Origin of the sequence: Streptomyces sp. NPDC007164 (assembly GCF_040634135.1) — a bacterium.
In the GTDB taxonomy this organism is placed as follows: Bacteria; Actinomycetota; Actinomycetes; order Streptomycetales; family Streptomycetaceae; genus Streptomyces; species Streptomyces sanglieri.
On record NZ_JBEYFB010000019.1, the window covers coordinates 1 to 56,560 of the forward strand.

Here is a 56,560-nt window from a genome sequence, read left to right on the forward strand (position 1 = left end):
CCTGCCGGTCAGGCACCCACGGCCGCCCCGCCACCAGCCTCGGCGCCGCAACCGGCAACAACGACTCGATCAGCAACCACAGTTCCTCCGAAACGGTCCACGGCCAAGAGTTCCTCTCCGCCACGAACCGACCAACGAGCATCCCAGCCGACCGTCACACCATCAACGACTTCTGTTAGGACCTTCAAGCCTCGATTCACCGGTCTGTTCTGAAGTGATCTTTTGAGGCTTCGAGGGTCGGGGTGGCGAGATTGTGACTGGGCGCGGGCAGGCGGTACTTGCTGGCCTGCCCAGCTTTTCGACAGGCCTGCTTCGGTCGGGCCCTGGCCGGCGGGACAGTCAGGGATGTCAGGGCGCATCAACTGCCCAGCCTCGTCCTCAAAGACGATCTAGGCCCCGCGCTCCGCCGTCTTACCTACGGCCAGGTCTCCTTCTTCCAGGCTTCAACTGAGGTGTCGCCACGCTCGATGGCCCTCCGGGCAGGCTGCCGCCACGAGCGCAGGAGCTCTCGCTCCAGCCGCCACTCCTGCTCTGCCTTGAGCAGCCGGGCGTTCTCCACCCGCAGCCGAGCCAGCTCCTCAGCCGCACTCACGCGGCCGTCGCGGCCCTCGGGCACGGCCTGAATCTCGTCCTTGCGGCCCCACGTCCGCAGCGACTCCGCGGTGACACCGAGATCCGCGGCCACCGCCGCGTACGTCCGCTTCCCGGCCGCGGCGCGGTATGGCGCGACAGCGTCCTTCCTGAACTACTCCGGATACGGAGACCTGCGTCCCACCTGGATATCCCTCCCTGGACCATCAAGATCCATTGTCAGGGTGTCCACTTCAAAGGACCGGCCTCAGTGCCCTGGTTGTAAGCAGATCAGCGGCATTCAGTGCCACCATTGGGCCTGATGGGGCTCCTGCACGTCGCCGCTCGGATCAGCCAGGGCGGCCGCCGCCTCCACCTTCGGATATCGACGACCCGGCTGAGCTCACGGTCGCATTCCACCGCCTGGCCACGCTGCCCCGCCCCGCCAACTGACTCGCTGCCCCGCCCACCTCGCCTCAAGGACCTTGGAGAGCCCGACCCCGCGTCGGGCCGTCACCGCGCCCACCGGCCGACGCAGCCTCAACTGAAACGATGAGGTCAGCCATGGATGGACGGCAGTCTGCAGGAAGTGGCCTCCCCCGCCGAGCAGTACCGGCCCGACATCCTCGGGGGATGAACGGGCGGACCAGCGACCTCCCTGGCACACGGTCATGGCGGAAGCGGGATCACCTGCATCCGACCGGTGGCGCACTGGCGCGCACTCGCACCCTCGCGTCGATAATTGCGGCATGATGCACATTCGCAAAGGTCGCCACCCACCGACCCCACCTGGTGCTCCGTCAGAAAACTCAGCAAAGAGTCAGCATCAATACCGCGCGGAACCGCTTCGAAACGCCATGAACCGCCAAGATCAATAATTCGGCCCACCCATCCTGACCTGTGAAAACCGTGCTCAACAACTTGCCTGCCAAGCTCACCAGGAGGTACTCGTGAGGATGCTGATCAACGTCCCCGAAACCGTTGTCGCGGACGCACTGCGCGGTATCGCCGCCGCCCACCCCGAGCTGACCGTGGATGTCGAGAACCGGGTCGTCGTACGGCGTGACGCGCCCGTGGCCGGAAAGGTGGCGCTCATCTCCGGCGGCGGCTCCGGGCACGAGCCGCTGCACGCGGGGTTCGTCGGGCCCGGGATGCTCTCCGCGGCCTGCCCCGGAGAGGTGTTCACCTCGCCCGTGCCGGACCAGATGGTGCGGGCCGCCGCCGCGGTCGACAGCGGGGCGGGGGTGCTGTTCGTCGTCAAGAACTACACGGGCGACGTGCTGAACTTCGAGATGGCCGCGGAGCTGGCCGAGGACGAGGGTGTCCGGGTCGCCCAGGTGCTGGTCAATGACGACGTGGCGGTGACCGACAGTCTCTTCACGGCGGGGCGCCGGGGCACGGGCGCCACTCTCTTCGTCGAGAAGATCGCCGGGGCCGCGGCGGACGAGGGCGCCCCGCTGGAGCGGGTGGAGGCCGTCGCCCGGCAGGTGAACGAGGCCTCGCGGAGTTTCGGGGTGGCGCTCGGCGCCGTCACCACGCCGGCCAAGGGCTCCCCCACGTTCGATCTGCCGCCGGGTGAACTGGAGCTCGGCATCGGCATTCACGGCGAGCCGGGGCGGGAGCGCCGGCCCATGATGACCTCGCGGGAGATCGCGGACTTCGCCGTGCACGCGGTGCTGGACGACCTGCGGCCGACCGGACCGGCGATCGTGCTGGTCAACGGCATGGGCGCGACTCCGCTGCTGGAGCTGTACGGGTTCAATGCCGAGGTCCAGCGGGTGCTGTCCGAGCGGGGCGTCGTCGCGGCTCGTACGCTCGTGGGGAACTATGTGACCTCGCTCGACATGGCGGGCTGTTCGGTGACGGTCTGCCAGGTGGACGAGGAGCTGCTGCGGCTCTGGGACGCGCCGGTGGAGACCCCGGCACTGCGCTGGGGCCGCTGATCCGCCGGTACCGCACCCGTCATGCTGGAGCGACAAGGAGATCATGTGCTCGACGCCGACTTCTTCCACCGTTGGATGACCGCGGCCGCGGCTGAGGTGAGCCGTGAGGCGGACCGCCTCACCGACCTCGACTCCGCGATCGGGGACGCCGATCACGGCAGCAACATGCAGCGCGGTTTCGCGGCGGTGACCGCGGTCCTGGACAAGGAGCCGCCGCAGACCCCGGGGGCCGTACTGATGCTGGCCGGACGGCAGTTGATCTCGACGGTCGGCGGCGCCTCGGGCCCGTTGTACGGGACGCTGCTGCGGCGGACCGGAAAGGCCCTGGGCGCTGCCCCCGCCGTGACGCCGGAGCAGTTGGCGCAGGCGCTCGGGGTGGGCGTCGCGGCCGTGGCGCAGCTCGGTGGGGCGCAGGCCGGGGACAAGACGATGCTCGACGCGCTGCTGCCGGCCGCCGAGGCGCTCGGCACCTCGTTCGTGGCGGCCCGGGAGGCGGCCGGGGCGGGGGCGCTGGCGACGGTGCCGATGCAGGCCCGCAAGGGCAGGGCGAGTTACCTGGGTGAGCGCAGCATCGGCCATCAGGACCCCGGGGCGACGTCCTCGGCCCTGCTGATCGCCGCGCTGGCCGACACCGCGGCGGCGGACGGGGACGGCGCATGAGCGACGGGAATCAGGTCGGGATCGTGCTGGTCTCGCACAGCGGCCCGGTGGCCGAGTCCGTGGCCGAGCTGGCCAGGGGGCTCGCGGCGGGCGGCGCCACGGCGCCGGTGGCCGCCGCCGGTGGCACCCCCGCGGGCGGTCTCGGGACGAGTGCGGAGCTGATCGCCGAGGCCGCCAGGACGGTGGACTCCGGCGCGGGCGTCGCGCTGCTGGTCGATCTGGGCAGTGCGGTGCTCACGGTCAAGTCGATGCTGGCCGAGGGCGACGAACTGCCGGACGGCTCACGGCTGGTGGACGCGCCGTTCGTGGAGGGTGCCGTGGCGGCCGTGGTCACCGCGTCGGCGGGCGGCGACATCGCGGCGGTGGAGGCCGCGGCGTCGGAGGCGTACGAGTACCGCAAGGTGTAGCCGCGGGGCCGCCCGCACCCCGGCCGGGGTGCGGGCGGCTCCGGTCCGGCTCCCGGTCCGTCAGGCCGCCGACGCGGCCCCGGCCGCGCCGATCGTGATCCGTACCCGCTGTGTCGTGCCGTTGACCGTCACGGCGAGGGTGATCGTGCCCGGCCGGAGTGCGGTCAGGGTGCCGGTGGACGGGTCGAGGACCGCCGTGTGACGGTGACGGACGTCGTCGCGGTCACCGATGTGCACGTTCGGCGAGCCGGTCCAGTCCGCGGCCAGCGGGAAGCCGACAGGGACGCCGCGGGCCCCCTGGGTGACGGTCGCGGTGACCTTCGTGCGGCTTCCGGTGCCGAGCACCGGGGGTGCGTCGATCTTCAGCGCGTCCACGTGTGCGCGGGTCTGCACGGAGATCCAGTCGGGTCCGCCCTGCCACGGCCGTTGCCGTGCCGCGGCCTGCGCTCCGTGGCCGATCCGGTCGGCGCCGATCAGCGACCAGCCGGTGAAGCCGCCTTCGTCGGCGGGTCCGGCCGGCGCCTTGCCGGAGTTTCCGTTGATCAGATACGGCACCCCGTCGACGTGCGAGGCGTGGAAGACCCCGACGTGACTGCCGACGAAGGCCGCGCCCTTGCCCGTCGTACGGCGGAAGTCGGCGAGCCACTGTTCGACCAGGGCCGCCTCCTTGCGGTCCCCGAGCCGGCTGCCCTGCTGCACGGTCGGATCGCGCGGCGGCACGTGCTCGATGAGCATCACCGAATCGACGGTCCGGTCCTTCGCCGCCGCGTCCAGCTGGTCGCGGAACTGCTTGATCTGGGCGAAGCCGCCGCCGCGCAGGCTGAGGCCGGAGGTGTCGAGGGTGATGACGCGGGTGCCCTTGTGGTCGAACGTCCGCTGGGCGGGCCCGAATTCGGTGATGAAGTTGTCGATCCGGCCGCCCATCACCTCGTGGTTGCCCGGTACGTAGTACCAGGGCAGCGAGTCGCCGAGCTCCTCGGTGAGGACGCGGCGGGCGAAGGCCAGGTCCGCGGGCGATCCCTCGTCGACGAGGTCGCCGTTGACGACCAGGAAGTCCGGGTCCGCCGCCTTGATCTCACGCAGGGTGCGCCGGGCCTGGGCGACGATCGCGCTGTCCGGTTCGCGGGCGACGAACTGGGCGTCGGACATCACCGCGAACCGCCAGTCCCTGCGGCCGGTCACGGCCGCCGGGTCGATCAGCGGGTCGGCGGGGGCGGTCTGTTCGGGCAGCTCGACGGTGGGCGGGACCTGGGCGGTGAGGTCGTCGATCACGATCTCGCCCGTGTACTGCTTGTCCGCGGCGGTCTCCGCGAGGTAGAAGCGGGACACCGAGAGCGGCATGGCGGCTCCCGCGGGCACGGCGAAGGTGACCTGCCGCCAGCCGTTCCAGGTGACGTACGGTCCGCGCAGCAGTTGGTCGGAGCCTGCGGCGTCCTTGAGGTGCAGGGTGGGCCAGGCGCCCCGGCCGTCGCCCTTGATCCACAGCTTGAACGACTGGGGCTGGCCGGGCACGGTGACCGGCTGGGGCGGGGCGGCGTAGGCGGCGCGGGTGGCGGTGGAGCGGGTGAAGTCGTAGCTGAGCTTCAGTCCGGTGCCGGTGTGGCCGTCGGGGGTGGCCGTCAGCGATCCGTCCGCGCGGGCCTGGCTGAACTTCCAGGACCCGGCGTCGTCGAAGTTGGAGACGGCCTGCTCGGTGAGGCCGACGCTGACGGCGAGGACGGTGGTGGTGCCCGCGACGGTCGCCTTGATCCGTCCGGCGCCGGAGCCGGTGCGTGAGGCGACGGTGAACGAGCCCTGCCCGTCGTCGCGGATGTCGAAGAGGGCGTGGTCGTAATCGAGTTCGACGTCGCGCGGTTCGACGGGGGCGCTGGTGCCGTGGGCGTCGAGCCCGACGATGCCGAAGGTGCCGGTCGCCCCGGCGTCGGCGAGGCCCACCCGCTGGGTGGTGGGCTCGATCCGGGCCAGCTCGTCGAGGACGGTCAGTGCCGTGCTTCCACGCGCCGGCCCGTGTTCGGCGCGTACGTCGGTGGTGCCGCTGCGGCGTGCTGTGAAGAGCCCGTTGCCGTCGACGGTGCCGACCGATCCGTGTGCGGTGCGCCAGCGCGGGGTGCCCTGCGCGGGGCCGTACGTCTCGTCGTATCCGGTCGCGGTGAGGCGTCGGGTGAGACTGGGGAAGACCCGGTCGGGGTGGCCGCCCTTGACCGGGTCGACGCCGGGTGCGGCTTCGGCGGGCGTGCGGGGCTGCACCCAGTACCCCTTCAGCCGTCCGCTGCCGTCGGGGGCGGTGAGGGCCAGGCCGTTGGGAACGGTGCGTTCACTGCCGTCGGACGGGCTGTTCTCCACCCGGAGCGCGTCGCTGCCGGGCCGGCGGGCGACGAGGGTCGACGATCCGCCGCCGTCCAGGTTGAGTGCGCTGTACGAACCGGCGCGCCGCATCATCAGGGCGAGTTCGGTGAGGGTGACGCCGCCGCTGTCGGCCTGCCGTCCGTCGACGGTGAGGATCTGCATCGTCCGGCCGTCCTTGGAGAAGCCGACGGCGGTGCGGGGTGCGGCGGTGTTGTTGCCCTCGCCGTCGTGGTTCTGCGCGGCTCCGTCGACGACCAGGAGTTCCCGACCGCCGACGGCGGTGCGCGGCACGGCCCCGCTGTCGGTGCGTGCCCGGTAGGTCAGGGACACCGGGTCACCGGGCTTCAGCGCGCCGAGTGCGACGGCGCCGGCCTCACGGCCGACCAGGACGGTGGCGCCTTCGGGGACGGCTCCCGAACCGGGCGCGGGCGAGACGGATACGACCTTGCCGTCGCGTACGAGGGCTTCGGCGACCGGGGTGGCACTGTCCACGGTCAGGGCGCGGTCGGCGGTGCCCCAGGCGGAGGTGTACGCGCCGACTCCGCCGGCCGGCACATTGGCGGCGTTGTACGCGGCGAGCGGCCGCTGCCCGGCGGGCAGTGTGAGCGTGCCCTCGAAGTACAGGTCCAGGACGCGGCCCGCGGTGTCGGGGCCGATGCCGACGGCATGGTTGATCCCGGGGGCGGGCGACTGGACGGTGGCCCCGTCCTTGATGCCGATCCCCTCGGGCGCGCCGGTCTGGTTGATGTCGAAGAAGTCGGCGTTGATCGCGGCGACGGTGCGGCGGCCGCGGCCCGCGTCGTGTCCGGCGGCGAGTTCGGAGACGGTGTGCCGTTCGGAGACCTTGCCGGAGGAGAGGTAGTCGGCGCGTACGCCGCTGCCGGCGAGGTCGACCGAGAGGTTGTCGACCCGCAGCCACTTGTCGGACTCCAGCCGGTCGTACGAGCTGAGGCGGACCCCGGGGGCGACCGGGCGGGAGGTGCGTGCCGTCTCGATACCGTCGCCGTCCGCGACCGCTCCGGTCTCCCCCGCCGGGTTGCTCGCGGGTGGTGGCGCGACCGGTCTGAGGATCTCGGCAGAGGTGCGGGGTCGGGGGTCGGGGGTCGAATCGGCGAGTGCGGGAGAGATCGCGCCGACGGTCAGAGCGGTCACCGTAGCGAGCAGAACGAGCGGGCGGGCGACCGTCCCGTGTCCCCGCTCCGTCCTCCCGCGCGGTGCGGCCGTCCTGCCGACTGTGCCAAGGCCCACAAGTCCTCCTGGGTTCCCGTTGGTTGCGTGGCCCGGTCCGGGCGCAGGCGCTGTCGGCGGACAGCATGGCCGCGTACGCGGGGGCGCACCAGGGGGCATCGGGAACCTCGCGGCGAACAGGACGCGTCGGCTCGATGACGGCGATGATCAGTGCGAAAGGGGTGTCGTCTGCGGTGGCGGCCGGGCCGGGACGCAGACTTGACGGCATGCCATCCCAGAAGCGCGCCAGGCGCAGTGCGGGTCTTCTCCTGTTCCGACGATCGGGCGAGGCGGGTTTCGAGGTGCTCATCGGGCACATGGGCGGGTCGCGAGAGCGCGGCCTGGTCGATCCCCAAGGGGGAGTACGGCCCCGAGGAGGAGCCGGAGGCCGCCGCCCGGCGTGAGTTCGGGGAGGAGTTCGGGCGTCCGGCGCCGGACGGTGAGTGGGTGGCGCTGGGCGAGGCACGTCAGTCGGGCGGCAAGACCGTGACGGTGTGGGCGCTGGAGACGGATCTCGACGCCGCGACTGCCGTTCCTGGGACGTTCACGATGGAGTGGCCGAGGGGGTCGGGGGCGCGGCGGGAGTTTCCGGAGGTCGACCGGTTCGCCTGGTGCACGCCCCAGGAGGCGGCGGAACGGCTGGTCACCGGACAGCGGGTCTTCCTCGACCGGCTGCGGGAACACCTGGCGGGCGGACGGGTGGGGGACGCCTGACCGGGAGGCGATCCCGGGCGGGCCGCCGGACGGACGGGCGGCGGGGATCGGCCGGTCAGTGCTGCGCGTTCTCGCCCTGTGCCGCCTCGATGCCGCTGTGCAGATCGCTCGTCGCGTCGAGCGCGGCGGCTCCGGAGGCGACCAGGCAGGCCAGCAGCGCCGCAGCCGCGGCACGGCCGACCCGGGTCCGTGCCGTGTTCCGGCCGAGCAGTGCAGCGACGCGGCGCGGGACGGGCCCGGCGGCGGCGGCGAGCGCCACTCGCGGGCGGGGCTGCGGGGTGCCTTCGGCGGCACGTGCGGCGAGGGCGGCCCGGCCGATGGCCCGGGCGGTGATCCGCCGGTCGCCGACCGCATCGGCGGCCGCCTCGTCGGCGCAGCGTTCCAGGGCGTACCCCATGGGGGCGCGCAGGGAACGCAGCGCCGGGTGGCAGAGCGCCGCCGCCTCGATCGCGGCGATGAACAGGTGGTGGCGGCCCGCGAGATGGGCGCGTTCGTGCGCCAGCAGGGCATCGCGTTCGGCGGGGTCGAGGGCGCGCAGCATTCCCGTGGTGACGACGATCCGGCCGGGAGTGCCGGGGCGGCCGGGCAGTGCGTAGGCGTCGGGGCGGCTGTCGCGCAGCACGGCCAGCTCGCCGTCGGCGCGCCCTTCGAGCCGTCCGGCCCGGCGCAGCTCCGCCCAGTGTCGGTGGGCGGCGCGGACGACGGCGACGGCGCAGCCCACGAGGAGGGCCAGTGCGGCGGCGGCCAGCGGCACGGTGGCGGCCGGGACGGCGTCGGAGAGCGGCCTGACCAGCTCGCCCGGGGCGGAGACCACGGAGAACCGGGTCGCGCCGGGCACCACCAGCAGGGCCAGGGCCAGGAGGCTGCACAGGGCGAGGCCGGCGCCGGTCGCGGCGAGCAGTCGTACGGCGCGCACCGGCGAGAGCGCGTCCGCCAGACGGCGGGCCGCGGGCACCGCCAGGAACGGCATCAGCAGCGGCACCCACACGGCGTAGATCACGGGGCCTCCCCGCACTCGGCGTGAATCACAAGGTCTCACCGCGACTCGCGTGGTTCATGAGGTCTCACCGCGGCTCGCGTGGTTCATGAGGTCTCCCCGTCGAGCAGGTCCCGGAGCAGTCGCTCGTCCTCGTCGGTGAGCTGTGAGACGAAGCGGGCCAGGACGGTGCTGCGGTCCTCCTGCTTCCGCAGCTCGCTGTGCATGCGGCGGGCGGTCAGTCCGGGCTCGTCCTCGGTGGGCGTGTAGGCGAATCCGCGGCCGGCCCGGGTGCGGTCGACCGCGCCCTTCTCGTACAGGCGCGACAGGATCGTGGTGACGGTGGTGCGGGCGAGTTCCGCGCCGATCGCGCCCTGGACCTGGCCGGGCGTGAGCGGCGTTCCGGCGGCCCAGAGCGCCGCCAGGATCGTGGACTCCAGCTCACCGGCGGGCCGGCGCTCCGGTGCGGCGGGGTGTGGTGACGGGTGGTGCGGCGCCGCTTGCGGTGTCGGCCCGGATGCCGGTTCACCGTGCGGGCGGGGGCCGGGTTCGCCGTTCGCGCGGGGGCCGGGTTCGCCGTTCGATATCCCCTTCACCTGGGACATGGGAACTCTCCTCCCCCTTCGGGCGTCTACAGTGATGTAGACCGTCTACATCACTGTAGTCAGTCCGGGCGTTCCGTCGGGCCGCCCGCTCACCATTATGGGAGACCTTCCACCGTGGCCGTATTCTCACTGGCGTCCGCGCCACAGGCGGTGAACCTGCTGGACGCGGGGTCACTGCTCGGAGCGTTCGGCGCGCTCGGCATCGCCGTCGTGCTCTTCGCCGAGACGGGACTGCTCGTCGGCTTCTTCCTCCCCGGCGATTCGCTGCTGTTCACGGCGGGCCTGCTCTGTGTGTCCGGCGCCCATGGTCCGGTGCGGCTGTCACTGCCGCAGGTGCTGGTCGCCGCCGTCGCCGGCGCACTGCTGGGCGCCCAGGCGGGCTACTGGATCGGCCAACGGGGCGGACGGGCCCTACTCGCCCGCAGCCGTTCCCGACGGCTTCACGAGGGCGCCGCCCACGCCGAGGAGCTCCTCGGCAGATACGGCCACGCACGGGCGATCGTGCTGGCCCGCTTCGTACCCGTCGTGCGTACGGTGCTCAACCCGCTGGCCGGGGCACTCGGCGTCCCGGCCCGGGTGTTCACGCTCTGGCAGGCCGTCGGCGGGGTGGTCTGGACCGTCGGACTGGTCCTCGCGGGATACGCGCTGGGGTCCTCGGTGCCGAACGTCGACCGCTATCTGCTGCCGATCGTCGCCCTCGTCGTCGTGGCCTCCCTCGTCCCGCTCGCCGCCGAACTGCTCCGCTCCCGGGGCCGTCGCACCCCCGAAGGGGAGAACAGCTGATGCCGCTCGCCTCCGCCGCCACCTCGACCGACGGTGCTCTGTACACCTGGATCACCGAGCTGGCGCAGCGCTCCCCCACCGCCCTGGACTCCGCCGGCCGGATCTGGTCGGACTACGGACTCCTCCTGTTCGCCGCGCTGATGCTCGCTTCCTGGTGGCGCTCCCGCTCCGGCGATCCCGCCCGGACCGCCACGGCGCTCTGCGCCCCGCTCGTCGTGGTGACCGCGTACCTCGCCAATGACCTGGTGAAGTCGGTCTTCCACGAGCAGCGGCCGTGCCGGACCCTCCATGTCGTCACGGTGGAGGCATGCCCGGCACTCGGTGACTGGTCCTTCCCCAGCAACCACGCCGCCATCGCGGCGGCCGCGGCGACGGCGCTCTGGCTGACCGACCGCCGGCTCGGGGCGATCGCGGTGCCCGCCGCCGTGCTGATGGCCGCGTCCCGGGTCTGGATCGGTGTGCACTACCCGCACGATGTGCTCATCGGACTGGTGACCGGCGCGCTCGTCGCCTGGCTGCTGACAACGGCGGCACGGCGCTGCGCCCCGGCGGTGGTCCGGCTGCGCGGCACTGCGCTGCGGCCTCTGGTGGCGACACGGTGAGCCGGGACGCTCCGGGGCCGGTGCCCCTACCGGGTGGCGCCGCCGGGGAGGCGGATGACGGCGCGGCCGCCGTCGAGGTCGACGGTGGAGCGGTGGGGCGGGGCGCCGTCCTCCTCGTCGTCGCGCATCAGCAGGGCGCTCTGCCGCTCCTTGAGTTCGCTCTGCTTGCCGGGCGAGAAGCTCGCGTGCAGCTGCTCGAACCCGGTCGCCGAGACCTGCCCCTGCCGTGCGCCGTTGCGCCACGGCAGCAGGCCGGCCCGGCCGGCGCGCAGCATCAGCTGGTCGACGAAAGCCACCGCGGTCAGCCCGATCACGAGTCCGGGCAGCGTCATCAGCACGACGAATTCCATCCGCCCAGTCTCCCCCGCGGGCGGCACGCCGCGCATCGGTCGGGGGTATGACGATGCGGGCCGCCGCACCGTGCGACGGCCCGCATCTGCCGTGGGTGAGAAGGGGGTTCCGGGCCGGTCAGCCGTTGGGGAGGATGACCGCGCGGCCGTTGATCTTGCCGTGGTGCAGCCGCTCGTACGCCAGCGGCGCCTCGTCCAGGGAGTACGTCTCCACATGGACCTCGACCGCTCCGGCGTGGGCGAGGTCGAGCACCTCGGCGAGCTCGGACCGCGATCCCCAGTACGGAGAGGTCACCGTCGTGTTGTACGGCAGCGAGCCGAAGCCGACCGGCAGCGCGCCGCCGCCGATGCCGACGATCGTGACGTCGGAGTCGATGGCGGCCGCGGCCCCGGCGGTGGCGACGGTGGGCGGCGCCCCGACGAAGTCGAGGACGACCTGTGCGCCGATCCCCCCGGTGAGTTCGCGGACCTTCGCCGCCGCGTCCTTGTCGGACAGCACGGTCTCGTGTGCGCCGACGGCGCGGGCGAGGGCGAGCTTGTCCTCGGCGACGTCGAGGGCGATGACGCGGACGGCCGTCATGGCGCGCAGCAGCTGGATCGCGACGTGGCCCAGACCGCCGGTGCCGATGACGACGGCGGTGGCGCCCGGCACCAGCTTGGGCAGCGAACGCTTGATCGCGTGGTACGGGGTCAGGCCCGCGTCGGTGAGCGGCACGGCCTGCACCGGGTCGAGGTCGCCGAGGGGCACCAGGTGGCGCGGGTCGTCGACGATCATGTACTCGGCCATGGCGCCGGGCGCGCCGAGTCCGGGCGGGGCGATGCCGAGCTCCTTGGCGCGCAGGCAGTAGTTCTCCTTGCCCTCGGCGCACTTGACGCAGGTGCCACAGCCCCAGGGGCCGTAGACCGCGACGGACTCGCCGACGGTGAGCCCGCTCACCCCGTCACCGAGGGCGGCAACGGTGCCCACGCCCTCGTGGCCGAGGGTGAGCGGCAGCGGGAAGGGGATCTGCTCCGCCGGCCAGCTCATCACGGCGATGTCGGAGTGGCAGACGCCCGCGGCGGTGACCTTCAGCATCACCTGGCCGGGGCCGGGCTCGGGGTCGGGCACGGTGACGACCTCGGGTGCCGCGCCCACGGTGCGGTACTGAACGGCCTTCATGGAATTCTCCTCACGTTCTTCGCTCCATTACTCGCCCCCGTTGCCCCCGTCCGCCACTCAGGGGGCGGAGTAGCCGCCGTCCACCAGGTGGTAGCTGCCGTGGATGAAGGAGGCGCGGTCGGAGAGCAGGAAGGCGGCGAGTTCGGCCACTTCCTCCGCCTTGCCGAGGCGTCCGGCCGGGTGCAGCGAGATCAGGTGGTCGCGGGCCACGCTGTCGGTGTTGCGCAGCAGCGGGGTGTCGATGAAGCCGGGGCCGACGGCGTTGACGCGGACGTTTTGGGCCGCGTATTCGAGGGCCGCCGTCTTGGTGAGGCCGACGACGCCGTGCTTGGCGGCCACATAGGCGGGCGACCCGGCGAAGCCGTTGGTGCCGAGGATCGACGACATGTTGACGACGGCGCCGCCGCCGGCCGCGACGATGGCGGGAAGCTCGTAGCGCATCGAGTAGAAGACACCGCTGAGGTTGGTGGCGACGACCCGGTTCCAGTCGTCGATGCCGTACTCACCGGTGGGGTTGCTGGGGCCGCCGATGCCCGCGTTGTTGACGGCGAGGTGCAGGGCGCCGAAGGTGTCGACGGCGAACTGCACGCCCGCCTCGACGGAGGCGGGGTCGGTCACGTCCATGGCGACCGCGGCGGCCTCGACGCCGGCGCTCCGCAGTTCGGCGACCGCCTTGCGGGCGCCGGCCTCGTCGTAGTCGGCGACGACGACGGACGCGCCGCCCGCGGCCAGCCGGTGGGCCAGCGCCAGTCCGATGCCGGAGGCGCCGCCGGTGACGAGGGCGGTCCGGCCGGCGAACTCCTGGTCGGCGGGGGTGCGGGTGGTGCTCATGATTCTCTGCTTCCTTCCGTGGTGCTGTGCGGCGCCTGCCCGGCGGAAGGCCGCGCGAGCAGTTCTCCGGCGAGGGCGTCGAAGGCCTGCCCGATCAGTCGGGGCAGGTCGTCCGGTTGCCCGGCGCGTACCCAGGCGGCCTGGGCCGCGAGGAGTGCCCCGGCGCCCGCGGCAACCGTGACGGCGGGGCGGATGTCGCGTCGCGGGTCGACCCCGAGCCGGTCCGCGACAATGGCGACCGAGTCCTCCTGGGCGTCCACCCGGATGTGGTGGAACGCCGCGTAGAGGGTCGGTTCCTGTTCGGCGAGGACCAGCAGGTCGAAGATCCGCTCGCGCCGGTGCCAGGCCTGCGCTCCGGGGTCCTCGATCCAGTCCAGGACGGCCCGGCGGTACGCGGTGAGCGGGGGCTCGTCGGCGGGGCGGACTCGCAGGGCGTCGTTGATCCGGTCGCCGTCGCCCCGGAGCGAGTCCAGGACCGCGGCTTCCTTGCTCGTGAAGTACCGGCTGAAGGTGCGCCGGTCGACGTCCGCGCGTTCCGCGATCTCCTCGACCGTCACATTCCGCAGTCCCCGGTCGAGTACGAGCTCGAACGCGGCCTGCGCCAGTGTGTCCCGGGTTCTGCGGGCCTTGCGGCTCCGCCGCTCCGGGGTCTTCCGTTCCGGATTCATAAGTGCACCGTACACCTGAAAATGTCCCGACGCGATATGAGTCTCGCCGGGACATTCGATGGCCACCGGGATCGTCCTTCCCGCCCGGCTACCGGCCGCTGAACGCCACGGCCGCCCGGCGGGCGCCGTGGTCCGCCTGCCCGGTCAGGTGCGGGGTGCCGTCCGGGGCCCGGCGCAGTGCGAGTACGGCGATGTCGTCGCGTCGTACTCCGCCGGAGAACGTCTCCAGGTCCGCGTGGAGCTCCTCCAGGAGCTCGACCTGCCCCAGCTGCGCCCAGCGGCTCAGCCGGGTGTCCAGCGGGTAGAAGGCGCCGGACGGGTCACGGGCCTCGGTCACCCCGTCGGTGCAGAGCAGCAGCGTGGCGTCGGCCGGGAAGTCCAGCAGTTCCGCGCCCCGCGCCTCGGAGCTCAGTTCCGCCATGCCCAGCGGGACGGAGGTGCGGAGCAGCGGGAGTGCGCGGGCCACTCCCCGGTGCAGCAGCCGGGGCGACAGGTGGCCGCAGTTGACGGCCTGGACCCGGTCTCCCCCGTCGAAGCCGAGCACCAGTGCGGTGACGAAGCGTTCGATCTCGCCGGTCTGGGCGGAGAACGCGTTGTGCCGGGCGACCGCGTCCTCAAGGGCGTCGACCACCCCGGCCAGGTCGGGCTCCCGGATGGCCGCTTCCCGGAACGCGCCGAGCACGGCGAAGCCCACGCCGATCGCGGCGAGTCCTTTGCCCTGGACGTCCCCGATGATCACCCGGGTTCCGTAGGGCGACTCGACGACCTCGTAGATGTCGCCGCCGACCAGACGGTCCTCCTCGATCGGGGTGTAGATGCCGTGGGTGAGGACCTGGTCGGTCAGGATGGGCAGCGGGCGCAGGATCTGGCGCTGGAGCGCTCCGGCGGCGGAGCGCAGCCGGGCGATCTGGGTGGCGTGGCGGATCCTCAGTACACACGCGCCGACCCCCAGGAAACAGGCCAGCACGGTGAAGGCGACGCTGGTGACGGTGTCCCAGAAGGTTCCGCCGTCCACCATCCGTGAGCAGCCGACGACGACCGTGACCCAGCTGGCCACGCCGATGGTCTGCCGGACCGTTCCGAAGACGGAGACGAGAGCGGGGATGACCACGAGCAGCGGGATGAGGTGCAGGTCCTCCCCGGTCCGGAAGTCCAGGAGGCCGACCAGTGCGGTCAGCAGTGCCAGCCCCCCGAACAGTGCCGGGTTCCCGACCCGTTGCCTGCCCACGGCGGCCTCCCCCGGGTCCGTGGTGCCCGGAAGCGTCGCTCCGCGCGTCACGTGTCGGCGCTGAAGCCCGATGGTCACGGCTGCCCCCTCCCGTCCTCGGCCGACCCGGTGCCGGCGTCCGGTTCCAGTCCACCCGGTTCGCGGGGGCGGAACACGGGGCTTACGGCCCGATGGGCGCGGCCGAAGGTCCCCTGTACGGGGCGGGCGGGGACCTTCGGCCCGGGCGTTCCGGGCCGAAGGTCCCGCACCGGAGCGCGGTGCCGGGCTCAGCGCGCGGCGGCCGCGCGGGCCTCGTGGTCGTCGCGGATGCCGCCCGGACCCGGCAGGCGTGCCGGCAGCGGCTTCGGCGCGAGCGCCGAGAGGAAGGACGTCCGGCGGCGCAGCACGAATCCCAGGGACTCGTAGAGCCGGACGGCATTGGTGTTGGAGGCGGCGGCGTGCAGGAACGGCGTCTCGCCGCGCCGCCTGATCTCGTGGGAGACGGCACGCACCAGTCCGGTGCCCAGCCCCTGGCCGCGTACCGACTCGTCCGTGCAGACGGCGCTGATCTCGGACCAGCCCGGCAGATGCAGCCGTTCGCCGGCCATCGCGACCAGCGCCCCCTGCCGCCGTACCCCGAGGTAGGTGCCGAGCTCAAGGGTACGGGGCAGGAACGGCCCCGGCCGGGTGCGCTCGACCAGTTCGAGCATCTCGGGCACATCGGCGGGTCCGAGCCGTACGGCCCCGGGGAAGGGCGCTGCCGCGACCCCGGCGTCGACGAGCTGGACGCCCTCGGCCCGGAAGACGGTCTCCCAGTCGTCGGGCGGCGGCTCGCGGAAAGCGGTGAGGGTGACGGCGCCACCGGGGCCGACGAGCGCCGCCGCGTCGTCCCAGTCCTGGGCCCGTGCGTCGTCCGGGACCGCGACCCACGGGGCCACGTCCGCCCGGTACCGCAGGATTCGGCCGCGGCGCTCGGCGAAACGGGCGTGCGGGCCGGTCAGCGCGGCGCGGACCGGGCTGTCCAGCGGGTGCGGCTCACCGGTGGGATCCGGCGCACTCATGCGACGACCTCGATCACGATCTTGCCGAGGGTGTGGCCGCTCTCCACGGCACGCAGCGCGTCTCCCGCCCCGCTGAGCGGGAAGGCCCGGTTCACATGGGTGCGCAGGGCGCCGGTGGCGACGAGCTTCGCCACCTCGTCGAGGACCGCCGCGTTGCGGGCCCGCTCGACGGCCGCCCCGCCGAGCTCCACGGCCAGCGGCTTGTCCCCGGCGCTGATCAGTGCGGCCGGGTCCGCGAGCAGCGGGGCCACGGCCCTCAGCGTGTCGCCGCCGACCAGGTCGAAGACCGCGTCCGGGCCTTCGGGGGCCACGGCCCGCACCCGGTCGGCGAGTCCGGGGCCGGACGCGATGTGCACCGCGCCCAGGGACTCGACGAAGTCCCTCTTGGCCGCGCCGGCGACGCCGATGACCCGGATGCCCGCGTGCCGGGCCAGCTGTACCGCCGCGGCTCCCACGCCACCGCCGGCGCCGGTGACCAGCAGGGTCGATCCGGGAGTGAGGCCGAGCTGGCGCACGCCGTCGTACGCGGTGGCAGCCGCCACCGGCAGCACCGCCGCGTCGGTGAACGACAGCTCGTCCGGCTTGTGCGCGGTCACGGCGACGGGCAGCAGCGTGTACTCGGCGTACCCGCCGGTCACCGGGTTGCCGAAGACCTCGTCCCCGATCGCGAACCCTTCGACGCCAGGGCCGATGCCCTCGACGACTCCGGCGGCCTCGCTGCCGAAAACGGTGGGAAAGGGCTGAAGCTCGCTGCCGGGCCTGATGTACCCCGTGCGTAGCTTCCAGTCGACCGGCTTGACCCCGGCCGCCCGCACAGCGACGAGCAGCTCACCCGGCCCGGGCACGGGTACGTCCTGCTCGATGAGGGCCTCCACCTCCGGTCCGCCGTGGCGGGTGAACACGTACGCCTTGGGCATGAGCTCCCTCTCTTCTGCTGCACGGCACCGGCGGCCGGGCCGGCCGTCGGTCTCACAGCAGCAGGAAGCCCCCGGTCCGGGCACGTATTCCCCGGCGGGCGGAGCGTTCATCGGGCCGCAATGATCGGGGTGGCATCCGCACGACCCGGAGGCCGCTGATTCAGAGGTCAGTCTCTGAGGCTCTTCATCAGGTCGCGCATATCGCTGATCATCGCGGACTTGTACGGGGAGAGATCGGAGATGTCCGGCCCGTCGTCGGACGGGGGTTCGCTCCCGTCACCGTCGTACGTCGTGTAGGCGTCGAGGCTCAGCGCGAAGACCGCCCCGCCCTCCAGCACCCGCAGTTCCGCGTTGCCGCTGTCCCGCGTCAGCAGGTACGCGCTGTCGCCGAGGTTCGGCACCTTCTCGACCTTCACCTCGTCACCGGTATCGGTATCGGTCACGCCACGCATCGCCTCGAATTCGGCCGCCGGGTCGGTCCTCTTGTGCAGGGCCACGGTGATCCCGACGGAGTGTCCGGTGTACCAGCGGCTCTTGACCGACTTCTTCGCGCCCTTCCAGGACATCGCCCGGAGGGGGAGGAAGCACCTCACCCGGTCCAGGGCCGAATCATTCAGCAGCTCGGGCCCGGACCCGGACGTGGGCTCCCTCGGTGAGATCGCCGCGCCCAGCGCCTTCAGGCGCACGGTCGGGCACGGGTCCTCGTTCAGCCGGTAGCCGTGCATCTCCGGCCTCCGGTCGCCGACCGGGTACAGGCAGAACACGCCTGCCCACACGGCCGAGGCCAGTACGGCTCCGCCCAGCGCCCACCACCACGGACGGGGCGGCCGGGGTTCCCGGGCGGGCTTCCGGGCGAGGTCGCCCACCACCTCGCCCGTCCCGACCACACCGAACTCGTCCACCATCTCCGGCTCGGAAATCATCTGTGCCCCCCCTCGGCCTTGCCGTCCGTCCACCCCATGATGGTCCACAGAACAGTCACAGGATTCGAGGGTGCCGCACGGGTGCGGATCGCTGCCCGTACGGACGTGCCGTCCGGCCACACCGGCGGACCTGCGAAGATGTCGCGGCCCCACTGCTGCGGGTCGCCCGGGGGCGGCTTTCGGGTGACAGCGGACGCGTGGGAACGGGCGGGGAGATACAGATGAGGGCGTCGGTCGCCGTAATGCGTCGTGGGCTGCTGTTCGGCCTCCGGGCCGGCGCGATCCCGGCCGGGATCTGCACGGTGCTGTGGGCGGCGATCGCGCTGTCCGGGCTGTCCGGGGAGCCGCTGGAAAGCAGCTTCGAGAAGCCCTCGGCGGGACTCGTCGCCGTACTGGGTTCCCTCGCCGTCGGCGCGGCAGTGGGCCTGGTGACGGGCGCCGTACTGACTGTCGCGCCCCCACGCGTGCTCGGCTCCGCCCCCGCCCGTGGCCTGACCTGCTTCGTGGTGGGGGCCGCGCTGTCCGCGGGCGAGGTGGTGGTGATGGACGTGTCGTCGCGGGGCGGCTACGGGCCCGTCGTCCTCGCCGTGCTGGCCATGCCGGTGGTGGGGGCCGTCACGGCAGCGCGCAGCCGGTCCATCGCGGCCGCACGCCTCGGCGGTGGGGCCGTCGCCGGATACGCGGATGCGGGCACGGACGCCGGTACATGTCCGGGTGCGGGTACCGGCACGGGCACGGGTTCCCGCTCCGGTTCCCGTTCGGGCCGGTGAAGCCGGCTCCTGGCCGAAGTTGCCGTCTTTCTCCCGAACCTGAGACAGCGGCGTCGGAACACCGTCGATTTCAACTCAACTACCGCTGCATATGCGCCGGTCGGTCCCCATTGCCCCCTCGGCTGTGGCAGTCTGGTCAGCGACCGCCCCACCGGGCTCCCCCGTACCGGTGGGGCGGTTCCGCGTTCCCGTCCGCGTCCGGCCCGCACAGGTACCGGATATGACGGGGGATTACGCGGGATGGCCCGGGATCACGGCGATTCCCGGCCAATCGCCGCCGTGTGACGTGATCAACTCCCGCTCCCGCGCATGGGAATTCCCTCCTGGGGCATGCGCATACACCTCATGGGATACGACCTGGGGAGCGTGACGGGATGACGGCGCACACTGCACGGACCGCCGATACGGAGCGAGCGGAGGACTCTCGCTCGACGCAGGCGGACGTGCCGGCCGGGGAGCTCGGCGGGCTGCCGTGGATCGAGGACGCGGGCAGGATCGCCCCTGGTGACGCGCGTGAACTGTCCAGGCTGTTCTTCGGCCGTCTCCAGGCACTGGAGGAGGGAACCGCCGCCCATCAGTACGCGCGCAACACCCTCATCGAGATGAACCTCTCCCTCGTACGGTTCGCCGCCGGACGGTTCCGGCACCGGGGCGGGGGCGGCGACATGGAGGACATCGTCCAGGTCGGCACGATCGGGCTGATCAAGGCCATCGACCGGTTCGAGCTCTCCCGCGAGGTCGAGTTCACCTCCTTCGCGGTCCCGTACATCACCGGGGAGATCAAACGATTCTTCCGCGACACCACCTGGGCCGTACATGTCCCGCGCCGGCTCCAGGAGTTGCGGGTGGACATCGCCAGGACCAAGGAGTCACTGGTCACGGAGCTCGACCGCGACCCCACCGTCCCGGAGCTCGCCGAGCAGATGGGGCTGAGCGAGGACGAGGTCACCGAGGGCATCGTGGCGGCCAACGGGTACGCGGCCGGTTCGCTGGACATGCCGGCCGATCCCTCGGAGGCGGGGCGGCGCCACGCCCCGGGGCGTACCTTCGCCGATGTCCTGGGCGGCCCGGATCCCGCTCTGGAGACGGTCGAGAATCTGCACACGCTCGCGCCGCTGCTGGGGTGCCTCGACGCACGCGAGCGCCGCATCATCGACATGCGTTTCGGCCAGGAGATGACCCAGGCCCGGATCGGCGCCGAACTCGGCATCTCGCAGATGCATGTGTCGCGGCTGATCAGCAGAATCCTGCGGAAGCTCCGCAACGGGATGCTCGTCGAGGAGTGACCCCGGAGTCGCGGCCGTGCATCGGCGGCCGAATGAATTCCGGCGCCGCCCGCCCCACCCCCGCCCCCGCACCTCAGTCGTCGTCCTGCTCCGGGGTCCGGCCCGCGTAGTAGGTGGCGATCATGTCCTCGCCGCCGTGTCCCGCCGCCTCGGCCCGTACGAAACGGTCGGCCGACGCCTCGACCAGGTCCAGTCGTACCCCCGCCGACTGTGCCGCGTCCAGGATGAGGCGGGTGTCCTTGAGCGCGGTGGACAGGGTGAAGCTCGGGGTGAGGTCGCCGGAGAGGACGGCGGCGGACTTGCCCTGCAGATAGGCGGAGTCCAGCGGGCCGCCCTTCATGACGTCGAGGAACGACTGCGGTTCGATGCCCAGCCCTTCCGCGAGGTTGAGGCATTCCGCGATGTTGTTGACCATGGTGATCACCCAGGTGTTGACCACCAGCTTCAGCCGCGAGGCCGCTCCCGGTGCCTCGCCGACCCACAACGTGCGCTGCCCGATCGCGTCCAGCACCGGATCGACCGTCGCACGGACGGCGGAGGGACCCGCGACGAAGACCGTCAACGCCCCTTGCTCCGCAGGCTGTTTGGTGCCGGAGACCGGTGCGTCGAGGTAGACCAGGCCCAGGTCCGCGGCGCGCTGGGCGAGATCGGCGGTGGCGTCGATCCCGACCGTCGAGCTCTGGAGCAGGACCTGACCGGCGTGCACTCCCCCGGACGCGGCGGCGAGTGCGGCGGCCACGGAGGGGCCGTCGCTGAGCATGGTGACGACGACATCCGCGCCGCGTACGGCCTCCTCGGCCGTCCCGGTGACCACGGCGCCGTCGGCGGCGAGCGGGGCCGCTCTGGACTGCGTACGGTTCCAGGCGCGGACGTCGAGTCCGGCCCGCAGGAGGCTCCGGGCCATTCCCGACCCCATGATTCCGGTGCCGAGAACGGCGACGACCGGTCGGTCCGCGGTGGTGTCCGCGGTGCTTGATGTCATGAGAGGGCTCCCTTCGTCGGCCGCGGCCGGGTCGGATCGCGGCGCCGTGATCTCTCAGGATTGCCGCAGCGCGCCCTCCAGGACGGCAGCGTGCACAGTCCTGGCGAGTCGCGCACCCCACAGGGAGCGCGGTCCCGCGAAGGGTTCGGCGGGCGCCGGCCCCGGGGACGGGGCGGCGATGCAGACGGCGTCCGTGGGGGTGCCCGAGCAGTCCAGGCCCGCGTCCAGGAGCGCTTGGACCTTGGCCTCGGTGGCGGTGGCGACGGCGTTGACGAGTGCGGCGTCGGAGAGCGGCACGGGGACGGTGACGACGATGTTGATGGTGCCGGGGCGCTGTGGCCCGCCGTTGCCTTCCGCCGGGGCGGCGGCCCAGCCGCGTACGCCGAGTCCGCAGGTGGCGGTCGCCGTCACGCCCGCCTCGGCGGCGACCGTGTACGCGGTGACGTCGGCGGCCGTCATCAGCCCGGTACCGGGTCCGGTGAGGTGTTCGGCGGCGGCGATCCCGGCGAGGTGCCGGTCGGGGTCCAGGCGCGGGTAGCCGCCGGGCACCTGGGCGTTGAGTATCCAGTCGCGCGGGCCGATGCCGCCGCCGAGCACGGCGCTGCCGCACACCCGCCACCCCGGCCCGAGCCGCCACACCAGATGGTGCAGCTCCGTACCGTCCTCGTGCCGGGTCAGCAGTTCGCCGCGCTGTTCGGGCAGCCGGATGCGTACGGAACTGATGGGGCACCCCCGGTGGCGCGGCAGGACGACGGTCGACTCTTGGCCCGTCGATCCTATGTGCCGGCATATGTGCCGGGGCGCGGCGGTCGTACGCGCCGTGTTTGTGCGCGTGGCGGAGGCGGCAGTCGTACGCGCCGCAGGGGGTGCGGGGCGTACGGCAGTGGGGGCCAGGGGCGGAGCCGCACCGGGGTGCGGTCCCGTGCTGTTGCCGACGAAGCCCGGTCGGCGTTGGGTCCGTACGCGGCCCTGCCCCGCCCGGCGGCGGAGCAGCCGGCGAGCACGGGGTCCCCCTGCGGTGTGACGGTGCCGTCGAGGGTGAGGTCCCGGGTGGGATACCGGACGGATGCCACAGGCCATCAGCATGGCGTTGTCCACGTGCGGGCAGCCGCCGGTGGGGTCCGGGCGGTGCGGGATGCCGGTCATCGGGGTCTCCACACGCTGGTGGGCCGGTGGCCGACGGGCCGGGTGGGCGGCCGCCCGTTCGAACGGCGCCGGTTCCGCGGTCGACGGTGTCGACGGGACGGCATGTTCCCGGTGTTCACGACGCCTTGCGTACGGTGAGGAGTTCATGCAGGTACCGCTTGGTGATGCGCCCCGCGTACCGGTCGTCGATCAGGCCCCGGACGCAGCCGAGCAGGCCGTGGAGCGCGTCGGGGGCGAGAGCGCGGTGGCCGGAGTAGGTCATCAGCAGGTTGAGATACTGCTCGGCCGTGTACGTGATCTCCCGGACATGACGGCTCGCCCGCACGGGTCCGGCCCAGGGCGGCCGGTCGAGCTCGTCGAACACCGTCTCCGTCGATGCCTCGTCCGGCATCACCAGGCCCGGGCGGGTGGCCGGGTCCCATCGCTCGTAGCACCGTTGCACCTGCTCGAAGAACTCCTCGCTGCCGCCCGCCACATGGTGGGTGGTGACGAGCGCCAGCGTTCCGCCGGGGCGCAGCGCGTCCGCCGCCCCGGTGAAGCGCACAGCGGGGTCGATCCAGTGGATGGCGGTCGCGCAGACCACCAGGTCGAAGGGGTCGGGCGGGAGCGTCCACTCCTCGAACGGGCACACCTCGACGTGCGCGCGGGGGAAGTCACGCAGGTTGCGCCGCGCCACGGCCGCCAGCGAGGGGCCCAGCTCGACGGCCGTCACCTCATAACCGGCCGACGCGAGCGGAACGGTCAACTGCCCGGTGCCCGGCCCGATTTCGAGCACCCGGCTCCGCGGGGTCAGGCCGGCCAGGGTCACGATCCCGGCCACCAGCTCGGCAGGATAGCGCGGGCGCATCCGGTCGTAGAGCTCCGCGTCCTCGTCGAATGCGCCGCGCAATGTGTTCATGCCAGTGGAACGCCGGTCGGATCCTCGCGGTTTCGCGGTGCGGCGGCACCCGGCGGCCCGCCTGGGCGCACACCCTCCCCCGCTTCACCCGAATGGCCTAGTGCGGGATCGGGGCGCCCACCACCGTGGCAGGCGGTCACCGCCGAACCGCCGAGCATGCGGCGGCCGGGCTCCGCCGCCCGGGAGGTTGCAGCGTCCATCCGGGTGAGGCGCGATGGAATGCGGACGCGCCTCCCCTGATGGCCCCCGCCACAGGACGCGCCCGGACGAGGAGGAATCGGTCATGGGAGCCGCTGACGGTTTCACGGATTCCGGAGAGCTCGACGGCCTGACGGTGTACGACACCGACGGCGAGAAGGTCGGCAGTGTGGGCCGGGTGTATGTCGACGACAACACCGGCCGGCCGGACTGGATAACGGTGAAGACCGGCCTGTTCGGCATGAAGGAGAGTTTCGTTCCTCTTGCCGGAGCCCGCCGTGTGGGATCCGATCTGCACATCTCGCATCCGAAGGAACGGGTCAAGGACGCCCCCCGGGTGGACGCCGACGCGCATCTGTCCGTGGCGGAGGAGGAAGAGCTCTACAAGCACTACGGCCTCGCCAGGAACACCACCGCGAAGCTGGGCGACCGGCCGGGCACGGCGAAGACGACGTCCGGGACGGGCACCACGGCCATGGGTGCCGCGGGAGCCGCCGGGGCCGGGGCCATGGGTGCGGCCGGCGCCGGCCGCGCAGCCGGGTCCGACCGGACGGCCATGACGGGCACCACCGCCTCCGGTACGGGCACGGCCCGGACCACCTCGTCCGGCATGGCCGGCGCCGGAACCGGCACGGGCCAGGGCAGGCACCGCGACACCGGGGCGGAGGCCGGTACCTCGCGTCCCCTCGTCGGTGCCGGGGCGGGCGCCGAACGGTCCGCCGCCGGTTTGGACAGCAAGGAGGAGATGATCCGTTCCGAGGAGCAACTCCACGTCGGCACCGAGCAGTACGAGAGCGGAACGGCCCGGCTGCACAAGTACGTCGTCACCGAGAACGTCACCAGGACCGTGCCGGTGACGCACGAAGAGGTGCGGCTGATCCGCGAACCGCTCCAGCCCGGCGAGAACCCTGCTGAGCGTGCCGCCATCCGCGAGCAGGACGTCGAGGTCACCCTGCACGCGGAACGCCCGACCACGCGCAAGGAGACCGTGGCCGTCGAGCGGGTGCGGATGGAGACCAAGAAGGTGACCGAGCAGAAGGAGGTCTCCGCCGAACTCCGCAAGGAGCAGATCGACTACGCGGACGACACCGGCATGGGCGGGAAGGACCCGGGTGGCAAGGACATGGGAGGCGACTTCGGCCGGGGACGCCGCCGCTGAGCCGCCGGGCCCGTCCCGGCGGCCGACCCGTCGGGCCCCTGCCGGCCCACCCCACGCACCGCGGCGAACCGCCGCACCCGGAAAGAACGGGCGGACCCACGCCATGCGGTGCCGGGTCCGCCCGCTCGGCGTCCCGGCCCGCTCCACAGGAAGCCCGCGGCTCCCCGGCCGGCCGTGTCAGGTCCCTGCCCGCGTTGCCTCCCTGCCCGCGTTGCCTCCTTTGCCCGCCGCGTTGCGTCCCTGCCTGCCGCGTTACGTCCCTGCCTGCCGCGTTACGTCCCGGGCGGCCGCCCCGGCAGGAACCGTACCGACGGCCGCCCGTCCGGGCCGTCCGGCGTGACGCGGGCGGCGACCCGGTAGACGTCGGCGATCAGCTCCTCGGTGATCACTTCCGAGGGGGTGCCGGCGGCCACCACCCGCCCCGCCTTCAGCACGGCGATCCGGTCGCAGAACATCGCCGCCAGATTGAGGTCGTGGAGCGCGATCACACCGGTCAGCGGCAGCGAGGCGATCAGCGCGAGGAGCTCCAGCTGGTGCTGGATGTCGAGGTGGTTCGTCGGCTCGTCGAGCAGCAGCTCACGCGGCTGCTGGGCCAGTGCACGCGCGATCTGGACACGTTGGCGCTCACCCCCGGAGAGGGTGTGCCAGGACTGGTCGCCGCGGTCGGCGAGACCGGTCCGGGCAAGCGCTTCGCGTACCGCCTCGTCGTCCGCCAGATTCGGCGCCGACCAGGCCCTGCGGTGCGGGATGCGCCCGAGCCCCACCACGTCCAGCACACTCAGCTCGACCTGGGTGACGGCGTGCTGGTCGACCACGGCGACGCGCCGGGCGACGGTGCGGCGGCCGATCTCGGTGAGCGGCAGCCCGTCGAGAGTGACCACGCCGGTCTCCGGGGCCAGGACTCCCGCCAGTACCCGCAGCAGGGTCGACTTGCCGGATCCGTTCGGTCCGATCAGCCCCACGGTGGCGCCGGGCCGCGGGGCGAGATCGACCCCGTCGAGGATGAGGCGGCCGCCGGCCGTCCGGCTGACCCGTTCGGCACACAGTCCCGCGTCGGCCACGTCCGTCATGCGGTCCTCCGGGTGCGGTACAGGACCAGGACGAACGCGGGCACCCCGATCAGTGCGGTGACCACACCCACGGGCACCTCCTGCGGGTCGAGCACGGTCCTGGCGAGCGTGTCGACCCAGACCAGGAACACCGCCCCGGCCAGCGCCGTCACCGGCAGCAGCCGCCGGTGCCCGGAACCGGCGAGGGCACGGGCGGCGTGCGGCAGCACCAGACCGACGAAACCGATGGCACCGGCCGAGCTGACCAGGGCGGCGGTCAGCAGCGCGGTTGTGCACAGCAGCACGAGCCGGGTGCGCGCGACATTGACGCCGAGCGTGGCGGCGGCGTCCTGGCCGAACGCGAAGGCGTCGAGCGTACGGGCGTGGCCCAGGCAGATCAGCAGGGTCACGGCGAGCACCGCGGCGCAGACCCACACATCGGTCCAGCCGACCCCGCTGAGCGAGCCGAGCAGCCAGAACAGCACCCCGCGGGTCTGCTCGGCGTCGGCGGCGGTCATCACGACGAAGGAGGTGAGCGCGGAGAACAGCTGCATGGCCGCGACACCGGAGAGCACCACCCGGTCCGTCGTGCCGCCCAGGGTGTGGCTGAGCAGCAGCACCAGGGCGAACGAGCACAGCGCCCCGATGAACGCGCCGGTCGAGATCGACAGCGCTCCCCCGCCGACACCGAGGACGACGACCACGACCGCGCCGGTGGACGCGCCGGAGGAGACGCCGAGGACGAACGGGTCGGCGAGCGGGTTGCGGAGCAGGGACTGCATGACGGTGCCGCAGACCGCGAGCCCGGCACCGCACACCGCGGCGAGCAGGGTGCGCGGCATGCGCAGGTTCCAGATGATGCCGTCCCGGATCGGGGAGAGCCGCGACCGGCCGCCGCCGAGATGGGCGGCCACCGCGGACCAGACGTCGGCCACCGAGATGCGGGCGGGTCCGATGGTGACGGCGACCGCGACGGAACCGACGAGCAGCGCGAGGCCGCAGGCCCACAGGACCCCGCCGCGCAGCCGTCGTACGCCCTTCGTGGCACTCACCGGTACGACGGCGGCCGGTGGCGCGGTCACCGTCGTGCCGTGTTCGGCCGGCGTCACCCCGCGAGCCCGAACCTGCGCAGACCGGCGGCGACGCGTTCGAGGCCCTCGACCGTGCGGATGGACGGGTTCATGGCCTGGCCGCTCAGCAGGACGTACCGCTTGTGCCTGACGGCGTCCATGTTCTTCGTAGCGGGGTTGGACTCCAGGAATTCGATCTTCTTCGCGGCGCTCTCGGCGGTCTGGGCCTTACGGGTCAGGTCGCCGATGACCAGAACGTCGGGATTTCGGTCGGCGACGGTCTCCCAGCTGATCTGGGGCCATTCCTCGTGGGTGTCGTCGAAGACGTTCTTCGCACCGAGTTCCCCGGTGATGATCCCGGGGGCTCCGCAGCAGCCCGCCAGGTACGGGGCCTTGGAGTCGGAGAACCAGTACAGGAGGGTGGTGCCGGAGGCGTCGATGCCCTCGGTCGCCTTCTTCACCCGCTCCCGCAGCGTGCCCACGAGCGCGTCGCCGCGCTCCGGAACGCCGAATACCCCGGCCAGGTCGCGCACTTCTCCGTAGACGCTGTCCATGGTGAGCGGCGTGGTGCGGGCTCCGTCGCCGCCGCCGCTGTTGTCCTTGCCGGTGCAGTCGGCGGGCGAGACATAGGTGGGGACGCCGAGCGACCCGAACTGTTCGCGGGGTGCGACGCCGCCCTTGGCGAGTGTCGATTCGAACGAGGCGCTGACGAAGTCCGGTTCGCGGTCGAGGACCTTCTCCGAGGACGGCCGGTTGTCCGCGATCCTGGGCACCTCGGCGTTGGCCGTCTCCAGGCCCTTCATCACCGGGTCGGTCCAGGTCGCGGTGGCGGCCATCCGGTCGGCGAGGCCGAGGGAGAGCAGGATCTCCGTCGATCCCTGGTCCACGGAGACGGCGCGGCGCGGCGCGGACTCGACGGTGACGGTGCGGCCGCAGTTCTTCAGCGTCACCGGATATCCGTCCGCGCGGCCCGGCTTCGCCGTGGCGTCACCGGCTCCGCCTCCACAGGCGGTCAGCAGGACGAGTCCCGCCGAGAGCAGGGCGATGGTGCGGACGGGGCTGGCTATGGACGGCACGGAGTCCCTCTGCGTCTCTGGGCCCATGCGCGGAGCCCGTGGTACGAAGTACCGCGGCCCGGTGCCGGGACGCGGCTGCCAGCAGGTCTTCGGACTCGGGTTCGTCCGGACGGGGCGCCTTCCCGGGCACCCGAGGGTGGTCCCAGTGGCCGTGGCCCCGCCCGTCTCCCTCACCGCTGCGCGTCAGTTCCGGATTCGCACCGGATTCCCTGACCCCATACGTGGAGTTTGACTGGCCCCGGCAAGCTATCACGTGCCTCTGTGCAGCTCACGGGCGGTGTGTGGCCGGTGGTACGCCGGGCTGTTCTCCCGTCGCACCACCTGCCTGCTGCCTGCGGAACGGCTCTCAGGGACGCTGAAGAGCGAGTACGGCGTTGTGGCCGCCGAATCCGAAGGAATGGCTGACGGCGCGCCTGATGGGCTGCCGCAGAGGTTGCTTGGTGACGCAGTCGATGTCGAACTCGGGCGCTGGGGCGTCCAGATTGGCGATCGGTGGTACGACTCCGCGCTGGAGCGTGAGGACGGTGAGCCCGGCCTCGATCGCTCCGGCCGCTCCCATGCAGTGCCCCAGTACGCCCTTGGGTGCGGTGACGGGTGGCCGGTGTGGGTAGACCCGGGCGATCAGGGCGGCCTCGGTGGCGTCGTTGACCGGGGTCGCCGTGCCGTGCGCGTTGACGTGCTCGACGTCCTCGGCCGCCCAGCCCGCGTCGCGCAGTGCGGCCTCCACAGCCGCCTGGGCGATCGCGCCGGAAGGATGCGGGCTGATGGGATGGTGGGCGTCGGTGGTGGCTCCGGTGCCGGCGAGCAGCGCCCGTGGGGCCGCGCCCCGGGCCCGGGCGTCGTCCGTCCGTTCCAGCACCATGACGGCCGCGCCCTCGCCCATGACCAGGCCGGCCCGGTCGGCCGCGAAGGGCCGGCACAGTCCGGCCGGGTCGCCGTCCCGCCGGGCCCCGGCCCCGGACCTGGCGAACGCGGCCATGGCGGCCGGGTAGACGATCGACTCGGTGGCTCCGGCGATCGCGATGTCGCACTGCCCGGTGACCAGCAGGTCGCGGGCGACGGACAGCGCGGTGGCGCCGGACGAGCAGGCGGTGCACGGCGCCAGGCTGGGCCCGGTGGCCCGCAGCTGGATCGCGATCTCGGCGGCGGGCATGTTCGGGATGGTGAGCAGGATGCCCGACGGCGAGGTGGCCCCGGCGCCGAGCCGGTCGAGCACGACGGCCTGCTCGGTCAGCGAGGCGGAGCCGCCGCTGCTGGTGCCGACGACCACCGCGACCCTGCTGCCCTCCCACCGGGCCGGGTCGAGCCCGGCGTCGGTGACCGCCTCGCGGGCGGCGAGCACCGCGAGTTTCACGTACTTTCCCATGCGGAAGGACGCCCGGCCGCCGATCGCGGCGTCCAGGTCGATGCCGTCGACCATGCAGGCGAAGTCGATCGCGCATCCTTCGAGCCCGGCGACGGTGCGGGCCGGTGACACGCCCGCACACACGCCCTGCCAGGTGGATTCGGTGTCGTTGCCGACCGGGGTGATCATGCCCAGTCCGGTGACGGCGACGGCCGGCCTGTTCATCGGGCGTTGCTCATCGCTGCCCCGCTGCCCATCCGCGCCCCGCTGCCGGCCGCCGTGTCCATGAACCGGCTGATGTCGGCCAGCGTGGCGTTCTTGGGAAGCTGGTCGAAGTCCCGGTCGCCGCGGGTCGTCTCCCTGATGAGGACGGCGAACTCGGCGACGGCGAGGGAGTCCATCTCCAGACTGTCCATCGTGGAGCCCGGGTGGATCTCTGCGGCGGGCACTTTGAAGGTGTGTGTCAGAACCTCGGTGATCTTGGGGTGAATCGCGCTCATCAGCTTTCTCTCCATTATTCGGTCCGGCTGTCGGACCGGCGGTGACACCGTCCCGACGCCGAATCAACTGGGAGGAGTGCCTCCAGTTACGCCTTGTGCCGAACCGATTCGGCAGCGCCCTCCTCGCGCTCCCCGCACCACCGGGCCAGGACGGACGCCGTACCCCAGAAGGCCAGCAGGACAACCCGCACCCCGAGGGCCCGGGCGGCCTCGCCGGCCCGTCGGCTCCGGACAACTGTTCCTTTCCTCGTCGTGGCCGTCACCGCTCGCCCCGAACCACGTCCCGGACCCCGCCGCCGGTCTGCCAGAAGGCCCCCGGATCGTCGTACGCGGCCACGTAGTCCGCGCCTGCGATCGGCCAGTCGGCGAGCAGTTCCGGCGGCAGCCCGAAGGAGTCGACGAGGTCGGGCAGATGGGCGGCGACGGTGGCGATGAGCCGCTCCACCCTGTCCGGCAGGCCGTTGACCTGGTCGGCGCTCAGCAGGCCCGCCGCCAGCAGGTCACCGCTGTTGCGGGCGATCCGGTCGAGTGCGAAGAGCCGTTCCAGCTCGCCGAGCCGGTCGCGGGCGGGCCCCTCGGGGAGCACGGCCACCGCCTCCGCGTACGCCTCGGCCGCCTGCCGCTGGGCGTGGGCCTCGACGCCACGCAGGGCGGGCCCGGCCGCCGCGTTCCACCGCCCCAGCGGGTCACCGTGCGGTGCGAGGCACATCCGCTCCCTGGCCCGGACGAACCAGATCCGCTCCAGCTCCGCGAGCAGCCCGCCGAGAAAGCCCGGGTCGTCGAGATCGCCGGGGCCGCCACCGGAGGCGGCCCCGGCGGCCGGTGCGGCGGCGAAGAGCATTTCTGCGGCCGCCTTGGCGTGGATGGCCAGGTTGTCGCCCTCGGCGGTGATGGCGCCTTCCACCCCGGTGACGAGTTCGCTCATCCCGTTGTGTTCCAGGAGTGCCTGGGCGCCGCAGCGTTCGCGGCATTCGACGATCACGGACCGGGCCTGCCAGGTGATCCACCCCTTGGCGACGGCCACCAGCCGCTCGGCCTCCTCCCGCCGCTCGCCCCGCTCCCATCGGTCCAGGGCCCTGCGGTGCAGCAGGCTCATCGCGAAGACGGTGGCCATGGCCGCGGCGAGCGGTCCGTGGTGGCTGCGGTGGGCGATCACCGGCACCCGGTGCGAACCACGGGGGCCCGAGATGTGCCGGTGGCCGCCGTAGCGGACGGCGACGGCGAGCGTCGCGCGCGCACAGCCGACCGCGCAGGCCGTCATCGAGATCTTCCCGGAGGTGACGCGCCCGATCGACGCGAGGAAGCGCCGTCTGCGGTTGTCGACGGCGCTGCTGAACTCCCCGTCCGCACCGACCCGTCCGTGGTCGCCGTCGAGCAGCGCGACGCGCCCCACGAAGACACGGTCGAAGGAGGTCAGGCAGTGGTCCACCGGGCTGCCCGTGCGGGTGGGGAGCCTGCGGATGTGCACTCCGGGCAGCGGCTGTCCCTCGTCGGTGAGCGGTACGAGGAAGAGGAAGACCCCGTGGTCGGTGCCGTCGACGAGCAGGCGCGCGGCCACCAGTCCGGTCTTGGGGCCGCCGGCCGGACCGGTGTTGGGCATGAATTTCTGCGCCCCGGCGTGCGGGGTGCGCAGCACGAACCCGTCGCGCTCACGGTCGTACTCGGCGGTGGTCTCGACGGCCGCGGCGTCATTGCCGTGCGCCACCTCCGTACAGAGAAAGGTACCGATGCGCCGCAGCCGCAGAAAGTCCGACAGATCGCGGTGGCCGTCGCCCCCGTGGTCGAGGAGGCTGCCGAGGAAGAGGTTGTAGTGGATCCCCGCGACCGTGGTGAGCGCCGGGTCCACCGGGCCGAGCCATTCGTGCAGGGCGGCGAGGGCGCGGGGGTCGGCGGCCAGCCGGGCCCCGCTGTCCAGGCAGTCGTTGAGGACGCGCAGCCGCTCGTACGCGAGGGCCAGGCGCTGCTCGGTGGTGCGGTGGTCCGGGCGGCGGAAGGGTTCGGTGCTGATCAGCCGCTGCCAGAAGCCGTGCTCCCGGCGGTGGTTGCCGCCGAGGAGCACACCGGTGAGGAGCTCCGTGGATCGTTCTGCGGAGGGGCTGTCGATCGTTGCGGTCATGGAAAATATAACGATCAAGCAACGGCGAGGACACCCGGATCCGCCCTTGGCGGGCCGTCCGCACCGGCACGCTGGAAGGCGAGTACGACATTGTGTCCGCCGAAGCCGAAGGAGTGGCTCAGCGCCCGCTCGACCGGCTGGATCCGGGGCTCCTTGACCACACAGTCGAGGTCGAACCCGTCCGGCAGCGAGTCCAGGTTGGCGATCGGCGGGACGAGCCCCTGTTCCAGGGTCAGTACGGTGGCGACCGCCTCGATCGCCCCGGACGCCGCGAGGGTGTGCCCGAGGACGCCCTTCGGCGCGGTCACCGAAGGGCGGTGCGGGAAGATCTCGGAGATCAGCGCGATCTCCATCGCGTCGTTGAGCTGCGTCGACGTGCCGTGCGCGTTGATGTGGTCGACCTCGTGGGCGGCCCAGCCCGCCTCGCGCAGCGCCGCCCCGACGGCCTTGCGCGCACCGCCGCCCTCCGGGTCCGGGGCCGTGGGGTGGTGGGCGTCGGTGGCGGAGCCCGCACCGGTCAGCAGGGCACGCGCCCGTCCGCCCCGGGCGTACGCGTCGGCCGTCCGTTCCAGTACGAGCACGGCGGCGCCCTCGCCGATCACGAACCCGTCCCGGTCCGCGGCGAACGGCCGCGAGGCACCCGCCGGATCGCCGGTGCGCGGCGAGAGCGCGCCCAGCCCCGCGAAGGCGCTCACCACCAGCGGGGTCAGTACGGCCTCCGCACCGCCCGCCACCACCACGTCGCACCGGTCACTCAGCAGCAGGTCGCGGGCGACGGCGATGGCCGTGGCCCCGGACGCGCAGGCGGTCGCAGGGGCCAGGCTGGGGCCGTGGGCCCGCAGGGCGATGGCCAGCTCCCCGGCGGCCGCGTTGGGCATCATCATCGGGACCAGCAGCGGTGACACCGCGTCCGCCCCGCCGTCGTCGAGCCTGCGCACGTTGTCGACGAGCACGGACACCCCGCCCACTCCGACGCCGAGCACCACGGCGACCCGGTCGCCGTCCCACCGCTCCGGCGACAGCCCGGCGTCCGCGACGGCCTGGCGGGCGGCGACCAGCGCCATCTTCACGAACCGCGCCATCCGCCACACCGAACGCCCGCCGACCGCCGCGTCCAGATCGATCCCGTCCACCGGGCAGCCGAAGTCGACCGGCAGCCCGGCCAGTTCCTCGCAGCCGCGGGCCGTGGAAACACCGGCACACAGCCCCTCCCAGAATGTGTGCTCGTCCGCGCCCGCGGGAGTCACCACCCCCAGTCCGGTCACCGCGACGCCCCTGTCGGCCATCGTCATGTCCGCCCCCTTCTCCGTAATCGATCAGGCCTACTGGTTGTCGAACGGCAGTAGCCCCGGCGAGGATGCGCCCAATGAGCCGAAAGGGTCACCGATACCTCCGGTGGGCCGAACGGTGCCGCACGCCACGGTGACCGTGTTCACCCGTCCGCAGCAGCCCGCCGCGCCGTGCGCGACGGTCGGCCGTCCCCTGGGGGAATGGCAGCGGATCACGATCAGTCGAAGCCCCCCGACGAGCACGCCGAGCTGGATGCCCTGCGCGCCAGGGTGGCCGTGCTGGAGACCCGGGCCCCGGCCCGGCACCGGCCCCGGGCCCGCTCGTTCCTCGCCGTGCTGCTCATCGTCGCCGCGGCCGTCCTCACGCCACTGAGCATCGTGTCGACCTGGGCGAAGAACCAGATCGGCGACACCGACAACTACGTGGCGATGATGGCGCCGCTCGCCTCCGACCCCGATGTGCGGAGCGCGGTAGCCGATCGCGTCACCGGTGCAGTCATGGGGCACCTGGATGTGAAGGCCCTGCTGGCCGACGTCTCCCCCGCGGACCGGCCGGTGCTCGACAAGGCGCTGTCGAAGCTGAGCGGCCCCCTCACCACAGGCATTTCGAACTTCGTGCGCGGGACCACGGAGAAGTTCGTCTCCAGCGACGCCTTCGCGACGATCTGGACCGACCTCAACCGGTCCGCCCAGTCCGCCACGCTGAAGGCGCTGTCCGGAAGCGGCGGCGGGGCGGTGGAGCTCACCGGCGACACCGTCACCATCGACCTCGCGCCCGTCATCGACCGGGTCAAACAACGCCTCGTCGACCGGGGACTGGGCGTCGCGGCGAAGATCCCGGAGATCCACACCGATTTCACGGTGCTGACCTCCGACTCGGTCGGCAAGGCCAAGAGGTGGTTCCGGGCGCTCCAGATCATCGGGTTCTGGCTGCCGTTGGTGGCTCTGGTACTGGCCGCGGGCGGGGTGCTCCTCGCGGTGCGCCGCCGTCGCGCACTGGTCACGACGGCGCTCGCGGTCGCGGCCGGTGCCGCGGTGCTCGGCCTGGCCATGTGGGTGGGCCGGGCGTTCTATCTCGACAGCCTGCCGTCCGGGGTGTCGCAGCCCGCGGCCGGTGCGGTCTTCGACGCCCTGGCCGACCCGATGCGGGTCCTGGTCCGGATGGTCGTCACCCTCGGCATCGTGGTGGCGCTCGCCGCCTGGCTGACCGGTGACGGCCGCGCCGCCGGCCGGGTCATGGCGATGTGGAGCGGCGGCATCGGCGCCGTGCGGGACGCGGCCGGGTTCACCGGCGGCCCGGTCGGCCGTTGGGTGCACCGCGCCAGGCGCCCGCTGAACTGGACGGTCGTCGTGGTGGCCGCCGCCGTCCTGGTGGCCTGGGACCGGCCGACCGGACTGGTCACGGTGTGGATCGCGCTGTGCGCGCTGATCGTCCTCGCCGTCGTGGAGTTCCTCGACGACGACAGCAGCCCGCATCTGGCGGTGCCCGGGTGAGGGAGGCCCCCGGGCCCGCCGTCCCCGGCCGGCGCGTGTTCAGCTCCGGTCGAGTGCCGCCCGCAGTTCCGCCCCGTCCGGCGGGTTGGCGCCGGCCCGGGCCACGGTCACCGCGGCGGAGGCCGCCGCGTGCCGCAGGACGTCGGCCACTCGGGTCCGGTCCAGCGAGCGCAGCCGCTCCCGGCCGTCCGCGCCGAGCAGCCCGTGCCCGGCGAGGGCGTGCAGGGTGCCCGACATGAAGGCGTCGCCCGCCCCCACCGTGTCGACGACCTCGGTGGGCAGCGCGTCGACCGTCACCCGTCCCCCGGGCAGTACGGCCAGTGCGCCGTCGCCGCCCCGGGTGACGAGGACGAGTGCCGGGCCGGTGGCCAGCCACCGCTCGGCGACCCGCTCCGGGTCCTGGCCCGGGTAGAGCCACTCCAGGTCCTCGTCGCTGGCCTTGACCACGTCGCTGAGCGCGACGCACCGCTCGACCCGGCGGACGGCCGAGTCGTGGTCCCCCATCAGCTCGGGCCGCACATTGGGGTCGTAGCTGACGGTCGCGGAGGGACGCAGCGACTCCACGGCGCCGAGGACGGTGGCCGCCCCCGGTTCCATCACCGCCGCGATGGAACCGGTGTGCACGTGCCGGGGCGGCCGGTCCAGGGTGACCGGGCCCAGCGCCCAGGCGATCTCGAAGGTGTACGCGGCCCGGCCGTCGCCGTCCAGGGTGACGGCGGCGGACGGGGTGGCGGCCGTGGCGTCGTCCGTGCGGACCTCGACGCCGGCACCGGCGAGATGGTCCCTGATCAGCCGGCCGTTGGCGTCGGGGCCGAGCTGGGTGAGCAGGGTGGTGCCGTGCCCGAGCCGGGCCAGACCGTAGGCGACGTTGGCCGGGCTGCCGCCCGGGTGGACCTGATCGGCCGCACCCGGCAGCCGGACGATGTCGGCGACGCATTCGCCGATGACCAGCAGGTCGAGTCTGTCGAGCATGGGGGGGGTCTCCTAGAGTGCGGTGACGAAGGTGTCCTGGTAGGCGGCGCGGCCTCCGAACACATTGAGCCCGATCCTGCCGCGTGTGTGGCGGGTGTCGGTCACATCGATGACCGGCAGGCCGTCGACGAACGCCTCGATCCGCCCGCCCCGGGCCCTGATCCGCAGTGGAATACTGACCCCTGCCCGGATCAGCAGGGGTGCCTCGGCGAGCACGGTCGTGCGCCCGGCGTCCCTGCGGAAGAGCCTGACCGTCCGCAGGTTCGGGTCGAGGTTGAGGGCGTACCCGTCGGCCGTGTCGGGCGAGGCGCGCAGCAGTACCGATCCGGCGCCGCCGGTCCCGTCGGGGCCGCCGAGGCGGATGAGGGAGGTCAGTTCCAGGTCGGTGTAATCGGTGCCTGAGACGGCGGTCGAGTCCCGGTCGAAGACTCCGGTGCGGCCGGCGCCGGTGGTCGTCCAGTGCCCGGCCGGCACGACGGTGAGTTCGCCGAGCCCGCCGCTGCGGAAGGTGCCGCCCTGCGGGTTCGCGGCCGGTCCGGGGTCGCTGTCGGTCACCCGGAAGACGCCGCGGAGCCGGTGGACGGTCAGGGTGACGATGCGGGCCGCTCCCCCGTCGGCGTAGAACGCCATGCCCAGGTCGTCCGGCCCGGGGAAGAGCAGGCTGCTGATCGTGACCCGGCCGTCCCCGCCGAACACCTCGACGGAGGAGGTGTCCATGAACAGCCGGATCCGCAGCCGCCGTTCGCCGTCGGCGGTGGTGGTGAGGGGCAGTACCGCCTCCGTGCGTCCGGCGAAGTGCTCGGTGAAGTCGTCGGCGCCCGTGGCACTGCGGTCGACGAAGAGCTTCCCGGTGCCGGTGTCGTAGCCGACGAGGGTGTGCCGGTCTCCCCCGGTGCGCAGCCGGAAGCCGAAGGCGGTCGCGGCATCCGTGCCCGGCAGGGCGATCTCGGCCTCGATCTCGTAGGACCGGCCGCGCAGTGCGGAGAGCGGGTCGGCGGAGCCGGGGCGCACCGTGACGTCCTCGATGGTGGTGCTGCTGGTGCGCAGCGTCTCGATCTCGGCGGCGGGCCGCTGGACAAGTCCCCCGGCGGTCAGGGTCAGTTCGCGTGCGATGCCGAGCTGGCCGTTCCACTCGCCGGTCGGGGCGCTGAACGCGTAGTCCCAGTTGCTGAGCCAGCCGAGCTGGACGCGGCGGCCGTCCGGCAGTCCGTAGAAGGTCATGGCGGCGTAGTAGTCGCGGCCGGCCTCGGCGCGCAGCGGGGTGCCGGCCCGGTTGGTGGTGGTGAAGGCGGTGCCGTCCCAGTCGCCGAGGAAGTACTCGGCCGCCGAGCCGTCGGTGCCGCGGACCGCGCCGGTGGACAGTACGAGCACCCAGCGCACTTGCTCCGGGTCGCCGTCGACGGGCAGCGGGAACAGGTCGGGGCACTCCCAGACGCCGCCGGTCACCCAGTCGCCGTATCCGAAGGAGGAGCGGTACGTCCAGTTCAGCAGGTCGGTGGAGGTGAGGAAGCGGACGTGGTCGCCGCCGGAGACCACCATCACCCACTGGTCGCGGTCGGTGTCGCGGACGATCTTCGGGTCGCGGAAGTCCCAGTTTCCGTCCGGGCCACCGGGGTTCTGCACCACGGGGTCGGTGCCGTGCCACTGCCAGGAGCGGCCCCGGTCCTTGCTGAGGGCGACGCGCACGCACTGGTTCCCGCCGGGCCTGTCCGGGTGGTAGCTGGTGTAGTACGCGATCAGCCCCGGCCGGCCGCCGAAGAGCCCGCTGGTGTCGTCGGGGTCCACCACGCACGAGCCGGACCAGGTGTGGCCGAAGTCGGAGACCGGGAGGGCGACGGGCAGCGCGCGCCAGTGCAGGAGGTCGGTGGAGACGGCGTGCGCCCACTGCCCGGAGTCCTGGTGGAAGAGGTGGTACTCGCCCTCGTGGTGGACCAGCCCGTTGGGGTCGCTGGTGTGCGAGGCGAGTTGGGTGTAGTGGTACGCCGGCCGGTGGGTGTCCGTGTAGTACGTCTGCGGGGCGCGGGCCCTGACCTCCTGGAAGTGGGCCGTGCCGCCGGTCGCGGCGAGCCCGGTGGCCTTCCCGCCGGTACGGGACACGGTGGCGGTGAGGACCTCGACGCCGTCCACCGTCACGGTGACGGTGGTACCGAGGGCCCGCACCTCGGTCCGGTAGGTGCCGCCCGTCGCGAAGGGCCGGACGGGTGGTGCGGCGCGGCCGATCCCGGTGCCGTCGGTGCGGTCCAGCAGGTGCACGCCCGTCGCGTCGAGCCGTGCCTCGTAGCCGCCCGCACCGGCCGCGTCCGCGCGGACCACGAGCCCCGCGCCGGTCGCCCCGGCGAGCCCGATGTCGGCGCTGAGCAGCACGTCGCCGCCGGGGAACGGTGCGATGCGCAGCGCCTCGGTGCCCTCTCCCCGCAGCCCGCGCAGATCGGGGGTCCAGGCCCCGGACACCGTCGACCAGCCCTGAAGGTCAGTCACCGGGCCGGTGGCGGCTATCCCTTCGAAGCGGACGGCCCCGTTGTACGCCAGGACGCCGAGCAGTCCCGAACCGTGCGTGGCGTCCTGTGCGGTGATGACCGGGGCGTAGCCGTCGGGGGTGATGAAGTCGCTCTGCCAGCGCACCCTGAGCCGCGGCCCGTCCGCCTCGACACGGATCCGGTACACCTTGTCGACGTCGATGGTGGTGCTGTGTGTGCCGAGGGTGATGTCGCCGTCGATCCGGTAGAGCCGCAGCCGATTCAGGTTCGGGTCGATCTGGACCCCGTAACCGGCCGTTGCCTGTGCGTCGGTACGCAGCAGCAGGGCGGCGACCGCGTACGGATCGGTGATCCTCACGTCGGCCTGGTGGACCGTGTCGTGCACCCGGGTGGCGGACACGGCACGGCAGTTGGTGCCGGCGGGGGCCTGTGCGTGCCAGCCGAGCGAGGTGGCCGTCCAGGTGCCGCCGTAGGTGGTCCATCCGGTGGCGTCGGTGGTGACGGAGCACACTCCGGGCGGCCCGAAGACGACGGTGCCGTTGTAGGCGTGCAGCCCGGCGGCACCGTGCTCGTACGTGGTGTCCCGGGCGGCCAGCACCTGCCTGCCGTCCAGGATGACGGTCAACTCCGGTCCGTCCACCGCGACTTCGAGGAGGTAGGTGGTGCCGGGTGCGAGGGTAGCGGTGGCCGGTGGCGCCAGGTCGCGTCCGGTCGCCAGGTCGTGGAGGCGGACGCGGCGCAGGTTGGGGTCGATGCTCGCCGCGTATCCGGCCGATCCGTCGTCGGTGGCGCGAACCACCAGCGAACCGACCGCGTAGGGCGATCCGGCGTCGATGGTGATCCGGGCCGCGTATCCGGCGACGGCCGCGATGCGCTGCTCGGACAGGGCCACGGCATTGCGTTCGGCTCCGGTCACGGCCCGCTGTCCGCCGTCGGCGGTGCGGGACCAGGTGCCGGTGAGGCCCAGCGGGTCGGGTATCGGCGCGAGGTCGCCGGCCGACGGAGCCGCTCGACGACCGGCCGGGGACGGGGGCGCGGCCGACGCCGGGCCGGCCCCCGCGAGGGGGGCCAGCAGCGTCAGACCGGCCGAGGACAGGAGTGCACGCCGGGAAATGGACATGATCGTCTCCTCAGGGTGGAGGGAAGGACGGGCCGTTCAGGGCCAGAGCGGGCGGGGGCCGTCGAAGACCGGGGCCATCCGCCAGGCGTCGAGCCGTTCCACCGCGACCGGGCCGGTGGCCTCGATCCCGACGGCCAGGGCGTCGGCCCTCGTCGGGTAGATCCGGGCGGCCAGTGCCCGCCCGTTCGCGAAGATCTCCAGCGCGGAGTGGTCGACGAGGACCCGCAGCTCCACGACGCCCTCGCCGTTCAACGGGAGTTCGCCGTACCGGGGTTCGCTGTCGGCGGCCGGGTCGAGACTGCTCGCGCCGCGGTGCAGCCACAGGGTGCCGGCGCCGCCGTCCGCGGGGCGCGACACCTCGATCACGGTCCGCTCCGAACCGTCCTCGCTCTCGCGCACCACCAGACGGGCCGAGGCTCCGGGGACCAGCCGCAGGGTCGTCTCGATGTCGAGCTGGTCGCCCTGCACGCCGTCGAGCCGCAGACAGCTCCCGTCGGTCACGGTGAACGCACCGGTGCGCACCGCCTCGCGGCGCAGCCGGGCGAGTTCCGGGACCGGTGCCTGGGCGAGCCGGCCGTCGGCGCCGAGGGTGACGACGCGCGGCAGGGACATCACGCCGCACCAGCCGGCCTCGGCGACGGCGTCCTCGTCCCGGCCCTCCTGGAGCCAGCCGAAGAGGACGCGCCGGCCGAGTGCGTCGCGGGTGGACTGCGGGGCGTAGAAGTAGCGCTGCCCGTAGTCGAGCCGGTGGAGTCCGTCGGGAGTGAAGGTGTCGCCCTCGTAGCGTCCGGTCCAGTACAGCGGGTAGTGGGTGGCGCCCTCGTCCCAGGCGGAGAAGGCGAGGACGTCGGTGCCGTCGATCCGGAACAGGTCGACGCACTCCCACATGGTGCCGGTCCAGTCGAGGTCGGCCGCGGTGCCGGTGCCCGCGTCGCCGGTGAGCAGCGGGCCCACGTAACGCCAGTCGCGCAGGTCCTCGGACTCGTACAGGAACGCGGTGCCGCCGACGCCCCGGACGCCGGAGCCGACGAGCTGGCGCCACTTCCCGTTCTCGCGCCAGACGCAGTGGTCGCGGAAGGCGGTGATGTCGTCCCGCGGTGGGGCGGCGATCACCGGGTTGGCGGGGTCCTTGCGCCAGCTGCGCAGATCGGGCGATCCGGTGGCCACACAGGGAAGTTCGCGCTCTCCGTGCCGGCCGGAGTAGACGAGGGTGGGGGTGCCGCCGTCGTCGACGAGGACGCCGGACCAGCAGCCGTCCCGGTCGGGGCCGTCGGCGCCGGGGACGAGCGCGACCGGTTCGTCTCTCCAGTGGACCAGGTCGCGGCTGGTGGCGTGGCCCCAGTGGATGCGGTGGTGGGCGGCGGCGAGCGGGTTGTACTGGTAGAAGAGGTGGTAGACACCGTCCCAATGGGCAAGCCCGTTGGGGTCGTTGAGCCAGCCGCCGGGGGCGGTGAAGTGGAAGCGGGGGCGGTGCGGGTCGAGGTCGGCCCGTTCGGCCAGGCCCTTCGGCGCGTCCTCGGGGCGGGCGCGGGGCAGGGTGAGGTCGTGGGTCATGATCAGACGTTCTCGGCTTCCGGGGTGGCCGCGGTCAGTACGCGGCGCGCGGTGGGGGTGGCGGGGGCGTAGAGGTGGCAGCGCACCCAGTGGGGCTGTCCTTCGTCCTCGCCGATGACATGGCGGACGGGCTCGGTGCGGCTGCACGTGCCCTCGTCCTCGTACGGGCACGACTCGGGCGTCAGCACGGCGGCGCGCAGCGCGGCCCGCTCGACGGGGTCGTAGCCGTGGTCGCGCTCCGGGTCGGGGACGGCGGAGAGCAGGAGCCGGGTGTAGGGGTGGGCGGGGCGGTCCATCAGGGCGAGCGAGTCGCCGCCCTCGACGAGTTCGCCGGCGAACAGCACCTGGGTGGTGTCGGCGACGTAGCGGGCCGATGCCAGGTCGTGGGTGATGTACAGCATGGAGATGCCGTGCTCGTCGCGCAGGCGCCGCATCAGGTTGAGGATGCCGATGCGTACGGAGACGTCGAGCATCGAGGTCGGTTCGTCGGCGAGGACGAGGCGGGGGTCGACGGCGAGCGCGCGGGCGATGGCGACGCGCTGGCGCTGTCCGCCGGAGAGTTCGTGCGGGTAGGACTGGAGCATGTCCTCGCTCAGCCCGACCGTGGTGATGAGTTCGCGCAGTTCGTCCTCGCCCGCGGGCCGGCCGTGCACCAGCAGGGCGCGGCGCAGGAAGTGCTCGACGCGGTGGACGGGGTTGAGGGAGCCGAAGGGGTCCTGGAACACCATCTGTACGGTGCCCCGGTAGGCGCGGGAGGCGCCGCGCCGCTGGGTCCGCAGCACGTCCCGGCCGTCGAGCAGGAGCTGCCCGGAGGTGGGCTGTTCGAGCCGGGCGAGGCAGCGGGCGAGGGTGGATTTGCCGCTGCCGGACTCCCCGACGAGGGCAACGATCCTGCCGTGCGGGATGTCGAGGTCGACGGCGTGCAGGGCCCGGTGGCGGTCGCGGGAGAACAGCCCGCCCATCCGGAAGTCCTTGGTGAGTCCGCGCACGCTCATCAGCGGGGTGCGGGTCGTGGTGGTGGCCCGGTCCGTCACCGCGCGCCTCCGCTCGTACGGGCGACGAATCGGCCGGCGGCCACCTCGCGCAGATCGGGGATGTTCATGGAGCAGTCCGACCGGTCGTCGGGGCAGTGGGCGTGGAATCCGCAGCTCGTTCCCGTGCGCGGGAGGTCGGCGAGGCCGGTGAGGTGGACGCGGGGTCCGGTGAGCGGCGGGAAGGCGTTCATGAGCGCCTGGGTGTACGGGTGGAGCGGGTCGGCGAACAGCTCCTTGGCGGGGGCGAGTTCGACGAGTCGTCCGCCGTACATCACGCCCATCCGGTGGGAGAGTTCGACCATCAGGGACATGTCGTGGGTGATGAAGAGGACGGAGAAGCCCAGTTCGCGCTGGAGGTCGCCGATCTGCGCCATGATCTCCTGCTGGACCACCACGTCGAGTGCGGTGGTCGGTTCGTCCATGATGAGCAGCGCCGGTTTCAGGGCGACGGCCATGGCGATGACGACGCGCTGGCGCATGCCGCCGGAGAGCTGGTGCGGGTACGACTTCAGCCTGGCGGGGTCGATGCCGACCAGTTCGAGGAGTTCACCGGAGCGCGCCCGGGCCTGCCGCTTCCTCATCCGCTCATGGGTGGTGAAGATGTCGCCGATCTGCTCGCCGACGGTCAGGACCGGGTTGAGCGAGTTCATCGCGGACTGGAACACCATGGCGATCTCGCGCCAGCGGAAGGCCCGCAGTTCGCGCGGGTCCATGGCGAGTACGTCGCGCCCCTTGAACGTGACCGATCCGGCGGTGATCCGGGCGGGCGGTTTGAGCAGGCGCATCAGGGCGTTGGCGACGGTCGACTTGCCACAGCCGGACTCCCCGGCGAGGCCGAAGACCTCACCGGCGCCGATGGTGAAGGACACGTCGTCGGCGCCGATGACGGCGCGGCCGTCGCCGCCGTACTCGACGCGCAGGTTCCGTACGTCGAGCACGGGGTCCTGGGCGGGGGCCGGTGTCCGGGCGGGCACGGGGTTCTGAGAGGGCGTGGTCATCGTTCAGCCCTTCCGGTTGCGGTTCTCGGTGCGGCGGGCGCGCAGTCGCGGGTTGGTGATCTCGTCGACGGCGTAGTTGACCATCGCGAGGGCGAAGGCGACGAGGGCGATGCAGAGGCCGGAGGGCACGAACACCCACCAGGCGCCGGTCATCAGCGCGCCGTCGTTGCCGGCCCAGTAGAGGTTGGTGCCCCAGCTGACGACGGAGGCGTCGCCGAGGCCGAGGAATTCCAGGCCCGCCTGGGCGCCGATCCCGAAGATGACGCAGCCCAGCAGGGTCGTCATGACGACCGATGCCATGTTGGGCAGGATCTCCCGGAACATGATCCGGATCGCGCGTTCACCGGTGACGACGGACGCGGCGACGAAGTCCTTGCCGCGGATCGACTTGGCCTGGGCGCGCAGCACCCGGGCGGAGCCGGCCCAGCCGGTGACCACGAGGACGAGGACGACGGTCGCCGTTCCGGGCGGCATGAACGCGGCGAGGATGACGAGCAGCGGCACTCCGGGCACCAGCAGGAAGATGTTGGTGACGAGGGAGAGAACGTCGTCGACGATCCGTCCGAAGTAGGCGCAGGCCATGCCGACGAGCACGGCGAGGGCGGTCGCGGCGAGCCCGACGCAGAATCCGACCAGCAGCGAGCTGCGCGCGCCCCACAGGGTCAGGGCGAGGACGTCCTGCCCCTTGGCCGTGGTGCCGAGCAGGTGGGAGCCGGACGGGGCCGAGGCGCCCAGGCTGTTGATCTTCGAGGGGTCGCCCGGGGCGATCAGCGGTGCCAGCAGGGCGAGCAGCGCGAACAGCACCAGGACGACGGCTCCGAACAGGGCCTTGCGGTTGGCGAGCAGGGACCGCAGCAGTCCGGCGCGGGCGCGACGGGGCTTCGGGGTTCCGGCGGCCGGCGGCGGCGCGGCCGGTGCGACGGTCTCCGTACGGGAGTCGAGGGCACTCATGGGTCTTCTCCTTGTCCGGCCGCTCAGCGGAGGCGCACACGCGGGTCGAGTCGGACGTAGACGAGGTCGACGAGGAAGTTGGCGACCAGTACGGCGGCGGTGATGGTGAGGAAGATCCCCTGCATCAGCGGGTAGTCGAGGCCCTGGACGGCGGCGAGCAGCTGGAAGCCGACGCCGGGGTAGGCGAAGACGACCTCGGTGAGCAGCGCGCCGCCGACCACGAATCCGAGCGCCATGCCGAAGTTGGTGACGGACGGGAGCATCGCGTTGCGTGCCGCGTACCGGAACATGATCCGGCTCGGGCTGAGGCCCTTGGCCTCGGCCATCGTGATGTAGTCCTCGGCGACCGTGGCGATCATGGTGTTGCGCATGCCGAGCATCCAGCCGCCGATCGACACCAGGACGATGGTCAGCGCGGGCAGGAAGAGGTGCGAGGCCGCGTTGGAGACGAAGCCCCAGGACAGTTCGGGGCTGAGGCCCACGTCGAAGGCGTGCCGCATGGGGAACCAGCCGAGCGTCATCCCGAAGAGGTAGAGCGCGCCCATGGCGAGCCAGAAGTACGGGAACGAGCCGGCGAAGACGAGCAGCGGCGGGAACACCGAGTCGAGCAGGCCGCCGCGCCGCCAGGCGGAGATGATGCCCAGCAGGTTGCCGATGACGACGGCGATGACGAGGGCGGTGCCGCCGAGCAGCAGCGTCCAGCCGATCTGGGAGGCGATGACCTCGGAGACGGGGGTCGGGAAGCGGGAGATGGAGATCCCCATGTTCCCGGTGCAGATGTCCTTGATGTAGTCGATGTACTGCTGCCACATCGGGCGGTGGTCGAGGCCGAACAGCCGGCGGAGCTGGTCGATCTGCTCCGGCTGCATCTGGCTCTGCGAGCGGGCGAACATCCGGGAGACGGGGTCCCCCGGCATGAAGCGGGGCAGCATGAAGTTCAGGGTGATGGAGGCCCAGAAGGCGAGCAGGTAGAAGCCCAGGTTGCGCAGGATGTAACGCACTGGTCCCTCTCCGAATCTATGAGGGCCGGCGGCCCGTCCGTGGGGTCGGCGCGGGCGGGCCACCGGAGTGGCGGGGTGTCAGTGCGGTCAGTTCTTGACGGGCTTCAGGCTGGTCAGGACGAGGACGGTGGTGTCGCCGCGGTTGGTGAGCGTGGCGTAGGGGTTGTCCTCGGTGGGCCAGCCGGTGAACCGGGTGTCGGTGTAGGCGCCCCACTCCGGGCCGGGGAAGAGCGGCACGACGGGCGCCTCTTCGGCGAACAGCTTCTGCAGTCCGTCGATCGCGCCGCGCTGTCCGGCCTCGTCGGTGGCCGCGGCGAAGCGGTCGAGCAGGGCGTCGGCCTTCTTGTCGCCGAAGCGGTGGTAGTTGCTGACCGTCTTGGTGCCGGCGGGCTCGACCGAATCGGTGCCCATGGTGGTCCGGTAGAACTGGAACGGGGTGGCGCCGTTGTCGCTCCAGACAATTCCGGTGTCGTAGTCGCCGGTCTCGTAGTCGCTGACGACGGCGGCCCAGTCCGGGGACTTGACGTTCGCGGTGACGCCGATCCCGGCGAGGTTCTGCTTGATGATGTTGGCGACGGACAGCCAGTCGGAGGACGCGGAGCCGACCGAGATGTCGAAGGTGAACGGCTTGCCGTTCTTGAGCTTCCGCTTGCCGTCGGAGCCCTTCTTGTACCCGGCGTCGTCGAGCGCCTTCGCCGCCGCGGCGGCGTCGTGCCTCGTCCAGGTGCACGAGGCGGCGAGGGCCTTGTCGCGCCACTTGTCGTAGCCACCGGACAGGCCGGTGCAGTCGGCGGGCCGGGTGTAGCCGTTCATGCCGACCTCGGTCACGCTCTCGCGGTCGACGGCCAGGCTGAGCGCCTTGCGCACCTTCACGTCGTCGAACGGCGCCCTGGTGGTATTCATGGTCCAGTCGACCATCGAACCGGTCTTCGGGTACCAGTACTTGTTGTGCTCCGGGTCCTTGGCGACGAAGCTCTTGTCCACCTCGGGGATGAACGACTGCGTCCAGTCCGCCTCGCCGTTGACGAAGGCCAGGTTGGCGCTGTCGTTGCCGGAGAAGCCCAGCACCCGGATCCCGTCGATGCGCTGCTTCTTCGGCTGCCAGTACTCGGGGTTCTTCCGCAGCTCGTACGACTGGCTCTGGAAGTTGGCGACTTGGGTGTACGGGCCGGAGCCGACCGGATCGGGGTTGGTGTCCTTGGCCGGGTCCTTCACCTTCGCCCAGATGTGCTCGGGCACGATGATCTGCTTGCCCAGCTCGAACAGGCCGGGCGAGTAGGGCTTGGTGAGGGAGAAGACCACCTTGTCGGTGCCTTCGGCCTTCACGGCGCGCAGGTACTCGTAGCCGCCGAGCAGCTTCTTCTGGAGCCCGAAGGTGTACGCGACGTCCGCGGCGGTCAGCGGCTTCCCGTCGGACCATCTGACGCCGTGGCGCAGGGTGAACGTGACGGTCCTGCCGTCCTTCGAGGTCTCCCAGGAGGTGGCAAGCCAGGGGGTGGCCTTCCCGTTCGCCGGGTTGTAGACGAGCATCGCCTCGTAGATCGCCTGAGTGGTCATCGGGGCGACCACCTGGCCGGGGGCGAACGGGTTGAAGTTCCGGGTGAAGGTGGCGAAGTCCTCGCGGGGGACGGTCAGAAGCTGATGACCGGAGGTGTCCCCCGCAGTGTTCGTACCGGTGCCGCTGCAACCGGTGAGCAGCAGGGCCGCGGCGGCGACCGGGGCAGCGAGCGCTGCGGGTCGGAGGCGCCGGGCACGTATCGACGGTGCCATAATGTGGTTTCTTCTCTCTCTTCAATGGCCGAAGACGGGTGAGGATTCCCGCCGGGCTGATTCGCAGTCAGACCGACGAGCGTTCGATCAGCGGGCAGCCGACCTTCATCTGTGTGGTGTCGAGCGGCTGTCCCGCTGTGAGAGCGCCGAGCATGTCGACGCCCTTGGCTCCCATGAACTCGAAGGGCAGGGCCACCGTGGTGAGGCCGGGCCTCAGGTAGGCGGCGATGAGTTCCTGGTTGTCGAATCCGATGACGGCGATGTCGTCCGGGATCCGCAGTCCGCGTTCCTTGATGGCGTCGTAAGCACCCATCGCCACGCGGTCGTTGCCGCAGAACAGTGCCGTGGGGCGGCCGTCCTCGCGGTCGAGGAGTTCGCAGGCCGCGGCGTACCCGCCGTCGGCGGTGGCATGTCCCGGTACGACGAGGCTGTCGTCGATGTCCAGTCCGGCCTCGCGCAGCGCCTGTTCGTACCCCTGGCGCCGTCCGACGGCGGCCGGGATGCCGGTGTCGAGGTTGATGAATCCGATGCGCCGGTGTCCCGCGTCGAGCAGCCGGCGGGTCGCGGTGTGGCCGCCCGCCACCTCGTCGGGCACCACGGACGGCAGGGCGCCGTCCGCGTCGAAGCAGTTCACCAGGACGACCGGCACCTCGCGGGCGGCGGGCGGCAGGGTCACCGCACGGTGCCAGGTGGTGGCGTACAGCAGCCCTTCGGCACGCTGTTCCAGGAGCTTGTCGAAGGCGGCGGCCTCCATGGCCCGGTCCCGGTCCCCCGCCGTGATGAGCAGGAACTTCCCGTCGGCCCAGGCCTGGTCCTGCGCCCCCTTGATCACGTCCACGGCGAACGGCGCGGTGACGATCTCGGTGATCAGCCCGTACCACTCGCTGCGCTTGGCGGCGAGCGCCCGCGCCCCGGCGTTGGGCCGGTAGCCGAGCTCCTCGATGGAGGCCCGGATCCGCAGCCGGGTCTCTTCGGGGATGCCGGCGTCGGCGCGCTCGTTCAGGACGAAGGAGACGGTGGTGCGCGAGACTCCGGCATGGCGGGCGACATCGCTCATCGTCACGCGTCGCGCCTTGTTCGTGGCCACTTCGGTTACCCCCTGCGTCCCGCGGGCGGCGGGCCGTGCTGGTTACGCGCTTTAGTAACGCGCGTTAGTAGATGTTGCAGGCAAGTTACGAGGCGTTGACCAACGGTGTCAAGAGGGGTGACGGACCCGAGTCCCCCGCCCCTTCGGACAGGGGCGGGGGACTCGGGTCCGTACGTGGGTCAGGAGGCGTCCTCGCCCCCGTACCGGCGCTCGAACTTGGCGACCTGCCCCTCCGAGTCGACGACGCGTGCCTTCCCGGTGAAGAAGGGGTGGCTCTCGGCGGAGATCTCCACGTCGATGACGGGGTAGCTGTTGCCATCGTCCCAGTCGATCGTCTGCTCGCTCGACGCGGTGGACCGGGTCAGAAAGGCGTAGCCCGCCGAACGGTCTCGGAAGACGACGGGACGGTAGGAAGGGTGCTTGTCCTGCTGCATGCCTGCTCCTGGGGACGTACGCGGTCGGCACGAGGTGGTCCCGACCAGCCTCTCGAACCGGCACGGCCCGCGCGATCGGACACGTCCGTACGGGCGTCGGCGCGCGGACACACCGGTCCGGGATCCCCGCCGTCCGGCATGCGGCGATCCCTGCCGCACACCGGGCGTGCGTCCCCGCCGGTGCTCAGCGGCCGGGCGCCTCCACCGCGTCGGCCACCAGGTCCAGGAAGGCGGCGTGGGCCCGTGCGCTGCACACCGGCTCCGGGTTCCACGGCACCACCCGGGCGGCCTCCTCGACCGCCGCCCAGTCGGCGTTGGTCCGCAGCTCGTCCAGCGGTGTGGCGTTGGCCCGGATGTCGGCGAGCACCACCGCCGGGCGCAGCGCCGCCGCTTCCGCCCAGCCGACCGTGGACCAGTTCACGCCGGGGCCTTCGGCCGGCTCCACGAGGTCGACACCGAGCTCGGCCAGCACCCGCAGCTCCGGCCACATCCGGGGGCGGGCGAGGTGGGTCTGTTCCTGGCCGGCCGGGGAGAGCGCGACGACCCGGGGCCCCTCCGCACCGGCGACGAGCGTGCTCAGCCGGTGCCGCGCGGCGTCCAGGTCCTGGGTCGCCGCCTCGGGCTCCTCGGCCCCGAGCGAGCGGGCGAGCAGGGCGAACCGGTCGCCGATCTCGGCGAGGGTGCGCGCCTGCCCCACGTCGATGACGACGACCGGGACGTGCTCCTCCAGACGCTTGGCGGGCTGAGCGGCGAGCCCGTAGACGTGACCGCCGCCGTAGCTGACCGCCACGACGAGGTCCGGCTCACCGCTCAGCAGGGTGTCCACGTCCAGGGTGCTGCCCGCGCCGAGGTAGCCGACCTCGGTCAAGGGCAGCGAACCGGTCTTCGCCGTGTCCGGCACGGTCCGGTCGTCGTGATCGGAGCCGAATATCGCGGTGGGGCGTATTCCGTGGTCCCACAGGGTCGCTCCGGCCTGGACATAGGCGAGCACCCGCGCCGGGCGTCGCTCGGCCGTCGACAACTGTCCACGATCGTCGGAGAACTGCCACGCGGTCTGCTCCCTCACGTCACACGCCCCTCGCCACCGGTCGCCGCACCCCGCTCCCCGGGGTCGTACACCAGTACCTGCCCAGCAGACTCCGGTGACACCCCATCCGTCGGCCGGTCGCCGGGGATGGCGCGAAGTCGCCCGCGCACGAACGGTCGGCGCGATCGGCGGACGGCTTCTCAGCTCGGGTCCGCCATCCGCCGGGAGAGCCAGGCCAGGGCCGGCGGCATCCGGTATTCGACGGCGTGGTGTCCTCCGTCGAACAGCTCGAAGCGTATGACCGCGTCGTCCACCCCGGCCTCGGCCAGGGCGTCGCGGAAGGCCTGCGCCCCCAGGTCGAGGAACCATTCGTCGCGGGTGCCCGCGTCGATCCAGATCGCCCGCTGGGACCGCAGCGCCTCGGCGTGCGCCGGCGCCATCCGTACCGGGTCCCAATCCAGCCAGCGCTGCCAGATCTCCGGCAGCAGCGCGCCCGTTCGCGGGTCGAAGGGCAGCTGCGGGGTGCCGTCCGCGGCGGGCGAGAAGCAGGACGAGACGCCGAGGAGTTCGAGCAGTCGCAGGTCCTCGTCCCTGGTGAAGGCCACGCGTGAGCGGAAGTCGTCCCACCAGCGGAAGATGTCGCCGCCGTAGGCCCTCAAGTGCCGTGCGGCCATGAGGAAATGGGGGATGTACTGGGCCTCCGACAGCGAGTCGCCGGAGTGGGTCGCGAACGCGCCGAACAGGTCGGGCCGAAGCATCGGTGTGATCATCGCGCCGAGTCCGCCGCTCGACTTCCCGGCCAGCGCCCGGTGGTCGCGGTCGGCGACCGTGCGGTAGTGGGCGTCGACCCACGGCACGATCTCCTCGCAGAGGTACGAGTGGTAGCGGCCGGTACCCGGCGAGTCGATGTACTGGCTGCCGCCGTACGTGGTCCAGGCGTCCACGAACACCAGCACCATCGGCGGGGCCTCGCCACGGGCGAAGATCCCGTCCACGAGCTCGGGCACCGGCTGACGGTAGGGGGTGCGGTTGCGCCAGACCGGGAGCGTTCCGGCGTAGCCGAGCAGGAGGTACGTGACGGGGTAGCGGCGCCCGGGATCGGTGTCGTAGCCGGGCGGGGTGTAGACCCACAGCGGCCGCTGCGCCGGGTCGCCCAGCGGGTTGTCGCGCAACAGTGCGCTGTCGATGACGTGCTCGTCGATGCGGCCTGCGAGCGCGGTGGGCCATGGGGCCATCGGAACCTCCTCGGAGCGGGAGTCCGATGTTACTACGAGTTCAAAATATATGAATTGAAAATACTTCTGCCGGGTCCACCGCCCTCCGGCCCTCACTCGGACGGAACGCCTCCGCCGGCCACCGACCCGGGATCCACTCCGAGCCCCGTGAGGAACGCCGCGGCCGCCGGGGTGGGGCGGAAGCGGCTCCAGACCAGGCGCTCGGTGCGCGCGGGGGCATCGCGGACGGAGAGCACGTGTACACCGGTCAGCTCCGCCGCGAAGGCGGCCGGCAGCATGGCGATGCCGAGCCCGCTGCGTACCAGCCGGACGATGAAGTCGGTGCCGCTGACCTCGAAGGCCACCTCACGGGTGAGCCCCATCGCCGCGAACGCCTCCTCCGACTGCGCACGGGCCGCGGTGCCGTCCGGGTAGTCGACGAACATCTCCTGCGCCAGCCGGTCGAGGCCCACCTCCGTCTGCCCGGCCAGGGCATGGGTGGGCGCCACGACGGCGACCAGTTCGCCCGTGGCGAGCTCGTGATCGCTCACACCCTTGGGCCGGTAGCTGGGCAGCACCCCCAGGAACGCCACGTCGAGCGTCCCGTCCCGCACCTCCTGGGCCAGGTCCTTGCTCGCTCCGTCCCGCAGCACGATGCGCACCTTCGGGTGGCGGAGGTGGAAGGCCCGCAGCGCGGCCGGGATGTCGACCGCGGAGACGGTCGGGATGGAGCCGACCGCGAGACGGCCGCGGACCTCCCCCGCCATCGCGGCGACCTCGGCGCGGGCCCGCTCCGCCGCGTCCAGCGCCTGCCGGGCCTCCGGCAGGAACACCTCGCCCGCCACGGTGAGCCGGACCCGGCGGCTGGTCCGGTCGAAGAGCCGGGCCCCGAGCTCCTTCTCCAGTCGGGCGATCTGATGGCTCAAAGCGGACTGGACGACCAGGCACCGCTTCGCGGCGCGGGTGAAGCTGCCCAGTTCCGCCACCGCGACGACGTACCGCATCTGCTGAAGTTCCATCCATCCATCGTGAACCACGATCGATGGAATGAAAAACATGTGTTGGACTCATCGATGGCCGGTCCATGAGGCTGGGACACATGGCTCACACCACTCACGAAACCCGTAGCCGGGCCGTGCCCCGCACCATGTCCCCGCAGCCCGCGCTCGGCCGCGGTCTGGTTCTGCTGATGGCTCTCGCCGCCGCTCTCTCCTGCGCCGGGAACTACTTCGCACAGCCGCTCCTCGACATCATCGAGAGGAATCTGCACATAGGTGTCACCGCGGCGGGGCTGATCGTGACCGCCGCCCAGGCCGGGTACGCGCTGGGGCTGATCCTTCTCGTCCCGCTCGGGGACGTCCTGGACCGGCGGCGGCTCGCCGTGGGCCTGTTCGCCCTGACCGCCGTCTTCCTCCTGGCGACGGCCGCCGCCCCCACCGGACCACTGCTGATCGCCGGCACGCTGCTGACCGCGCTGACCTCCGTCGGGGCCCAGGTCGTGGTGCCGTTCGCGGCGGCCCTCGCGGCTCCGGCCGAACGCGGCAGGATCGTCGGCGTCGTCATGTCCGGCGTGCTGCTGGGCGGACTGTTCGGCCGGCTGGCCGCCGGTGCGCTCTCCGAGTTCGGCGGCTGGCGAACCGTGTACTGGGTCAACGCGCTGCTCATGGCCGTCATGGCGGTCCTCCTGCACAAGCGCCTCCCCCGCCTGCCCCGGCCGGGCGACGCCGCCACGATGTCGTACACCGGGCTGCTGCGCTCCACGCTGGCCCTGCTGCGACAGGAGCCCCTGCTGCGCCGGCGGGCGGCCATCGGCGCGTTCTCCATGGCCTCGTACAGCGTGCAGCTGACCGCGCTGACGTTCCTGCTGACCCGGCCGCCCTTCGGGTGGAACGCGGCCGCCATCGGGCTCTTCGGCCTGGTGGGCGTCATCGGCGTGGTGGGCATGAACATCGGGGCCCGGCTGAGCGACCGCGGCCGGGTGCAGGCCGTGTCGGGAACGGCGGCCGCGCTCCTCACACTCGCCTGGCTGCCGCTGCTGGCCGGTGAATCGTCGCTGCTGTGGCTGACGGTCGGCGTGATCCTGCTGAACATCGCCCAGCAGGCGGGGCTCAACAGCAGCCAGAACGTGATCTACGCGCTCCGCCCGGAGGCCCGCAACCGCATCAACTCCGCCTTCATGACCCTCTTCTTCATGGGCGGGGCGGCCGGCGCGGCGCTGGCCTCGGTGGTCTGGTCCCGGGCCGGCTGGAGCGGCATCTGCCTCCTGGGCGCCGTCCTCGCGGCCGGCAGCCTCCTGCTGTGGGTCCTGGAGCGCACCAGGGCGGCCTCCGCCGCACGATCGGGCAACGGGTCCGGCGCCGTCAGTCGTTGACGGCGGTCAGCAGCACCACGGCGTCCTCCAGCGCCAGCAGCCCGTGCCGCTCCTGCGGGATCGGTTGGAGCCCTCCGGCCCCCAGCTCCACATCGCCCGAGGCCGCCGTGAGCCGGACCCTGCCGCGCAGCACCTGGAGGGAGGCCGCGGCGGGGGCGTTGTGCTCGTCGAGGGCGGAGCCCGAGGTGAGGGCGATGACGGTCTGCCTCAGGGGTTCCTCGTGGAGCAGGCGGTGGGCGCTGCGGCCGTGTGCGGAGGCCCGGGCCGCGGCCAGATGCTCGTCGGCGAGGGCATTCAGATCGTCCATGTGCCCACTGTGCCGCAGTGCCCGTCACCCCGCGATCCTGGCGGCGGCCCGGCCGGGCGGATCATCCGCCCGACCGACCGGGCGGCCCTACGGCCGCAACCAGGCCGCGGTGTCCCGCGGAAGCCGTCCCTGCCCGTCCAGCGGTCCGCTGAGGAGAAGGGTGTCCGTGTGTTCGGGCAGTTCCACGGGCACCTCCCCCAGATTGACCACACAGACCGGTCCGCCGGTCCGGGCGAAGGCGAGCACACCGGGTGCGGAGGGCAGCCAGGTCAGCTGTCGGCCCCCAGCCCCCGCCGTGCGGAAGCCGGGCTCGGTCCGGCGCAGCCGCAGCGCCTCGCGGTAGAGGCTGAGCATCGACTCCGGGTCGGTGCGCTGCCGGTCGGCGGCGTACGAGGACCAGTCGGCCGGCTGTGGGAGCCATGGCTCCGTGGTGGAGCCGAATCCGGCGTACGGTGCCCGCGCCGACCACGGCAGCGGTACCCGGCATCCGTCGCGTCCCGGGTCGGTGCCGCCCGAACGCAGGTGCATCGGGTCCTGGATCCGGTCGCGCGGGATGTCGGCCTCCGGAAGTCCCAGTTCCTCGCCCTGGTAGAGGTAGACCACGCCGGGCAGGGCGAGCGACAGCAGTGCCGCGGCGCGGGCCCGTCGGCCGCCCAGTGCCAGGTCCGTCGGCGTGCCGAAGGTCTTGGCGTGGAAGGCGAATCCGGTGTCCTCACGGCCGTACCTGGTGGCGGTCCGGGTCACGTCGTGATTGCACAGGACCCAGGTGGCGGGGGCGCCGACCGCGGCGTGTTCGGCGAGCGTGTCGTCGATCGTGGAGCGCAGCCGCCCGGCGTCCCAGGGGCAGGCCAGGAAGTTGAGGTTGAAGGCGGTGTGCAGTTCGTCGGGGCGCAGATAGCGGGCGAAGCGTTCGCTGTCCGGGAGCCAGACCTCGCCGACGAAGACCGCCCCGTACTCGTCGGCGATGGCCCGCCAGGAGCGGTAGATGCCATGGAGTTCGTCGCGGTCGGAGAACGGGTGGGGGTCGCGGCCCTCGACGAAGTCGGGCAGTGCGGGGTCCTTGGCGAGCAGGGCCGCGGAGTCGACCCGTACGCCCGACACGCCCCGCTCGAACCAGAAGCGGAGCACGTCCTCGTGCTCCTGGCGGACCGTCGGGTGTGCCCAGTTGAGGTCGGGCTGCTGCGCGGCGAACAGGTGCAGGTACCACTCGCCGTCCGCGAGCCTGGTCCATGGAACGCCGCCGAATTCGGAGACCCAGTCGTTGGGCGGCAGTTCGCCGTCCGGGCCGCGCCCGGTCCGGAAGTGGAAGAGTTCCCGCTCGGGGCTGCCCGGCCCGGCGGCGAGGGCCGCGCGGAACCACGCGTGCTGGTCGGAGACATGGTTGGGGACGATGTCGACGATCGTGCGGACGCCCAGTTCACGGGCGTCCGCTATCAGTCCCTCGGCCTCGGCGAGACTGCCGAACGCGGGGTCGATGGCGCGGTAGTCGGCCACGTCGTATCCGCCGTCGGCGAGCGGCGACAGATACCAGGGGGTGAACCAGATCGCGTCCACGCCCAGTTCGACGAGGTGGGGCAGCTTGGCGCGTACTCCCGCGAGGTCGCCGGTTCCGTCACCGTCACCGTCGGCGAAGCTGCGTACGTAGATCTGGTAGATGGCGGCGTCCCGCCACCAGTCCGCGGTGTCCTGGGGCGCGGGGCCGGCTGCCACGTGGGCCTTCCTTTCGCGGGGCGTCGACACAAAGCCCTCGGCCGGAGCTCCGCCGGGGCGTGACTCACTCAACCACCGCACACAGTGGAGATCAATGTCTCGCGTGGATCACGCGCGATCGGCCGTCCACCGGTACCGGACGTCCGGTACCCGCTCCTCGTTGCGGCTGCCGTCGTCGAACCCGACGGCGGTGAACCCGTGCCGCTCGTAGAAGGCCCTGGCGTCCGCATTGCGCTGGAAGACGTACAGCGTGAGCTCGCCGGCCGCGAGCCGGCGTGCCTCGGCCAGGAGCAGTGAGCCGATGCCCCGGCGCCGGGCGTCGGGGCGCAGGTACAGGTGTTCCAGCTCGGTTCCGTCGAGGGAGGCGAAACCCAGCAGCTCCCCGCTGCCGGTCTCGGCGATCCGTACCGTCGTGCCGGGCAGCACCACATGGGTCATCCAGGCGAGGGTGTCCTCGTCGCTGTGGACCTTCGGCAGGTACGGCATCGACGCGGCGCGCGAGTCGAGGAAGAGCCGGGTCAGCGGCCCGGCGTCCGCCGCGGTGGCCTCGCGCAGCAGTACCCGGCCGTCCGGCCCGGAATCGTCTCGTGCCATGTCGTCTCTCCTGGTCCGGCCGGAAACCCGCCGTCGTGCGCGATCCGCGGTGGACCGCCCGTGGTCGCGGACGAACCTATGCCGGGGTCCTGCTCGGCCGCCAGCGGAATTCGGCGGGGCAGTCACGGACCGGCGCGGGCCACCCGCGAAAATGTGACGGGGGAACACCGAACGACCGACCGATACGGAGGAGTGGGCAGATGCCGCACGAACGAGCTGGACAGCCGGCCCGGCCGGAGGATCTCATCGATGTGGCCCGGCTGGTGACGTCGTATTACGCGCTGCACCCGGACCCGGACGAGCCGGACCAACGGGTGGCGTTCGGCACCTCCGGTCACCGCGGGTCGTCCACGGCCACCGCGTTCAACGAGGACCACATCGCCGCCACCAGCCAGGCCATCAGCGAGTACCGGGCCATGCAGGGCACCGACGGGCCGCTCTTCCTCGGCGCCGACACCCATGCGCTGTCGGAGCCGGCCCGGATCACCGCCATCGAGGTGTTCGCCGCCAATGATGTGACCGTGCTCATCGATCCGGCCGACGGCTACACCCCGACCCCGGCCGTCTCGCACGCGATCCTCGGCCACAACCGGGGCCGGACGGCACGGCTCGCCGACGGTGTGGTGGTCACCCCGTCCCACAACCCGCCCGGTGACGGCGGGTTCAAGTACAACCCGCCGAACGGCGGCCCGGCCGGTTCCGATGCCACGGGCTGGATCCAGGAGCGGGCCAACGAGATCATCGCCGCCGGGATGAAGGACGTGCGCCGGCTGCCGTACGCCCGCGCACGGGCGGCGTCGACCACCGGGACGTACGACTTCCTCGGCAACTACGTGGCCGACCTGCCATCCGTGCTCGACCTGGACGCGGTCCGGGCGGCCGGAGTACGCATCGGCGCCGACCCGCTGGGCGGCGCGTCGGTGGCGTACTGGGGGCGGATCGCCGAACAGCACCGGCTCGATCTGACGGTCGTCAATCCGCTGACCGATCCCACCTGGCGGTTCATGACGCTGGACTGGGACGGAAAGATCCGGATGGACTGCTCGTCGCCGTACGCGATGGCCTCGCTGATCGGGCAGCGCGACCGCTACCAGATCGCGACGGGGAACGACGCCGACGCCGACCGGCACGGCATCGTGACCCCGGACGCCGGGCTGATGAACCCGAACCACTACCTCGCCGTCGCCATCGACTACCTGTACGCCCACCGGGAGCAGTGGCCGACGGCCGCGGGGGTCGGCAAGACGCTGGTGTCCTCGGGAATGATCGACCGGGTCGCCGCCGGTCTCGGCCGTGAGCTGGTCGAGGTGCCGGTCGGCTTCAAGTGGTTCGTGGACGGCCTGGCCGACGGCTCGCTCGGGTTCGGCGGCGAGGAGTCCGCCGGGGCCTCGTTCCTGCGCCGCGACGGTTCGGTGTGGACGACCGACAAGGACGGCATCATTCTGGCGCTGCTCGCCTCGGAGATCCTCGCGGTGACCGACAGGTCGCCGTCCGAGCACTACGCCGCGCTCACCGCCCGGTTCGGCGAGCCGGCGTACGCCCGGATCGACGCTCCCGCCGACCGCGCGCAGAAGGCGGTGCTCGCGCGCCTCTCCCCCGAGCAGGTCACGGC

General features: G+C 72.3%; 48 protein-coding genes, 3 pseudogenes and 1 riboswitch (1 of these 52 cut by a window edge). Of the genes and pseudogenes, 12 read left to right on the forward strand and 39 right to left on the reverse strand.

Features of this window, described 5'->3' with window-relative positions:
• Window positions 1–526: 526 nt before the first annotated feature.
• Window positions 527–775 (reverse strand): annotated as a pseudogene (locus ABZ622_RS23100) (transposase); the annotation flags it as partial.
• A gap of 745 nt (window positions 776–1,520) precedes the next feature.
• Here ABZ622_RS23100 and dhaK point away from each other — a divergent pair.
• The 3 genes from dhaK to ABZ622_RS23115 are packed head-to-tail and all read left to right on the forward strand — an operon-like array spanning window position 1,521 to window position 3,580.
• On the forward strand, window positions 1,521–2,513 hold the full coding sequence (dhaK, locus tag ABZ622_RS23105; protein ID WP_360546010.1) for a dihydroxyacetone kinase subunit DhaK: 993 nt from the start codon (window positions 1,521–1,523) through the stop codon (window positions 2,511–2,513).
• Window positions 2,514–2,558: 45 nt separating this feature from the next.
• The gene (dhaL, locus tag ABZ622_RS23110; protein ID WP_360546223.1) at window positions 2,559–3,173 is read left to right on the forward strand and encodes a dihydroxyacetone kinase subunit DhaL; all 615 of its coding nucleotides are present in this window, start codon (window positions 2,559–2,561) and stop codon (window positions 3,171–3,173) included.
• Window positions 3,170–3,580 (forward strand): PTS fructose transporter subunit IIA, encoded by a 411-nt coding sequence (locus ABZ622_RS23115; protein WP_360546012.1) that lies wholly within the window; start codon window positions 3,170–3,172, stop codon window positions 3,578–3,580. The genes dhaL and ABZ622_RS23115 overlap by 4 nt, the downstream gene beginning before the upstream one ends.
• Window positions 3,581–3,640: 60 nt before the next feature.
• Here the strand turns inward: ABZ622_RS23115 and ABZ622_RS23120 are convergent, their stop codons facing one another.
• Window positions 3,641–7,078: a phosphodiester glycosidase family protein gene (locus ABZ622_RS23120; RefSeq protein WP_360546014.1), complete on the reverse strand. Its 3,438-nt coding sequence runs from the start codon at window positions 7,076–7,078 to the stop codon at window positions 3,641–3,643.
• A 302-nt stretch (window positions 7,079–7,380) separates the two neighbouring features.
• Here ABZ622_RS23120 and ABZ622_RS23125 point away from each other — a divergent pair.
• A pseudogene (locus ABZ622_RS23125) lies at window positions 7,381–7,867 on the forward strand (NUDIX domain-containing protein).
• Window positions 7,868–7,922: 55 nt separating this feature from the next.
• On the opposite strand, the gene ABZ622_RS23130 reads toward ABZ622_RS23125, so the two are convergent.
• The gene (locus ABZ622_RS23130; protein ID WP_360546016.1) at window positions 7,923–8,867 is read right to left on the reverse strand and encodes a M56 family metallopeptidase; all 945 of its coding nucleotides are present in this window, start codon (window positions 8,865–8,867) and stop codon (window positions 7,923–7,925) included.
• An 83-nt stretch (window positions 8,868–8,950) separates the two neighbouring features.
• A complete protein-coding gene (locus tag ABZ622_RS23135; RefSeq protein ID WP_266772810.1) occupies window positions 8,951–9,283 on the reverse strand; it encodes a BlaI/MecI/CopY family transcriptional regulator in 333 nt (110 codons plus the stop codon).
• Window positions 9,284–9,562: 279 nt separating this feature from the next.
• Between ABZ622_RS23135 and ABZ622_RS23140 the strand changes: the two genes are divergently transcribed.
• Entirely contained in the window at window positions 9,563–10,231 is a 669-nt protein-coding gene (locus tag ABZ622_RS23140; protein WP_360546018.1) for a DedA family protein, read from the forward strand.
• Window positions 10,231–10,833, forward strand: a complete 603-nt coding sequence (locus tag ABZ622_RS23145) for a phosphatase PAP2 family protein (RefSeq protein WP_360546020.1) — start codon at window positions 10,231–10,233, stop codon at window positions 10,831–10,833. The genes ABZ622_RS23140 and ABZ622_RS23145 overlap by 1 nt, the downstream gene beginning before the upstream one ends.
• A gap of 26 nt (window positions 10,834–10,859) precedes the next feature.
• Here the strand turns inward: ABZ622_RS23145 and ABZ622_RS23150 are convergent, their stop codons facing one another.
• From ABZ622_RS23150 to ABZ622_RS23185, 8 genes are all read right to left on the reverse strand, one after another.
• Window positions 10,860–11,183 (reverse strand): DUF6191 domain-containing protein, encoded by a 324-nt coding sequence (locus ABZ622_RS23150; RefSeq protein ID WP_360546022.1) that lies wholly within the window; start codon window positions 11,181–11,183, stop codon window positions 10,860–10,862.
• Between the two features lie 118 nt (window positions 11,184–11,301).
• Window positions 11,302–12,342 (reverse strand): NAD(P)-dependent alcohol dehydrogenase, encoded by a 1,041-nt coding sequence (locus tag ABZ622_RS23155; protein WP_360546024.1) that lies wholly within the window; start codon window positions 12,340–12,342, stop codon window positions 11,302–11,304.
• A gap of 57 nt (window positions 12,343–12,399) precedes the next feature.
• On the reverse strand, window positions 12,400–13,173 hold the full coding sequence (locus ABZ622_RS23160) for an SDR family NAD(P)-dependent oxidoreductase (RefSeq protein WP_360546026.1): 774 nt from the start codon (window positions 13,171–13,173) through the stop codon (window positions 12,400–12,402).
• Complete coding sequence (locus tag ABZ622_RS23165) at window positions 13,170–13,841, reverse strand: TetR family transcriptional regulator (RefSeq protein WP_360546028.1); 672 nt, start codon at window positions 13,839–13,841, stop codon at window positions 13,170–13,172. The genes ABZ622_RS23160 and ABZ622_RS23165 overlap by 4 nt, the downstream gene beginning before the upstream one ends.
• Window positions 13,842–13,929: 88 nt before the next feature.
• Entirely contained in the window at window positions 13,930–15,147 is a 1,218-nt protein-coding gene (locus ABZ622_RS23170; RefSeq protein WP_360546030.1) for a PP2C family protein-serine/threonine phosphatase, read from the reverse strand.
• A 188-nt stretch (window positions 15,148–15,335) separates the two neighbouring features.
• The gene (locus tag ABZ622_RS23175; protein ID WP_360546032.1) at window positions 15,336–16,109 is read right to left on the reverse strand and encodes a GNAT family N-acetyltransferase; all 774 of its coding nucleotides are present in this window, start codon (window positions 16,107–16,109) and stop codon (window positions 15,336–15,338) included.
• Entirely contained in the window at window positions 16,106–17,026 is a 921-nt protein-coding gene (locus tag ABZ622_RS23180) for an NADP-dependent oxidoreductase (protein ID WP_360546034.1), read from the reverse strand. Before ABZ622_RS23180 ends, ABZ622_RS23175 begins: the two co-directional genes overlap by 4 nt.
• 167 nt (window positions 17,027–17,193) lie before the next feature.
• Window positions 17,194–17,949, reverse strand: a complete 756-nt coding sequence (locus ABZ622_RS23185; protein WP_360546036.1) for a hypothetical protein — start codon at window positions 17,947–17,949, stop codon at window positions 17,194–17,196.
• A 221-nt stretch (window positions 17,950–18,170) separates the two neighbouring features.
• Between ABZ622_RS23185 and ABZ622_RS23190 the strand changes: the two genes are divergently transcribed.
• On the forward strand, window positions 18,171–18,719 hold the full coding sequence (locus ABZ622_RS23190; protein ID WP_360546038.1) for a hypothetical protein: 549 nt from the start codon (window positions 18,171–18,173) through the stop codon (window positions 18,717–18,719).
• A 374-nt stretch (window positions 18,720–19,093) separates the two neighbouring features.
• The gene (locus tag ABZ622_RS23195; RefSeq protein WP_360546040.1) at window positions 19,094–20,005 is read left to right on the forward strand and encodes a SigB/SigF/SigG family RNA polymerase sigma factor; all 912 of its coding nucleotides are present in this window, start codon (window positions 19,094–19,096) and stop codon (window positions 20,003–20,005) included.
• Between the two features lie 73 nt (window positions 20,006–20,078).
• Here the strand turns inward: ABZ622_RS23195 and ABZ622_RS23200 are convergent, their stop codons facing one another.
• From ABZ622_RS23200 to ABZ622_RS23215, 4 genes and pseudogenes are all read right to left on the reverse strand, one after another.
• On the reverse strand, window positions 20,079–20,987 hold the full coding sequence (locus ABZ622_RS23200; RefSeq protein ID WP_360546042.1) for an NAD(P)-dependent oxidoreductase: 909 nt from the start codon (window positions 20,985–20,987) through the stop codon (window positions 20,079–20,081).
• Window positions 20,988–21,041: 54 nt separating this feature from the next.
• The gene (locus ABZ622_RS23205; RefSeq protein ID WP_360546044.1) at window positions 21,042–21,626 is read right to left on the reverse strand and encodes an adenosylcobinamide amidohydrolase; all 585 of its coding nucleotides are present in this window, start codon (window positions 21,624–21,626) and stop codon (window positions 21,042–21,044) included.
• Window positions 21,627–21,928: 302 nt separating this feature from the next.
• Window positions 21,929–22,048 (reverse strand): annotated as a pseudogene (locus ABZ622_RS23210) (cytochrome P450); the annotation flags it as partial.
• 200 nt (window positions 22,049–22,248) lie between these two features.
• Window positions 22,249–23,031: a class I SAM-dependent methyltransferase gene (locus ABZ622_RS23215; RefSeq protein ID WP_360546046.1), complete on the reverse strand. Its 783-nt coding sequence runs from the start codon at window positions 23,029–23,031 to the stop codon at window positions 22,249–22,251.
• A 283-nt stretch (window positions 23,032–23,314) separates the two neighbouring features.
• Here ABZ622_RS23215 and ABZ622_RS23220 point away from each other — a divergent pair, with 283 nt between their 5' ends.
• Window positions 23,315–24,388, forward strand: a complete 1,074-nt coding sequence (locus ABZ622_RS23220) for a PRC and DUF2382 domain-containing protein (RefSeq protein ID WP_360546048.1) — start codon at window positions 23,315–23,317, stop codon at window positions 24,386–24,388.
• A gap of 272 nt (window positions 24,389–24,660) precedes the next feature.
• Here the strand turns inward: ABZ622_RS23220 and ABZ622_RS23225 are convergent, their stop codons facing one another.
• From ABZ622_RS23225 to ABZ622_RS23255, 7 genes are all read right to left on the reverse strand, one after another.
• On the reverse strand, window positions 24,661–25,458 hold the full coding sequence (locus tag ABZ622_RS23225) for an ABC transporter ATP-binding protein (protein WP_360546050.1): 798 nt from the start codon (window positions 25,456–25,458) through the stop codon (window positions 24,661–24,663).
• Window positions 25,455–26,489: an iron chelate uptake ABC transporter family permease subunit gene (locus tag ABZ622_RS23230; RefSeq protein ID WP_360546225.1), complete on the reverse strand. Its 1,035-nt coding sequence runs from the start codon at window positions 26,487–26,489 to the stop codon at window positions 25,455–25,457. Before ABZ622_RS23230 ends, ABZ622_RS23225 begins: the two co-directional genes overlap by 4 nt.
• A 53-nt stretch (window positions 26,490–26,542) precedes the next feature.
• Window positions 26,543–27,583 carry an ABC transporter substrate-binding protein gene (locus ABZ622_RS23235; RefSeq protein WP_360546052.1) on the reverse strand — a complete coding sequence of 347 codons (1,041 nt, stop codon included), beginning with the start codon at window positions 27,581–27,583 and terminating at the stop codon, window positions 26,543–26,545.
• Window positions 27,584–27,645: 62 nt separating this feature from the next.
• Window positions 27,646–27,835, reverse strand: a riboswitch (cobalamin riboswitch).
• Window positions 27,836–27,929: 94 nt separating this feature from the next.
• Entirely contained in the window at window positions 27,930–29,153 is a 1,224-nt protein-coding gene (locus ABZ622_RS23240; RefSeq protein WP_360546054.1) for a beta-ketoacyl-[acyl-carrier-protein] synthase family protein, read from the reverse strand.
• A complete protein-coding gene (locus ABZ622_RS23245; RefSeq protein WP_360546055.1) occupies window positions 29,150–29,428 on the reverse strand; it encodes an acyl carrier protein in 279 nt (92 codons plus the stop codon). Before ABZ622_RS23245 ends, ABZ622_RS23240 begins: the two co-directional genes overlap by 4 nt.
• Window positions 29,429–29,687: 259 nt before the next feature.
• On the reverse strand, window positions 29,688–31,544 hold the full coding sequence (locus ABZ622_RS23250; RefSeq protein ID WP_360546057.1) for an acyl-CoA dehydrogenase: 1,857 nt from the start codon (window positions 31,542–31,544) through the stop codon (window positions 29,688–29,690).
• A gap of 14 nt (window positions 31,545–31,558) precedes the next feature.
• Window positions 31,559–32,836, reverse strand: a complete 1,278-nt coding sequence (locus tag ABZ622_RS23255; RefSeq protein ID WP_360546059.1) for a beta-ketoacyl-[acyl-carrier-protein] synthase family protein — start codon at window positions 32,834–32,836, stop codon at window positions 31,559–31,561.
• Between the two features lie 198 nt (window positions 32,837–33,034).
• Here ABZ622_RS23255 and ABZ622_RS23260 point away from each other — a divergent pair, with 198 nt between their 5' ends.
• Window positions 33,035–34,327, forward strand: a complete 1,293-nt coding sequence (locus tag ABZ622_RS23260) for a hypothetical protein (protein ID WP_360546061.1) — start codon at window positions 33,035–33,037, stop codon at window positions 34,325–34,327.
• 39 nt (window positions 34,328–34,366) lie between these two features.
• Here the strand turns inward: ABZ622_RS23260 and ABZ622_RS23265 are convergent, their stop codons facing one another.
• The 13 genes from ABZ622_RS23265 to ABZ622_RS23325 form a co-directional block, all read right to left on the reverse strand.
• Window positions 34,367–35,299: a carbohydrate kinase gene (locus ABZ622_RS23265; RefSeq protein ID WP_360546063.1), complete on the reverse strand. Its 933-nt coding sequence runs from the start codon at window positions 35,297–35,299 to the stop codon at window positions 34,367–34,369.
• A 12-nt stretch (window positions 35,300–35,311) separates the two neighbouring features.
• Entirely contained in the window at window positions 35,312–38,896 is a 3,585-nt protein-coding gene (locus ABZ622_RS23270) for a glycoside hydrolase family 32 protein (protein WP_360546065.1), read from the reverse strand.
• Between the two features lie 36 nt (window positions 38,897–38,932).
• The gene (locus ABZ622_RS23275) at window positions 38,933–40,450 is read right to left on the reverse strand and encodes a glycoside hydrolase family 32 protein (RefSeq protein ID WP_360546067.1); all 1,518 of its coding nucleotides are present in this window, start codon (window positions 40,448–40,450) and stop codon (window positions 38,933–38,935) included.
• Between the two features lie 2 nt (window positions 40,451–40,452).
• Window positions 40,453–41,484: an ATP-binding cassette domain-containing protein gene (locus ABZ622_RS23280; protein WP_360546069.1), complete on the reverse strand. Its 1,032-nt coding sequence runs from the start codon at window positions 41,482–41,484 to the stop codon at window positions 40,453–40,455.
• Window positions 41,481–42,482, reverse strand: a complete 1,002-nt coding sequence (locus tag ABZ622_RS23285; protein WP_360546071.1) for an ABC transporter ATP-binding protein — start codon at window positions 42,480–42,482, stop codon at window positions 41,481–41,483. Before ABZ622_RS23285 ends, ABZ622_RS23280 begins: the two co-directional genes overlap by 4 nt.
• A gap of 3 nt (window positions 42,483–42,485) precedes the next feature.
• Entirely contained in the window at window positions 42,486–43,433 is a 948-nt protein-coding gene (locus tag ABZ622_RS23290; protein WP_360546073.1) for an ABC transporter permease, read from the reverse strand.
• A 23-nt stretch (window positions 43,434–43,456) separates the two neighbouring features.
• Window positions 43,457–44,434 carry an ABC transporter permease gene (locus tag ABZ622_RS23295; protein WP_360546075.1) on the reverse strand — a complete coding sequence of 326 codons (978 nt, stop codon included), beginning with the start codon at window positions 44,432–44,434 and terminating at the stop codon, window positions 43,457–43,459.
• Between the two features lie 87 nt (window positions 44,435–44,521).
• A complete protein-coding gene (locus tag ABZ622_RS23300; RefSeq protein WP_360546077.1) occupies window positions 44,522–46,204 on the reverse strand; it encodes an ABC transporter substrate-binding protein in 1,683 nt (560 codons plus the stop codon).
• Between the two features lie 67 nt (window positions 46,205–46,271).
• Entirely contained in the window at window positions 46,272–47,261 is a 990-nt protein-coding gene (locus ABZ622_RS23305) for a LacI family DNA-binding transcriptional regulator (protein ID WP_360546227.1), read from the reverse strand.
• A gap of 209 nt (window positions 47,262–47,470) precedes the next feature.
• Window positions 47,471–47,725, reverse strand: coding sequence for a type B 50S ribosomal protein L31 (locus ABZ622_RS23310; protein WP_093540855.1), 255 nt, complete (start codon window positions 47,723–47,725; stop codon window positions 47,471–47,473).
• A gap of 184 nt (window positions 47,726–47,909) precedes the next feature.
• Window positions 47,910–48,791 (reverse strand): ABC transporter substrate-binding protein, encoded by an 882-nt coding sequence (locus ABZ622_RS23315; RefSeq protein WP_360546079.1) that lies wholly within the window; start codon window positions 48,789–48,791, stop codon window positions 47,910–47,912.
• A 161-nt stretch (window positions 48,792–48,952) separates the two neighbouring features.
• A complete protein-coding gene (locus ABZ622_RS23320) occupies window positions 48,953–49,987 on the reverse strand; it encodes an alpha/beta hydrolase-fold protein (RefSeq protein ID WP_360546081.1) in 1,035 nt (344 codons plus the stop codon).
• Window positions 49,988–50,079: 92 nt separating this feature from the next.
• A complete protein-coding gene (locus ABZ622_RS23325; protein WP_360546083.1) occupies window positions 50,080–50,985 on the reverse strand; it encodes a LysR family transcriptional regulator in 906 nt (301 codons plus the stop codon).
• A gap of 80 nt (window positions 50,986–51,065) precedes the next feature.
• On the opposite strand from ABZ622_RS23325, the gene ABZ622_RS23330 reads away from it, so the two are divergent.
• Window positions 51,066–52,337 carry an MFS transporter gene (locus tag ABZ622_RS23330; RefSeq protein WP_360546085.1) on the forward strand — a complete coding sequence of 424 codons (1,272 nt, stop codon included), beginning with the start codon at window positions 51,066–51,068 and terminating at the stop codon, window positions 52,335–52,337.
• On the opposite strand, the gene ABZ622_RS23335 is transcribed toward ABZ622_RS23330, so the two are convergent.
• The 3 genes from ABZ622_RS23335 to ABZ622_RS23345 form a co-directional block, all read right to left on the reverse strand.
• Window positions 52,327–52,644 carry a cupin gene (locus ABZ622_RS23335; protein ID WP_360546087.1) on the reverse strand — a complete coding sequence of 106 codons (318 nt, stop codon included), beginning with the start codon at window positions 52,642–52,644 and terminating at the stop codon, window positions 52,327–52,329. The genes ABZ622_RS23330 and ABZ622_RS23335 overlap by 11 nt on opposite strands.
• An 87-nt stretch (window positions 52,645–52,731) precedes the next feature.
• Entirely contained in the window at window positions 52,732–54,354 is a 1,623-nt protein-coding gene (locus ABZ622_RS23340) for a glycoside hydrolase family 13 protein (RefSeq protein WP_360546089.1), read from the reverse strand.
• A 108-nt stretch (window positions 54,355–54,462) separates the two neighbouring features.
• Window positions 54,463–54,948 carry a GNAT family N-acetyltransferase gene (locus ABZ622_RS23345; protein ID WP_360546091.1) on the reverse strand — a complete coding sequence of 162 codons (486 nt, stop codon included), beginning with the start codon at window positions 54,946–54,948 and terminating at the stop codon, window positions 54,463–54,465.
• Between the two features lie 200 nt (window positions 54,949–55,148).
• Here ABZ622_RS23345 and pgm point away from each other — a divergent pair, with 200 nt between their 5' ends.
• Window positions 55,149–56,560: the 5' portion of a phosphoglucomutase (alpha-D-glucose-1,6-bisphosphate-dependent) gene (gene pgm, locus ABZ622_RS23350; protein WP_360546093.1), read on the forward strand. Its footprint extends 229 nt past the window's final position; 1,412 of the gene's 1,641 nt are visible here — the first part of the coding sequence; it begins with the start codon at window positions 55,149–55,151; its stop codon lies beyond the right edge, outside the window.

What these genes read in the sequence shown, in the direction of transcription:
- ABZ622_RS23115 (WP_360546012.1), top strand. Translation starts at nt 3,170, where the DNA reads ATGAGCGACGGGAATCAGGTCGGGATCGTGCTGGTCTCGCACAGCGGC.
- ABZ622_RS23145 (WP_360546020.1), top strand. Translation starts at nt 10,231, where the DNA reads ATGCCGCTCGCCTCCGCCGCCACCTCGACCGACGGTGCTCTGTACACC.
- ABZ622_RS23150 (WP_360546022.1), bottom strand. Translation starts at nt 11,183, where the DNA reads ATGGAATTCGTCGTGCTGATGACGCTGCCCGGACTCGTGATCGGGCTG.
- ABZ622_RS23155 (WP_360546024.1), bottom strand. Translation starts at nt 12,342, where the DNA reads ATGAAGGCCGTTCAGTACCGCACCGTGGGCGCGGCACCCGAGGTCGTC.
- ABZ622_RS23160 (WP_360546026.1), bottom strand. Translation starts at nt 13,173, where the DNA reads ATGAGCACCACCCGCACCCCCGCCGACCAGGAGTTCGCCGGCCGGACC.
- ABZ622_RS23165 (WP_360546028.1), bottom strand. Translation starts at nt 13,841, where the DNA reads ATGAATCCGGAACGGAAGACCCCGGAGCGGCGGAGCCGCAAGGCCCGC.
- ABZ622_RS23175 (WP_360546032.1), bottom strand. Translation starts at nt 16,109, where the DNA reads ATGAGTGCGCCGGATCCCACCGGTGAGCCGCACCCGCTGGACAGCCCG.
- ABZ622_RS23180 (WP_360546034.1), bottom strand. Translation starts at nt 17,026, where the DNA reads ATGCCCAAGGCGTACGTGTTCACCCGCCACGGCGGACCGGAGGTGGAG.
- ABZ622_RS23185 (WP_360546036.1), bottom strand. Translation starts at nt 17,949, where the DNA reads ATGATTTCCGAGCCGGAGATGGTGGACGAGTTCGGTGTGGTCGGGACG.
- ABZ622_RS23190 (WP_360546038.1), top strand. Translation starts at nt 18,171, where the DNA reads ATGAGGGCGTCGGTCGCCGTAATGCGTCGTGGGCTGCTGTTCGGCCTC.
- ABZ622_RS23195 (WP_360546040.1), top strand. Translation starts at nt 19,094, where the DNA reads ATGACGGCGCACACTGCACGGACCGCCGATACGGAGCGAGCGGAGGAC.
- ABZ622_RS23200 (WP_360546042.1), bottom strand. Translation starts at nt 20,987, where the DNA reads ATGACATCAAGCACCGCGGACACCACCGCGGACCGACCGGTCGTCGCC.
- ABZ622_RS23215 (WP_360546046.1), bottom strand. Translation starts at nt 23,031, where the DNA reads ATGAACACATTGCGCGGCGCATTCGACGAGGACGCGGAGCTCTACGAC.
- ABZ622_RS23220 (WP_360546048.1), top strand. Translation starts at nt 23,315, where the DNA reads ATGGGAGCCGCTGACGGTTTCACGGATTCCGGAGAGCTCGACGGCCTG.
- ABZ622_RS23225 (WP_360546050.1), bottom strand. Translation starts at nt 25,458, where the DNA reads ATGACGGACGTGGCCGACGCGGGACTGTGTGCCGAACGGGTCAGCCGG.
- ABZ622_RS23240 (WP_360546054.1), bottom strand. Translation starts at nt 29,153, where the DNA reads ATGAACAGGCCGGCCGTCGCCGTCACCGGACTGGGCATGATCACCCCG.
- ABZ622_RS23245 (WP_360546055.1), bottom strand. Translation starts at nt 29,428, where the DNA reads ATGAGCGCGATTCACCCCAAGATCACCGAGGTTCTGACACACACCTTC.
- ABZ622_RS23250 (WP_360546057.1), bottom strand. Translation starts at nt 31,544, where the DNA reads ATGACCGCAACGATCGACAGCCCCTCCGCAGAACGATCCACGGAGCTC.
- ABZ622_RS23255 (WP_360546059.1), bottom strand. Translation starts at nt 32,836, where the DNA reads ATGACGATGGCCGACAGGGGCGTCGCGGTGACCGGACTGGGGGTGGTG.
- ABZ622_RS23260 (WP_360546061.1), top strand. Translation starts at nt 33,035, where the DNA reads ATGGCAGCGGATCACGATCAGTCGAAGCCCCCCGACGAGCACGCCGAG.
- ABZ622_RS23265 (WP_360546063.1), bottom strand. Translation starts at nt 35,299, where the DNA reads ATGCTCGACAGACTCGACCTGCTGGTCATCGGCGAATGCGTCGCCGAC.
- ABZ622_RS23270 (WP_360546065.1), bottom strand. Translation starts at nt 38,896, where the DNA reads ATGTCCATTTCCCGGCGTGCACTCCTGTCCTCGGCCGGTCTGACGCTG.
- ABZ622_RS23275 (WP_360546067.1), bottom strand. Translation starts at nt 40,450, where the DNA reads ATGACCCACGACCTCACCCTGCCCCGCGCCCGCCCCGAGGACGCGCCG.
- ABZ622_RS23285 (WP_360546071.1), bottom strand. Translation starts at nt 42,482, where the DNA reads ATGACCACGCCCTCTCAGAACCCCGTGCCCGCCCGGACACCGGCCCCC.
- ABZ622_RS23290 (WP_360546073.1), bottom strand. Translation starts at nt 43,433, where the DNA reads ATGAGTGCCCTCGACTCCCGTACGGAGACCGTCGCACCGGCCGCGCCG.
- ABZ622_RS23300 (WP_360546077.1), bottom strand. Translation starts at nt 46,204, where the DNA reads ATGGCACCGTCGATACGTGCCCGGCGCCTCCGACCCGCAGCGCTCGCT.
- ABZ622_RS23305 (WP_360546227.1), bottom strand. Translation starts at nt 47,261, where the DNA reads ATGAGCGATGTCGCCCGCCATGCCGGAGTCTCGCGCACCACCGTCTCC.
- ABZ622_RS23310 (WP_093540855.1), bottom strand. Translation starts at nt 47,725, where the DNA reads ATGCAGCAGGACAAGCACCCTTCCTACCGTCCCGTCGTCTTCCGAGAC.
- ABZ622_RS23320 (WP_360546081.1), bottom strand. Translation starts at nt 49,987, where the DNA reads ATGGCCCCATGGCCCACCGCGCTCGCAGGCCGCATCGACGAGCACGTC.
- ABZ622_RS23325 (WP_360546083.1), bottom strand. Translation starts at nt 50,985, where the DNA reads ATGGAACTTCAGCAGATGCGGTACGTCGTCGCGGTGGCGGAACTGGGC.
- ABZ622_RS23330 (WP_360546085.1), top strand. Translation starts at nt 51,066, where the DNA reads ATGGCTCACACCACTCACGAAACCCGTAGCCGGGCCGTGCCCCGCACC.
- ABZ622_RS23335 (WP_360546087.1), bottom strand. Translation starts at nt 52,644, where the DNA reads ATGGACGATCTGAATGCCCTCGCCGACGAGCATCTGGCCGCGGCCCGG.
- ABZ622_RS23345 (WP_360546091.1), bottom strand. Translation starts at nt 54,948, where the DNA reads ATGGCACGAGACGATTCCGGGCCGGACGGCCGGGTACTGCTGCGCGAG.